Below are 57,671 nucleotides of genomic sequence, written 5' to 3' on the forward strand. Positions count from 1 at the left end.
GCCCACCACCTCGCCGTTTTGCTCGGCAACGATGCTGAACTCCGGGAGGTACTCGTCACAGTCGAAGAGCTGCTTCAGCAAGCCCACTTCCACGGGTTCGCCGTCCACGGGTAACCCGGTTGCCGGCGACACCGCGAAGGCGGCCGCGGTGAGCTCCAGGATCGCCGGCCTGTCCTCCGGCTGTTCGGTCCGCAGGACGAGCCGGGGCGCGGGCTGGTCGGAGCTCGACGCGGCAAGTTCGTGCAGTATTTCCAGGGCTCGGTCCGCGTCGGCCACCGGAACCAGGAGATGGTCGTGATGGAATCCGGCGAGTACGTTGCAGCTGATGTGGGCTTCCGTTAGCGCGGCACTGACTGCGGCCGTTAGCCCCAGCGCTTCGAGCGACGAATGCACCTGCAGCGTGATCCAGGCGGCAACAAAGTCGTAGCGAAGCTCCAGACTGTCCGCCTCAGCCCGCGGCAGCACCACGGTGAGCCCCTCAGCCTCCCGGACAGCGGCTTCAATGCCGGGGGCGAGCGGCCTGCCGTAGGGCCACAGAACATACACATACTCCCCCTCGCGCAGCACGGGGTGGATCGATGCCAGGAGGGTCCGGATGTCCTTTTCAGCAGTCATTGAGCCATTAAACAGCAACGGCGGCCATTCCCGAGGGGAACGGCCGCCGTTGCTGTTTTGGCAGGCTACTTTGTGTCAGCCGATACAGTCTGCTTCACCTGGCTGTTGCTGCCTGACTCGGCAGGCTTGTCAGCCACCGGTGCGGCGGGAGCAGCGGCCGGCTTGGGGGCAGGAGTGGCCGCCTCGACAAACGCGCCGCGCGGATTTTCCAAGTCAACCAGCTGGGTAGTGTCGCGGCCCATGAAGAAGCTCAGGATCCAGTTGAAGATAACGCGGAACTTGCGCTCGAACGTAGGCATCGCCATGCCGTGGTAGCCACGGTGCGCCAGCCAAGCCAGGGGGCCCTTGAGGCCGATGCGGCCCAGGAGGTTGATGTTGGCAACACCCTTCCATTCGCCGAAGCCGGCGACGGCGCCCAGGTTCTTGTGCTTGTAGTCCTTGAGCTCTTTGTCCCAGCGTGAGGCCCACAGGTTCTTCGCGAGGCGCTTGGCCTGGCGAAGGGCGTGCTGCGCGTTCGGAACACAGGTACCGTCCGGCAGGCCGCTGCCCGTGAGGTCCGGCACGGCGGCGATGTCGCCGGCAGCCCAGGCGTTCTCAATGATGCCTTCGTCGCCTGCGACTCGCAGGTCCGGGAGGACGCGGACGCGGCCGCGCGGCTCCAGCGGGAAGTCGGTGGAGCGGACCATCGGGTTGGCTTGCACACCGGCAGTCCAGACAAGGGTGTCCGCTTCGAATTCCTGGGCGGCAGTCTTGTCCGGAAGGTTGATGAGCTTCAGGGAGCCCTCGGCGTTATCCAGCGAGGTGTTGAGGAGTACTTCGATGCCGCGGCTGCGCAGGTGTTCCACAACCCATTCGGCCTGCTTGGCCGTGACCTCGGGCATGATGCGGCCCATGGCTTCAACCAGGACGAAGCGGACTTCCTCCTGCTTGACGCGGGGGTTGTTCTTGACTGCCGCGCGGGCAAGGTCTTCCATCTCGGTGATGCACTCGATGCCGGCGAAGCCGCCGCCAACCACCACGAAGGTGAGGGCACGGGCGCGCTCGGCGGGATCGGTGATGGTGGAGCCGGCTTCAATCCGCTCGAGGACCTTGTTGCGCAGCGCAACGGCTTCCTCGATGGTCTTCAGGCCGATGCCCTTGTCCGCCAGGCCCTTGATGGGGAAGGTGCGGGTAATGGCGCCGGCGGCCATCACGACGTCGAAATAAGGCACCTCGAAGTGCGGCCCGCCGTCGGACGGGGCAACCACGGCGGTCCGGTTCGCGTGGTCGATCGAGGTGACCCGGCCCTGGATGAGTTCCGTCTGCTTCAGGTGCTGGCGGTGGGAGACGACAGCGTGGCGCGCCTCGATGTTTCCGCCGGCAACTTCCGGCAGGAAGGGCTGGTAAGTCATGTAGGGCAGCGGATCAACGACGGTGACGATGCCACCGGCATTCGCGATCTTGTTCTGCAGTTTGAGGGCTACGTACAGGCCGACGTACCCGCCGCCGACGACGAGTACCCTGGGACGGTCCTGGAGCTGTGGGGTTGTTGCCATGGCTCAAGAATACAGTAGTTTGTGAAAATCTTCACTAACTTATCGGTCGGCGTTACGTTCCGGTGGAGTCCACTTTGTCCAGCACGCCGGTCTCCGGCCCCTCACGCAGGTTCCGGGGGTTCCTGGACGCCCTTCGCAGCTGGAAAACGGCGCCGCCGATGATGGCCAGGAAGAGCGTTCCGAAACCGACCACCACCACGGCGGGCACGGCACTGTCCAGCTGGGACGGTGCCTCGGCCACCGGAATCGTGGCGGCGGGCAGGGTGGGCGGCGCACTCGTGGGGCTGTTGCCGGGTTCCGCGGCGGGCGTGGTTGCGGCGGCCTCGCCTCGACGGTGGATCCGGATCCAGTCAGCCACCGTGCCCAGCGGGTTGACCTTCGTTTCGGGAACGTCGTCCTTCAATGCGGCTTCAGCATTGAGGACGCCAAATCCGTAGATAGGGTCCTTGCCCGGCGCCCCTGCGTCCTTGGCCGTGGTGACAATCCTGTTGATGACCTGGCTGGCCGTCATCTCCGGCCATTTGGAACGGATCAGGGCCGCGACCCCTGACACGATCGGGGTGGCCCCGGACGTACCGGCCCATTCCGCATAGCCGTCTCCGGGCATGCCGCCGATCAGGTTTTCGGCCGGCGCGGCCACGCCGATGCTGATGCCCTGGGATGACGAGTCGATGCTGGCGGCGCCTTCGCGGTCCAGGCCCGCCACCGTCAGGACGCCCGGTATGGTTGCGGGAGCTCCCACCTGCACGTTGCCGCCCACCCGGTTGCCGGCCGCGGCAACGATGACCACGTCCTTTTGTTCGGCATAAAGGAACGCAGCGTCCCAGCTCTGCGGCCATTCCGGCGACGTGCTGCCCAGCGAAATATTGATCACGCGTGCACCGTTGTCCACGGCCCAGCGGACGGCCGCGGGAATCTGTTCCTGGTCCGTCTTACCGCCCGGGTTCTGGGACCCCAGCCAGGTGGACACCGACAGGATCTGCGCTTCGGGGGCGACGCCCACGATTCCGTCAGGGCCGGGTGCCGGCGTGGGACTCGCGGTGGATTTCGGTGGCTGGTGGCCGCGGCCGGCCAACATCGTTGCCACCAGGGTGCCGTGTTCAGGCTTCGAGCCGATGCTCTTCTGCCCGTCAGCGCTGCCGGCTCCGGAGGCGTCGCTCCCGCCGACGACCGCGCCTTTCAGATCGGGGTGCTTGGCATCCACGCCGCTGTCGATGACGGCGACTTTCACGTTGGCGCCCTTGGAAACTTCCCACGCCTTGGTGATGCCGGACTCGGCGAGCCAGTACTGCTTGTCCCGCCACGAATCGGCCCGGGCTTCCGGTGCCGCGATCAGCGAGGCTGCCAAGCTGCCTGAGGCCAGGGCCATTGCAGTCACGGCGGAGGCCATGCGGCCCCAGCGGGTTGATGCTCTGGTCATTCGGGTCCAATCGGCTGTACAAGCGAAGTCAGTGGCTGATGCCAAGCCCTCAGCTGATACTCAGGGCAATTCCGTCGAGAATATCGTGTTCACTGGCGACGGCCGAAGTGATCCTGCCGTCCGTTACCTCCGCCAGCCGCTCCAGGACACGGCGCCAGACCAGTCCCCCGGCACCGATGACGTCGACCCGGCCCGGGTGCATGTAGGGCAGTCCGGCCCGCTCGGCCTTGGTCATCCCGAGGAGGTCCGTGCATGCCTCACCGACAGTGCCGAGGGGAAGCTCCGTGCCGTGGATTGCCGCAGGCGAGTACTCCGGTAGCCGGAGCGCATGGGCCGTAATGGTGGTGACGGACCCTGCGACGCCGACGACGGCGGTGGTGCGGTCAAGCGGAACGGTCAGTGCCGCCTCGCTGATGGCGGCGTCGACGTCGGCCTCCGCCGCAGCGATCTGCTCCGCCGACGGCGGGTCGCTGCGCAAGTGGCGTTCCGTCATCCGGACACAGCCGACGTCGACGGACCTGGCCGCGATAACGCCGCTGGCGTCGCCGAGTACGAACTCGGTGCTTCCGCCGCCGAGGTCCACCACCAGCACGGGGTCGGCGCCGCGGGACGGAAGGACGCTGCTCGCACCGGCGAAGGACAGCGCCGCCTCTTCATCGCCGGTGATCACTTCGGGCTCCACTCCGAGGATCTCGCGGATGCCGTCGACAAATACCTTCCGGTTGCCGGCATCCCGGGTGGCCGACGTGGCGACGAAGCGCACCTTCCCGGCCCCGTGGTCGCGGATCAACGCGGCGTAGTCCGACGTGGCGGCGAAGGTGCGGTCAAGGGCTTCCTGCGCCAGTTCCCCGGTTGCGTCCACGCCCTGGCCAAGGCGGACCACACGCATTTCACGCACGACGTCGGTCAGCTTGGCGCTGCTCCCGTTTCCGTCCACGTCGGCGATCAGGAGACGGATGGAATTGGTTCCGCAGTCGATGGCGGCAACTCGGGTCACTGGGCGGCCTCCGTGGAATTTTCGGTGTTCTCTTCAGCGTGCTGGCGGTTCTTGCGTACCGGCGCCGGACGCCCCACGATGTCAGGGAGGCCCTGCGGTCCGTGACGGCTGAGGTCCTTCGAGGGAGCCTCCCCGCCGGCGTCCCAGGCGCCGTCACAGTAGCAGCGGTCCGCCGTCCACCATTCGCTGATGGCGGTGATCGCCTCGTCACCCAGCGGATTGACTCCGGGCCCGGCGGCGAGGGAATGGCCGACCAGGACGTGGAGGCACTTCACCCGGGTGGGCATCCCCCCGGCGGAGATGCCGTCGATCTCGGGCACCGCACCGATGCCGGACCGCTCGCCGATCTGTTCCCGGGACACGAGATAAGCGTCGTGGGCAGCCCGATATTGCGCTGCGAGTTCGGCGTCCTCGACCAGGCGTTCGTTCATCCGGTTCATCAGGCCGGCGGCCTCGAGCCGCGACACTGCGGACGTGATGACAGGGTGGGTGAGGTAAAAAGTGGTGGGGAACGGGGTTCCGTTGCTGAGCCGCGGTGACGTTGCCGCCACGAGAGGGTTGCCGCAGACGCAGCGGGCGGGGATCTCAACGACATCGCGCACGGGGCGCCCCAGCTGACGGCTCAGGACGTCCAGGTCCCGGGCTGACGGATGGCTGGACACGGGCGCTGCCGGGACACTTTCTGTCACGGTTTGCCTGCCCGGGGCGTTATCGCCTGCTGCATTCTGGTCCACTGGCGCGGCCGCCTTCCTGCCCTTGGTGGCTGACCCGTGGGAAAGCCGGCGGAGGGCACCGCCTCTAGTCTGTTGCCGAGCGCCTGATGGACTCCCAAAGCGAGTCCACCCATGGCAGGTTGGCCGGGTCCTCTGCTGATCCTGTACCGGCCTGGCCACTGGCGGTCCCGGCCGGCAGATCGCTGCCAAACACCCAGTAGCCGGTTTCTCCCGGCATAACCATGTTAATGCGGTCGCGGGCCTGCTGTTTCACATAGTTGGGGTCCTGCCAGCGGGACACCTGGAGTTTCAGGCCGTCCTGCTCCGCCTGCCGGGCTGCGATATCCGCCTCCAGCGCGGCGATCTCGGCCCTTTTGTCGATGAAGATCTTTACGGTGGGGGCCAGCATGATGGTGATGGCAATCATGACGACGGCCAGGGCCAGCATCCGGCCGGAAAAGGCCTTGGCGGGCACGGGATCCTGGTTGTCAGCTCCGTCCTTGCCGGCATTGCCAGCGGCGTTGCCGGACGAATGGCCTGATACCTGGCTGCTACCCGGCCGGCGGGCTGCCTCCTTACCGGCAGCAACCCCGGCTTTCACCGATGCCCCGAGACGTCCTGCCGCGGCGGCCTTCCCCTCGGCTGCGGGCCGTTGGGCGGGGGATGCCTTGGCTGCGGGCCGTTGGGCCGGGGACTTGGCAGGGGACGTTGTTGCTTCGTCTGCGGGCAGGTGCCGCGTTGCACCGAAGTCCGCGCGGATGACTTCAGCGCCGTCGTCGGCGTCCTTGTGCTGGCGTACCGCGGGCGTGGCCCGTGGAACCTTGGGACGGCGGGTGGCCATGACACTCCTTCAAAAGCGGACCACAAACAAAAACCGGTGGCCATGGTCTTTCAACCATAGCCACCGGTCAGCTGTTTCTTTGGATGCTAGCCCTTGAAACGCGGGAAAGCGCTGCGTCCGGCGTAGCGTGCGGCGTCGTCGAGTTCCTCTTCGATGCGCAGAAGCTGGTTGTACTTGGCAACGCGCTCGGAGCGGGCCGGGGCACCGGTCTTGATCTGGCCCGCGTTGGTGGCAACCGCGATGTCAGCAATGGTGGTGTCCTCGGTTTCGCCGGAGCGGTGCGAGGTGATGGTGGTGTAACCGGCACGCTGGGCCAGCGAAACGGCGTCCAGGGTTTCGGTCAGCGAACCGATCTGGTTCACCTTGACCAGCAGCGAGTTGGCGGTGGCGGTGTCAATGCCGCGCTGCAGGATGGACGGGTTGGTGACGAAGAGGTCATCGCCCACGAGCTGGACCTTGTCGCCGATGCTGTCCGTAAGGGTCTTCCAGCCCTCCCAGTCGTTTTCGTCCAGCGGATCCTCGATGGAAACCAGCGGGTAATCGGCCACGAGCTCGGCGTAGTAGGCGCTCATCTCGGTGGAGGACAGGGCCTTGCCCTCGAATTGGTAGGCACCGTCCTTGAAGAACTCGGAGGAGGCGACGTCCAGGGCCAGGGCGATGTCCTTGCCCGGGGTGTAGCCGGCGTTCTTGATGGCTTCCTGGATGAGGTCCAGGGCGGCACGGTTGGACGGGAGGTTCGGCGCGAAGCCTCCCTCGTCGCCCAGGCCGGTGGAGAGGCCCTTGGCCTGCAGGACGGACTTGAGGTTGTGGTACACCTCTACACCCCAGCGCAGGCCCTCGGAGAAGGTCTCGGCGCCGATCGGGACGATCATGAATTCCTGGATGTCCACATCGGAGTCGGCGTGCGAGCCGCCGTTGAGGATGTTCATCAGCGGAACGGGCAGGACGTGGGCGTTCGGGCCGCCCAGGTACTTGTACAGCGGCAGGTCAGCCGACGCGGCGGCGGCGTTGGCCACGGCCAGGGAGACGCCCAGGATGGCGTTGGCGCCGAGCTTGCCCTTGTTGGCGGTGCCGTCCAGGTCGATCATGGCCTGGTCGATGCTGCGCTGGTCCGTGGCGTCGAACCCGGTCAGCGCCGGTGCGATCTGGTCGATGACGGCGTCAACGGCTTTCTGGACGCCCTTGCCAAGGTAGCGGCCCTTGTCTCCATCACGGAGCTCAACAGCCTCGTGTTCGCCGGTGGAGGCGCCGGAGGGAACTGCCGCGCGGCCAATCTGGCCATCGGAAAGCAGTACTTCAACTTCTACGGTCGGGTTGCCGCGGGAATCGAGGATCTCGCGGGCGTGAATGGCATCGATAAGCGCCATGAATATGCTCCTTATGGTGAAGCGATTTACTGGGAAACTAGCGGAAAAACTCGACGTCCTCGTCAGGGACTAGCGTAGTCGAGAGTGGTGCACGTTACGGAAACCTATCCAGCACCCGGACGTCATGATCCCGTCCGGGACCCGTCCGGGTGACCAGGGCGGTGGCTGTCCTGATACTGCCTGACTGCCCCGCGGAGGGCGCGTTCGGCGTCGAAGCCCCTGCTTCCGGCAGCGGCGACGACGGCGAGCAGCAGCTCACCGAGCTGCTGCTCGGAGTCAATCGTTTCGACAAGCGCCACCACCGGGCCGGCCGGCTGATCAGGCAGCAGCCCTGCCCGCCCGGCCCGGTCCAGGGACTTCCGGGCGCGGGCAAGGGCCGGAAGGTCCTGCGGAATTCCCTCGAAAGGATCACCGCGTTCGGGCTTCTCGGACCGCTTGATGGAGTCCCACTTCCGGACGATGTCCTCCACACTGGCCGGGAAGGTGTCCTGGAGCGAACCGTCCGGCCGGAACACATGCGGATTCCGGCGGATCATTTTCGCCGTCAGGCCGCGGACCACGTCGTCGAAACCGAAACTTCCGCGTTCCTCCGCGAGGCGGGCGTGCAGCACCACCTGGAGCAGGACGTCGCCCAGCTCTCCGCGGAGCTCTGCCTCGTCGGCGCCGGTTTCGATTGTTTCGGCCACCTCAAACGCTTCCTCAAGGAGGTACTCCACCAGCGACTCGTGGGTCAGCGCCCCCATCCAGGGGCAATGTTCCCGGAGGGCGGCAATGACCCCGACCAGGGAGGCGACCGGTACGGTGCCGTCCTTAGGCGAGGTTGGCGTAGGCGTCGTTGATGTACTCAACGAGGGCTTCCTTCTCCTCCAACGGCAGGAAGGCCGCCTCTGCGGCGTTCAGCGTCAGCTCCAGGATGTCATCGAGGTCGTAGTCGAAGGTCTCCACCAGCAGTTCGAACTCGTCGGTGAGGGTCACGCCGCTCATCAGCCGGTTGTCGGTGTTGATCGTGACATTGAAGCCGAGCTGGTAGAGCATGTCCAGCGGGTGGCTTTCGATGCCCTGGCCGAAGCCGGCAATGGCACCGGTCTGCAGGTTGGAGGACGGGCAGATTTCCAGGGCGATGCCGCGGTCGCGGATCCAGCTGGAGAGCTCGCCGAGGGTGACCATGCCGATGTTTTCATCAGCTTCGCCGGCCTCGTCCGCTTCCGCGGAGTCCTCGTCGTCGAATTCCACCGTGATGTCCTCGGCGATGCGCACGCCGTGGCCCAGGCGCAGGGCACGGCCGTCAACGAGGGCCGACTGGATGCTTTCCAGGCCTGCGGCTTCGCCGGCGTGGACCGTTGCGGGGAAGTTGTGCTGGGCGAGGTAGGTGAAGGCATCACGGAAGCGGGCGGGCAGGAATCCGTCCTCGGCCCCGGCAATGTCGAAGCCTACGGCTCCGTTGTTACGGTGGCGGACTGCCAGTTCGGCGATCTCCTGGCCGCGGTCCGCGTGGCGCATGGCCGTGATGAGCTGTCCCACCTGGATCTCCCGGCCGGTCTCGGCAACGGCGTCGACGCCGGCGTCGAGTCCTTCCTGGATGGCCTCGACCACTTCGTCCAGCGTCAGGCCCTTCTGCAGGTGCTGCTCCGGTGCCCAGCGGACTTCGCCGTACACCACACCGTCGTCGGCAAGGTCCTCAACGAATTCCTTGGCCACCCGGAAGAGGCCCTCTTTGGTCTGCATCACGGCGATGGTGTGGTCGAAGGTTTCGAGGTAGCGGACCAGGGAGCCGGAGTCTGCGGATTCGCGGAACCACTCCCCCAGCGCCACGGGATCGGTGGAAGGCAGGGTATGCCCGGCTGCTTCCGCCAGTTCGATGATGGTGGCCGGGCGCAGGCCGCCGTCCAGGTGGTCGTGCAGGGATACCTTGGGGAGGCTCTTGAGGTCGAAGTCGATGGCAGGGGCAGCGTCAAGAATAGGCTCAGTCACGTTCCAACCTTAGGGTCGGCGGGCGTCCGGCGCCACCCGGATACGGGCGGCCCTGCTTCAGCCCCGCGTTTCGACTTCGGCGACGGCGGGAATAGCCAAGGGTGCGACGTCAACGACGTCGTCCCGCTCGGCCCGCCCGCCGTGTTCCGGCGCGGTTGCCTTGCTGGCTTCGCGGGTGGTTTCCCCATCGGGACGTACATCGTCGTGGCGTCCCAGCCGCTTGTGCCACCAGCGCAGCAGGTGGTCGATGATGATCCCGAGGATGATGGCGAACACCACGGCAATACCGGCGCCGAGCAGCGGATTGTGGTGCAGCAAGGGGAAGGAACTCGCCAGCAGGCCTATCCCGATCGAGTAACCCACCCAGGTGACGCAGGCAAAGGCATCCAGGACGAAGAACCTGCGGTGCGGGAACGCGGTGGTGCCGGCCACGTAGTTGACCGCTACGCGGCCCCAGGGGATGTACCGGGCGGTGAAGATCAGGACGGCGCCGCGCTTCTCCAGCTCGTAGTGGGCCCACGCGAAGACACGCTGCACCTTGGGTTTGCGCATCCATCGCCAACGTTCAAGGCCGATCTTCCGGCCCAGCAGGTACGCCATGTTGTCCCCCGCAATGGCGCCGACAAGCGCCGTGGCGCCAAGGATCCACAGGTTGGGTTCACCGCTTTGGCGTGAGAACGCGGCAAGTGCCACGATGAGGGTTTCGCTTGGCACAACCATCGCAAAGCCGTCAACAAAAAAGAACACCAGCAGGATGGGATAAATCCACCATTGACCTGCGGCATGGAGCACTGCCTCATTGATAAATTCCACGCTAGGCCCTGCTCCTATGAAGTGACGGAAATCGCTATTTAGTGTCCCATGGCAGCGGCATGATCCGCTACGCTACGGCCTGCTGAAAATCGCCTGCTGGTCAGGTGCTCCCGGGTGCCGCGGGTTCCTCCGGTATCCGGCCGCGGAAGCGGCTGATCACAATGTCCACAATGATCCCGAGCAGGATGGCGCAGATAATGGCAATGGTGGCGCCGAGCAGGTGGTTGTCTTCGAACCACTGCCCGAAAAACAGCCCGATGGCTACCGAATATGAGGACCACAGCGCTGCGGACAATACGGTCAGCCCCACGAAACGCAAATGCGGGAAGCGGGTGGCGCCGGCGGTGAGGTTTACGGCCACCCGGCCAATCGGAACAAACCGCGCCACGAGCACCAGCGACGCCGGCCGTTTCCGGAGTTCGTTTCCGGCCCACTGGAAGGCGGTCTGCATTCGCCGCCCCCGCATCCACCGCCACCGCCGGGTGCCCACCCGGCGTCCGATCAGGTAGGCGATGTTGTCGCCCCCGAACGCCCCCAGCGCGGCCATGAGCATCAGCAGCCAGGGATTGGGGACATCCGCGGTCGCTGCCACAGCCGCCAGCCCAACCACCACCGACTCGCTGGGGATCGGCGGGAAGAACCCGTCGATCACGCAGCAGGCGAGCACCAGGAGAAGTACCCAGGGCTGCCCTGCCGCCGCGAGAATGAAGTCGTTGATAGCCTGCACAGTTTCCTAACGGGCGGGGCCGCCCGTTTTCTCCCCGACCGGTGCGCGGGACGCCAGGGGCGCCTGCCGCGGGAACCGGCCGAAGAGGGGCACGGGATCAGGCGATGCGGTCGATGATGAGCTGCTGTGCCGGCCGGGAGCCTTCCGGCGCAACAACAACGGCCCCTTCAAGGGCTTCCTTGGCGCGGCCGAATTTCTCCGGGGTGTCTGTCAACAGCGTCATCAGCGGCTCGCCGGCACGCACCATCGCACCGGGTTTGGCGTGGAGCCTGACGCCGGCTCCGGCTTGGACCTGGTCCTCCTTGCGGGCCCGCCCGGCACCCAGCCGCCACGCCGCCACGCCCACAGCCAGGGCATCCAGTTCCACGAGGACACCGTCGGCCGGGGCGTAAACAACCTCAGATTCCCTGGCAACGGGGAGCTTTGCCCGCGGATCCCCGCCCTGCGCCTCGATCATCCGGTTCCACACGTCCATGGCCCGGCCGTCCTTGAGTGCGGCGCGGGGGTCGGCGTCATGAACTCCGGCGCAGGCGAGCATTTCCTCGGCCAGCCGCACGGTCAGTTCGACGACGTCTTCCGGACCGCCGCCGGCCAGGACCTCCACGGATTCCTCCACTTCGATCGCGTTGCCCGCGGTCAGGCCCAGCGGCGTGTTCATGTTGGTCAGCAGGGCCACCGTGTTGACGCCGGCGTCCTTGCCCAGCGCGACCATGGTCTCTGCCAGTTCCCGGGCCCGGGCCTCGTCCTTCATGAAGGCGCCGCTTCCCACCTTGACGTCCAGGACCAGCGAACCGGTGCCTTCAGCAATTTTCTTGCTCATGATGGAGGACGCAATGAGCGGGATGGCTTCCACCGTTCCGGTGACGTCCCGGAGGGCGTAGAGCTTCTTGTCCGCGGGCGCCAGCCCGGCGCCGGCAGCACAGATCACGGCCCCGACGTCCTGCAGCTGGGCCATCATTTCGTCGTTGCTCAGCGTTGCCCGCCAGCCGGGGATTGATTCCAGTTTGTCCAGGGTGCCGCCGGTGTGCCCGAGTCCGCGGCCGGAGAGCTGCGGGACGGCCACCCCGAAAACGGCCACGAGAGGTGCCAGCGGGAGCGTGATCTTGTCCCCCACTCCCCCGGTGGAGTGCTTGTCCGACGTCGGTTTCACGCTGCCATCGGCACGCCTCAGGCCGGAGAAGTCCATCCGTTCGCCGGAGGCGATCATCGCCGCGGTCCAGCGCGAGATTTCCGCGCGGTCCATCCCGTTGAGCAGGATGGCCATGTTCAAAGCGGCCATCTGCTCATCGGCGATGGCGCCGCGCGTGTAGGCGTCGATGGTCCAGTCGATCTGTTCAGGGCTCAGGACGCCCCTGTCCCGCTTGATCCGGATGATGTCGACGGCGTCGAACGCTTCAGTGTTGCTTGGGGTGTGTGTCACCGGGGTTCCTCCAGGTGTTGGGGACCAAAGGCATCGGGTAGCACCTGGTCCATTGTCTTGATTCCCTGTGTGGTCATGAGTTCCATGTCGGGTGCCCGGAACTCGTACAGCAGCTGGCGGCAGCGCCCGCACGGCATCAGGATGTTGCCGCCAGCGTCCACGCAGTAGAAGGCGCGCAGGAGGCCGCCGCCGGTCATGTGTAGGCTGCCCACCAAGGCGCATTCGGCGCAGAGGGTCAGGCCGTAACTGGCGTTTTCGACGTTGCAGCCGCTGACGATCCGGCCGTCCGCGGTGAGGGCAGCCGCCCCCACCGCGAACTTCGAATACGGCGCATACGCGTTCTTCATGGCTGCGACGGCTGCTGCTTCAAGCGCCGTCCAGTCGATACCGCTGCGTTCCGGGCCGGTGCCTGCACTGACGCGTACGCGTGGCATGTCCTCGTCCACGGCTGTCAACCCTTGACGTACGGTATGCCGCTGGCTGCCGGCGGCCGGGAGCGGCCCACCAGGCCGGCCACGGCAAGCACCGTCACCAGGTAGGGCAGCATTGCCATGAACTGGCTGGGAACCGGCGTGCCGATGATGGTCACGATGCTCTGCAGGTTGTCCGCGAAGCCGAACAGCAGCGCCGCGAAGAAGGCGCCGATCGGGTTCCACCGGCCGAAGATCAGCGCGGCCAGGGCGATGAAGCCTCGTCCGCCCGAGATCTCCTTGGTGAAGCTGTCGATGGCCACCAGCGTGAAGAAGGAACCGCCGATGCCCGCAACGGCACCGCCGAGGGTGACGTTCCAGAAGCGGGTGGCGTTGACCTTGATACCCATGGTGTCCGCGGCCTGCGGGTGTTCCCCGACGGCCCGGACGCGGAGGCCCCATTTGGTCTTGAAGAGGCCGATCCACACCACGATGACCGCAATGTACATGAGGTAACCCACCACGGACTGCTTGAACAGGATCGGGCCGATCACCGGGATGCTGGAAAGAACGGGGATGTCGATGATGGGCAGCCGGCCCGGCGAGTTGAATTGGGCCTTGTTGGCCTGCATCACGGTGCTGAACAGGAAGCCGGTTAGGCCGGAGACCAGGACGTTGAGGACCACGCCCACGATGATCTGGTTGACCAGGTATTTGATGCTGAAGACCGCCAGCACCATAGAGACGACGGCGCCGGCCACTGCCGCTGCCAGCAGCCCGATGAAGGGGCTCTTGGTCAGGGTGGCCACCATCGCGGCGGTGAACGCACCGCCGAGCAGCTGGCCCTCAATGGCGATGTTGACGACGCCGACGCGTTCGCAGAGCACACCGGACAGTGAACCGAACACCAGCGGCACCGCGAGCGTCACGGACCCGGCGATGAGCCCGGCCAGCGAAATGCTGGGCGTGCGGGCGCCGCCTACCACCCAGATCAGGAAGGCCGCTACGAAGAGCACGATGAAAACGATGGGCAGCCAGCCGGGCGAGGCTTCATTCCGTGTCTTGAGGTACACCGCATAGGCGGCGAGGCCCAGCATCAGGACGGACAGGACGATTCCGCCCAGGAAGGCGGGCACCTCGATGGCCGGAAGCTGGAAGAAGTCACCGCTCGAGGAGATGCCGAACTTGGCCGTCTGGTTGGGTCCCATAACCCCGAAGAAAACGAACGCGACGACGCCGAGGACGGCCAGGAGGACCGGTACCTTCCACGTGACGGGCTTTGCTGATACCGCGGGGGCCTTCTCCGCCGACTGCGGCGTTCCCGGCTGCGGTTTTCCCTGCTGCGGCTGTCCCGGAACGGGCGATGTTGCTGTTGTGCTCATGCTGCACCTCCGGTGGTGGCTGCCGTCTTGGACTTACCGGCCGGTGCGGCCTTCTTCTTTCGCGGGTTGAGCCCGAACAGGGCCCGCACCAGCGGCGGTGCCGCGATGAACAGAACGATCAGCGACTGGACCACAAGCACAATGTCGATCGGCGTTCCGGTCTGGATCTGCATCTGCACCGCTCCGGCGCGGAAGGCGCCGAACAGCAGGCCGGCGGCGAAGGTGCCCCACGGCGTCGAACGTCCCAGCAGTGCAACAGTGATGGCGTCGAAACCGTAGGTGGCGGCGACGCCGTCGGTCAGGACTTTTTCGGTTCCCGCCACCTGCGCCACACCGGACATGCCCGCCAGGGCACCGGCGATCGCCATGACCAGGACGGTGGCCCGGGGCACGTTGATGCCGGCGGTCAGTGCCGCCTTGGGGTTGGCCCCGACAGCACGGAATTCAAAGCCCACGGTGGAGCGGTTCAGCAGCCACCAGACAAAAACGGTGGCGGCGATTGCCAGGACAAAGCCCAGGTGGAGCCTGTACTGCGTCCCGAAAATCTGCGGGTACACCGCGGTGGGATCCAGGATCGGCGAGATCGGGTTGGACTCCCCCGGCCGCTGGAACGCCGGGGTATTCAGCAGGTAGCGCAGGAAGTACAGCGCGATGTAGTTGAACATGATGGTCAGGATCACCTCATGGGCCCCGGTGCGGGCCTTCAGCAGACCCACGAGTCCGCCCCAGATGGCGCCGCCCACGATGCCGGCCAGAAGGACCAGCAGCAGGTGCAGGCCCAGCGGCAGGTGCAGCGCGAAGCCGACCCAGGCGGCGAGGATGCCGGCCATGATGATCTGGCCCTGGGCACCGATGTTGAACAGGCCCGCCCGGAATGCCAGCGCAACGCCCAGGCCCGCCGTGATCAGCGGTGTGGCGATGGTGAGGGTTTCCATCAGCGGAGCAAACTGCACCGCGACGCTGGAGCCGCGGGGGTTGAACACCGACCCCTGGAAGAGGGCTACGTAGGAACGGGTCGCCGCGGTCCAGACAGCCGAGAGGAAATCCGAGGGCCGGGCAAAGAGGTAGCTCGCAGTAGCTCCCACCTGCTTGTCCGTGCTGGCGATGAGGAGCCCGCCAAGGATCAGGGCCAGCAGGACAGCCAGCACCGACACCATGCCGCTGCCCGTGAAGATCCGCCGGACAAGGGTGTCCGGTCCGCCCGGAACGGTGCCGCTCTGGGCCGAGACGGGAACGGCCGAAGGCTGCATTGAGCCGCCCGCTGTGTCCAGCGCGGTCGCGGCTGCTGCGTCATCGGCGGGTGCCTGGGGTTCGGGTGCCTGGGGTTCGGGCGCCTGGGGTTCGGGGCTTCTGGCCGCGTGTTCGTCAGCTGGTTCGTTAGCCAAGTGCTTGGGCTTGTCCTGTTCAGTCATGGTCGCCTCCTTCGGCACCGGAGGTGGAAGTCTGTGCGGGCGCATGCCCGCCGGCCGCGCCGGTGTGGGCGGTTCCGGTGTGGGCGTCCGCGTGGGCGCTTTCCGGGGGAAGCCCCGCCATCATCAGGCCCAGGACGTCGCGTCCGGTGCCCGCCGGGACGATGCCCACCAGCTTGCCCTTGTAGAGCACGGCAATCCGGTCCGCGAGCTCGATCACTTCATCGAGTTCGGTGGACACGATCATCACCGGTGTGCCCTGGTCCCGTTCAGCCACGATTCGCTTGTGCAGGAACTCGATGGATCCTACGTCCACGCCGCGGGTGGGCTGGGAGGCGATGAAGAGGCGCAGCGGCCGGGACAGCTCCCTGGCCATGACAACCTTCTGCTGGTTTCCGCCGGAGAGCGTCCCTGCGGCGAGCGACCCGGAGGGCGTGCGGACGTCGAATTCGTCGATCCGGGTCTGGGCGTTCTCCAGGACCTTGGCCGGGCTCATGCTGATTCCCTTGGCGAAGGGAGCCTGGTCGTAGCGGTCCAGGATGAGGTTTTCGGCGATCGAGAACGTGCCGATCAGGCCGTCGACCGAGCGGTCTTCGGGCACGAAGCCGACGCCGGAGTTCAGGACGTCCTTGACGCTGCGGCCGACGAGTTCTTCGCCGTCCAGCAGGATGGATCCGTGGACGCGGTCCTGGAGGCCGAGGATGGCCTCGGTTAATTCCGTCTGGCCGTTGCCCTGGACGCCGGCGACGGCCAGGATCTCGCCACGGGCGATGTCGAAGCTGATGCCGTCCACCACGTGCTGGCCGCTGGGCGCGATCACCGTGAGGTCCTTGACCTGGAAGGTGGTCTCCTGGGGTTTGGCCGGGGCCTTGTCCAGGGTCAGGTTCACGGCCCGGCCCACCATCATGGAGGCAAGTTCAGTGGTTGAAGCACCCGGGTCCGCCGTGCCCACCACCTTGCCGCGCCGGATGACCGTGATCGTGTCGGACACAGCCTTCACTTCGCGGAGTTTGTGGGAGATGAACACGATCGACGTGCCGTTGCTTTTCAGCTGGCGCATAATGTCCAGGAGCTCGTCGGTGTCCTGGGGCGTCAGCACGGCGGTGGGCTCATCGAGGATAAGCACCTTCGCATCGCGGACCAGCGCCTTGATGATTTCCACGCGCTGCTGGACACCCACGGGGAGGTCCTCGATCAGGGCGTCGGGGTCGACGTCGAAACCGTACTTGTCGGAGATCTCTTTGATCTTCCTACGGGTGTCTTCCAGGTTGAGGAAGCCGCCTGCCTTGGTGGACTCGGCGCCAAGCGCCACATTCTCGGCCACAGTAAAAACCGGGACCAGCATGAAGTGCTGGTGCACCATGCCGATCCCTGCAGCCATCGCGTCGCCCGGGCCGCGGAAGGTGACAGCCTTGCCGTCCACCAGGATTTCGCCCTCACTGGGCTCGTAGAGTCCGTACAGGACATTCATCAGCGTGGACTTGCCAGCACCGTTTTCGCCTAGCAGGCAATGAATTTGCCCAGGTTCAACAACCACATCGATGTGATCGTTGGCAATAAGGGAGCCGAAGCGTTTGGTGATCCCTCTGAGTTCAAGTTTCAAAACTCTGACCAATCTCGAAGCGTCCGGAAGATGTGCCCGGACGGGATATGTGGCTGCAGCACCAGCCTAGTGCCTGCAGCCCTTGGCGGAGCGGGCAGCGCAGCCCGGAAAAGCTGACGCCCAACGAAAAGCGCCACCGCCCGGAAGTCAATGACCAACCGGGTGGTGGCGCTTTGCGGAGGGAGTTAGGCCTTCGGGCTCGCTGCCGACTCGACCTTCAGCTTGCCGTCAACGATGTCCTTCTTGATCTGTTCCAGTTCGGTCTTCAGTTCAGCGGGAACCTGGGACTCAAGTTCGTGGAACGGAGCCAGCTGCACGCCGTCGTTCGCGAGGGTGCCGACGTACGGCGAGTTGCTGAACTTGCCGTCCTTGTCTTCCTTCACAACGGTCTCAACTGCTTCGCCCATCTGCTTCATGACGGAGGACAGCATGATGTCCTTGTAGTCGGGAGCGGTGAGGAAGCCGTCGGAGTCAACCCAGATGAGCTTGACGTCCTTGCCAGCAGCCTTGGCTTCCTTGAGCGCTGCGCCTGCACCCTTGCCCACGGGGCCGGCAACGGGCATCACGATGTCGGCGCCCTGGTCCAGGAAGTTCTGGGTCAGCTGCTTGCCCTTGTCCTGCTTTTCGAAGTCGCCGGTGAAGCTGCCGTCCTGCTTGTCCTTGTCCCAGCCAAGGACCTTGACGTCCTTGCCCTTCTGTTCGTTGTAGTACTTCACACCGTCGGCGTAGCCGTCCATGAAGATGGTGACCGTGGGGATCTTGATGCCGCCGAAGGTTGCCACCGTTCCGGTCTTGGTGGAGCCTGCCGCGAGGTAGCCGGCCAGGAAGGCAGCCTGGGCGGTGTCGTAGATGATCGGCTTGACGTTGCTGATCGGGGTTTCGTAGCCGAAGTCGATGATCGCGAAGTGGCTGTCCGGGTTTGCCGTGGCCTGCGCCTTCGTGGCGTCGCCGAGGAGGAAGCCCACCGTGACGGTCAGGTCGCAGCCTGCGGTGACCATGGCGCGGAGGTTCGGCTCGAAGTCGTTGTTGGTCTTGGACTCAACCTGGTTGACCTTGATCCCGAGATCCTTCTCAGCCTTCTTCAGGCCTTCGTAGGAGGACTGGTTGAACGACTGGTCGTCGAATCCACCCGAGTCGGACACGATGCAGCCCGTGTAGTCGCTGGCGGTGGCGCTGGCGGTGCTGCCGGCTTCCGGAGCGGCGCCGCAGCTGGTCAGCAGCAGGGCCGCGGCACCGGCGGTGGCAACCCCGGTCATTGAACCGCGCTTGAGGGTTGCACGCAGTGAGTTCTTCAATTTTCCTCCAGGAACAAAGAGATAGGCGCTACGACGGGAGTTCAATGAGTGTCCGTTTCGAATGCTCCACACTGAAATTCTGTTTTCACTGATGGTTTCGCAGCACTGCGCCGAGGCGCACTGATGACAGCTACTGTAGTGGCCTGGAACACGTCCCGACACCACACCGCCGCCCCGCCACGGAGATTGTTGAGAACTTGTTACCTACCGGTAGCCGCCACCGCAAGTCACGTCCATTTCACTAGATCCGGACCAGCATCTTCCCCGTGTTGGCGCCGTCGAGGAGATCCATGAACGCCTGCGGGGCGTTTTCCAGGCCGTCCACAACTGTTTCGTCGTAACGCACGGTGCCGTCGGCCACCCAGGCGGACACCGTCTCTACGAACTCGGCCATGTGCTGCCAGTAACCGCCGACCAGGAAGCCTTTGAGCGTGAGCTGCTTGCCGATGGCCAGCATGAGGTTCCGGGGAGCCGGTGTGGGCTCGGTCGAGTTGTACTGCGCGATGGCGCCGCACATCGCCACGCGGCCTCCCACCGTGAGGGCTGAGAGCGCTGCTTCAAGGTGTTCACCGCCCACGTTGTCGAAGTACACGTCGATCCCGCGCTCCCCCGCTGCTTCCGCGAGCTGCCCGGCCACCGGGCCGTCGTTGTAGTTGAACGCGGCGTCGAAACCGAGTTCCAGCAGGCGCGCCACCTTCTCCGGGGATCCGGCGCTGCCGATCACCCTGGAAGCACCCATCGCCTTGGCAATCTGCCCCACGAGCGAACCGACGGCACCCGCGGCTCCGGAAACGAAGACCACTTCTCCGGGCTTGAACCCGGCGACCTTCAGGAGTCCCGCATACGCGGTCAGGCCGGTCATCCCCAGGGCACCGAGGAACGCCGACGCGGGCGCCAGGTCGGTGCGTGCCAGGGAAGTCGCGGCGGCGTCAAGAACCGCGTATTCGCGCCAGCCAAGGGAATGCACGACGACGTCCCCCACCTTGCGTTCATCCGAGCGGGACGCGATCACCTCACCGACGGCACCGCCGTCGAGCGCGGCATCCAGCGCAAACGGCGCTGAGTACGACTTGACGTCGTTCATGCGCCCGCGCATGTAGGGGTCAACGGAGATGAACTGGTTGCGGACCAGGACCTGGCCGACCTGCAGTTCTGGAAGTGCAGACTCTGCCAGGCGGAAGTTTTCCGGGACGGGCCGGCCGTGCGGCCGGGAGGCCAACTGGATCTCGCGGGTGGTTCGGGGAAGGGTTGTGGTGTTGGCGCTCACGCGGCCACCTCCAGGATCTTGATGTTTACGTTGATGTTGCCGCGGGTGGCATTGGAATAGGGGCAGATCTGGTGCGCTTTGGCCACGAGGGCCTCCGCCGTAGCCAGGTCCAGGGCGGGCAGGGCGATTTCGAGTTCAGCGGCCAGGCCATAGCCCACGCCGTCTTCCAGCGCCCCGAAGTGGATCTTTGCCGCGACGGCGGAGTCCGTGAGGTCGGCCTTTTCCTTGCGGCCCACTAGGCGCAGGGCGGAGTGGAAGCATGCGGCGTACCCGGCAGCGAACAGTTGTTCCGGGTTGGTGCCCTGGCCGTTGCCGCCCAGTTCCACCGGGCTGGCCAGCGTGACGTCAAGCCGGCCGTCCTTGGTGCGGGCGTTCCCGTCACGTCCTTCGCCCGAGGCGAGTGCTTCAGCTGTGTAGAGAGTCTTCACGTGGTTCCGTTCTGTTGGATGGAAAATCCGGGGAAGGAAAAATCCGGCGTTAGCGGGAGGAATGGAGGGCGGCCGTGAGCCTGCCCAGGGTTTCCCGGAGCTGGTCGAGCTCGGCCGCGGACAGGCCTGCGGCATCGGCGAGTTGCCGGGGAATCGCGCCGGCCCGGGCGCTGAGTGCAGTGCCGGAGTCCGTCAGGAAGACCTCCACCCGGCGCTCATCCTCGGCCGAACGCCTCCGCTCCACGAACCCTAGGGATTCGAGCCGCTTCAGGAGCGGTGACAGGGTGCCGGAGTCCAGGCCAAGCTCCTCGCCCAGCTCGCGGACACTGCGCGGCTGGTCCTCCCACAGCACCAGCATGACGAGGTACTGGGGATAGGTCAGGCCTAGTTCGTCCAGCACGGGACGGTACACGGCAGTGGCTGCCTTCGACGCGGAGTACAGCGCGAAGCACACCTGCCGGTTCAGGCGGGGGGCGTTGAGGCGGGGGGCATCGGTCATAGAAAAACGATATCGCACAATTAAATTGTGCACAACTTATCTACCCCGCAGAAGCGCGAACGGACAGTTGAGGCCCCGGGTCAGGGGCCTCAACTGTCCGTTCGCGCTTAGGGGGTGGGGCTTAAGTGTCCGCTCGCACTCGGAAGGGGGGCTTAGAGGTCGCGGATGGTGCGGAGGGCAGCGGCGGTCAGGACCTGGATGCCGTAGCCCAGCGCACGCTCGTCAAGGATGTAATCGCCCCGGTGGAGGTCATATTCCTCACCACCGGGCGTCTTGGTGCCCAACCGCATCATGGCACCGGGCAGCTCGGCCAGGAACCAGGCGAAGTCCTCGCCGCCCATGGACTGGGGCGTGAGGACCACGGCGCCTTCGGCGATTTCAGCGCGCGCGGCTGCCTCGATCAGGGCCGTCTCGTGTTCGGAGTTGACCACGGGAGGAACCCCGCGGGTGTGCTCCAGCCTGACGTCCACGTTGTAGGGCGCAGCCACCTGGTGGACCACTTCGTCCAGGAGTTCGCCGGCACTGTGCCAGGCGTCGCGGTCCAGGCACCGCATGGTTCCTGCCATGTAGCCGGTGCCCGGGATGGCATTGGGTGCCGAGCCGGCCGAGATGTGCCCCCACACAACGGAGACGCCGCTTCGAACATCCACGCGGCGGGAGAGGACAGCCGGCACGTTGACGGCGATCTGCGCGAGTGCGAAGACGAGGTCCTCGGTGAGGTGGGGCCGGGATGTGTGGCCGCCGCGTCCGGAAAGTTCGATCCGGATGGTGTCCGAGGCCGAGGTGATGGCACCGATCCGGGTGCCGATCTTGCCCACGTCGATCCGGGGGTCGCAGTGCAGGGCAAGGATGCGCGGCACGCCTTCGAGCACGCCCTGCTCGATGCAGGAGTGCGCCCCGCCGGGCATGGTTTCCTCGGCCGGCTGGAAGATGATCCGGACCGTGCCGCCCAGCGGGGATTCCTGGTGCATGCGGTGCAGCACCAGGGCGATGCCCAGCATCGTGGTGGTGTGGACGTCGTGGCCGCAGGCATGGGTAACACCGTGGTTCTTGGACGCGAACGGCAGCCCGGTCTCTTCAATGATGGGGAGGGCGTCGATGTCGCCACGGAGTGCCGTGGCAATGGGACCCTCACCGATGTCGACGGTGAGTCCGGTGCCTTCGAGCCGGCGGGGCTTGAGCCCGGCGGCTTCGAGCCGTTCCGCCAGTTTCTTCGTGGTCCGGAACTCCTTAAAGGACAGTTCAGGGTGCGCATGGAGGTCACGGCGGAATTCGATCAGTTCCGGCAGCAGGGGCTCCAGCCACGGCCCCACGAGGGCGGTGGGCTCGGCTTCAGTAGTGTAGTTGCGCACGACACAACTCTAGCGAGGCTGCCCCAAATACCTGCATCAGCGTCGGAGGGTTACGGATCCGGGAGCGCGCTCCCGGCACCGTAAACGGCCCGGCCCGGGCTTCCCACCAGAGGGAAGCCCGGGCGGGTCCGGATTCGATCAGCGGTTCTAGCGGTCCGGCTTACAGGACGTCGGTGTCGCCGCTGGCCTTGAGCGCATCGACGGCCGCCTTGACGCGCTGGGAATGCGCCATGGTGGTGACCAGAAGGGCATCCGGCGTGTCAACGATGACCACGTCCTTGATGCCGATCAGCGCAATGACTCGTTTGGTGTCGGTGACCACCACGCCGCTGGCGTTTTCGGTGAAGACCCGGGCGCCTTCGCCGAGGACCGTGACATCGTCCACTTCCTTGGCACTGTTGAGCCGGCCAACGGAGGCAAAGTCCCCGACGTCGTCCCAACGGAAAGCGCCCGGCACGACGGCGACGTCCCCGGCAGCGGCGGCAGGCTCTGCCACCGCGTAGTCGATCGCGATCTTGGGCAGCGTGGGCCAGACGCGGGCGGTGACCTCATCGCGTTCAGGGGTGTCCCAGGCCTGGGCGATCTCCGTGAGCCCCTTGAAGAGCTCAGGCTGGTTCGCTTCGAGGTGCTTGAGCATCAGCGACACGGGTGCAACGAACATGCCCGCGTTCCAGACATACTCTCCGCTGTCCACGTACTGCTGGGCCACGTCCTCGCTGGGCTTTTCAACGAACTCCACCACGGCCTGCGCGCTCGGGGCGTTCGTGACGGCGAGGTTCTGGCCGGAGCGGATGTAGCCGAAACCGGTGGACGGGTGCGTCGGCTTGATGCCGATGGTCACGATCTTGCCGGCAGCGGCCGTGTAGATGGCCTCACGTACGGCGTCCTGGAAGAGGTCGTCAGGGCTGATCACCTGGTCCGCGGCGAAGGAACCCATGATGATCTCCGGATCCCGCTGGTACAGGATGGCGGCTGCAAGGCCGATGGCCGCACCGGAGTCCTTGGGCTCGCTCTCGAGCACGAGGTCGGCCTCCTGGATCTCCGGGAGCTGGCTGCACACGGCGTTGCGGTGGGCAACGCCGGTCACAACCAGCACGCCTTTTCCGGCCAGCGGCTCCAGGCGGTCGTAGGTGGCCCGCAGCAGCGTACTGCCGGAACCGGTGAGATCGTGAAGGAATTTCGGGGCTGCTGCACGTGACAGGGGCCAGAGGCGGGTCCCCACTCCGCCTGCAGGAATTACCGCAATAAAACGGTCCAGCGGTGATTTCCGGCTTGTCACTAGGTCTGTAGTCATCACGGCCTACTTTAGCCGACCCCCGCGCTGATACCGGCAGAGGACGCAGCCGGGACGTCGCGGGAGCACCGCCCCCGCAAGCACTATGTGGCGTTCGTCTCAAAAATACGCAAAAACCGCACGGGACGGCGTCACCAAGGAGTTCCTGAATTGAATAAGCTGTGAGCGAAGCCTAGATTTAGGCTTGAGCTTACGAGTGCTCTCGCAGCAGGCGTTCCCCCCGCGTGGATCCCATGCCAGCGCCGCTGTGTTGCAGGGAGGTTTATTCAGTGCCGACAAAACCAGCTGGCACCTTGTACCGCGGCCGTGAAGGCATGTGGTCCTGGGTTGGACACCGCATTACAGGTGTAGTGATTTTCTTCTTCTTGTTGGTCCATGTGCTGGACACCTCATTGGTGCGCGTGTCCCCCGAGGCATACACCGCCGTGATTGGCGCCTACAAGAACCCCCTGATGGCCCTGGGTGAAACGGGCCTTGTCGCAGCGATCGTGTTCCACGCCTTCAACGGCCTGCGGATCATCGCCGTCGACTTCTGGAAGAAGGGCGCTAAGTACCAGCGCCAGATGCTGTGGACGGTCCTGGTTCTCTGGGTCATCGTCATGGTTGGCTTCTCCATCCGCCATCTTTCCCTCGCCTTCGGAGGTCACTAAGCCATGACTGCAACGATTCAGAGCCCCCGCAGTGGAAAAGACGGCGGGAAGCCGGGCGCAGGACTGATTGCCCCCAAGTACCGCCGCAGCGGCGCGTCGAAGGGCAACTTCGAAATGGCTGCGTGGCTGTTCATGCGGCTTTCCGGCGTAGTCCTGGTGGTCCTGATCTTCGGGCACCTCTTCGTTAACCTCCTCGTGGGCGAAGGCATCCATGCCATCGACTTCGGCTTTGTGGCCGGCAAGTGGGCCGATCCGTTCTGGCAGTTCTGGGACCTGGCCATGCTGTGGCTGGCCATGTTGCACGGCACCAACGGCGTCCGCACCATCATCAACGACTACGCCGAGAAGGATTCCACCCGTTTCTGGCTGAAGATCGTCCTCTACGCCGCGACAGCCGTCATCATCATCCTGGGCACCCTGGTGATCTTCACCTTCAACCCGTGCCCGCTTGACGTCAACGGCGTTCCGCTGCCTGGCGGCTTCTGCCCCGCAGCCTAAGCGGCATCCTCTCCTCCCCAGGGGGATCAGCTGTGCCCGCACTGAGCGGGGCAACGGTTTTACGGTGCGGGCTCCGCCCGCCCGTGGTTTTATAGCGAATTTTGAGAGAAAGAGCGTCTGGTATGCAGGTCCATAAGTACGACGTCGTCATCGTCGGTGCCGGTGGCGCTGGCATGCGCGCCGCGATCGAATCCGGTCAGCGCGCGCGCACAGCAGTACTGACCAAGCTCTACCCCACCCGCTCGCACACCGGTGCGGCGCAGGGTGGCATGTGTGCGGCACTGGCCAATGTCGAGGAAGACAACTGGGAGTGGCACACATTCGACACCATTAAGGGCGGCGACTACCTGGTGGACCAGGACGCAGCCGAGGTCATGGCGAAGGAAGCCATCGACGCTGTGCTGGACCTGGAAAAGATGGGTCTGCCGTTCAACCGCACGCCGGAAGGACGGATTGACCAGCGCCGCTTCGGCGGCCACACCCGTGACCATGGCAAGGCTCCCGTTCGCCGGGCCTGCTACGCCGCTGACCGCACGGGCCACATGATCCTGCAGACGCTGTACCAAAACTGCGTCAAGCACAACGTTGAGTTCTACAACGAGTACTACGTCCTGGACCTCCTGACGGTCGAAGAGGACGCAGTCCGCGAAGACGGCACGCCGTACAAGCAGAAGCGTGTTGCCGGCGTCGTGTCCTACGACCTCGCCTCCGGTGAACTGCACGTTTTCCAGGCCAAGTCCGTCGTGTTCGCTTCGGGCGGTGCCGGCAAGGTCTTCAAGACCACCTCCAACGCCCACACCCTCACCGGTGACGGCATGGGCATCGCCTTCCGCCGCGGAATCCCCCTGGAAGACATGGAGTTCTTCCAGTTCCACCCGACCGGCCTTGCCGGCCTGGGCATCCTGCTCTCGGAAGCCGCCCGCGGCGAGGGCGCCATTCTGCGCAACTCCGAAGGTGAGCGCTTCATGGAGCGCTACGCCCCCACCATCAAGGACCTCGCGCCCCGCGACATCGTGGCCCGCTCCATGGCCAACGAAGTCCGCGAAGGCCGCGGCTGTGGCCCGAACAAGGACTACGTGCTCCTTGACCTGACCCACCTCGAGCCCGCGCACATCGATGCGAAGCTTCCGGACATCACCGAGTTCGCCCGCACCTACCTTGGTGTTGAGCCGTACACGGAACCGGTTCCGGTCTTCCCGACGGCGCACTACGCCATGGGCGGCATCCCCACCAACATCACCACCGAGGTCCTGCAGGACAACGACACCGTGGTGCCGGGGCTGTACGCTGCCGGTGAAGTGGCCTGCGTTTCGGTCCACGGCTCCAACCGCCTGGGCACCAACTCGCTGCTGGACATCAACGTGTTCGGCAAGCGCGCCGGCATCGCCGCAGCGGAGTACGCCAAGACGGCTGACTTCGTGGACCTTCCGGCGGACCCGGAGGCCTACACCATCGAACTGCTGGACATCGCCCGCAACGGCACCGGCGACGAGAAGGTGGCCGTGATCCGCAAGGAACTCCAGGACACCATGGACGCCAACATGCAGGTGTTCCGCACGGCTGACACGCTGAACCAGGTCCTCCGGGACATCGAGTCCTTCGAGGCCCGGTACAAGAACATCAGTGTCCAGGACAAGGGCAAGCGCTTCAACCTGGACCTCCTCGAGGCCGTTGAGCTGGGCTTCCTGCTGGAACTGGCCAAGGTCATGACCGTGGCCGCACTGCACCGCGAGGAATCCCGCGGCGGCCACTTCCGCGAGGACTTCCCGGAACGTGACGACGAAAAATTCATGAAGCACTCCATGGCGTACAAGGACGACCACGCCCCGGCTGACGGATCGGTTGCGGCGGACGCTGCAGTTACTGCCGGCATCCGCCTGGCCACCAAACCGGTTGTCTTTACCCGCTACGAGCCGATGGTGAGGAAGTACTAAGATGTCCGCCGAACTTGCTGAGCCAGCCTCAAAGATCGAACTCCCCGCACACATCGGAGGCGGCGGAGAGATCCCGACATTCGACGTCACCCTGAGGGTGCGCCGCTACAACCCCGAGGTGTCCGAGGACGCCACCTGGGATGACTTCAAGGTGACCATGTACGGCACCGACCGAGTGCTGGATGCCCTGCACAAGGTCAAGTGGGAAATCGACGGCAGCGTCTCCTTCCGCCGGTCCTGCGCGCACGGCGTCTGCGGTTCCGATGCCATGCGCATCAACGGCCGCAACCGCCTCGCGTGCAAGACCCTGCTGAAGGACCTGGACACGACCAAGCCCATCACCGTGGAACCCATCAAGGGCCTGCCGGTGGAGAAGGACCTGATCGTGGACATGGAGCCGTTCTTCCAGTCCTTCCGTGAGGTCATGCCGTTCCTTATCAACAAGGGCCACGAGCCGACCAAGGAACGCCTGCAGTCCGCCGAGGACCGTGAGCGCTTCGACGACACCACCAAGTGCATCCTGTGCGCGGCGTGCACGTCCTCCTGCCCGGTCTTCTGGACCGACGGCCAGTACTTCGGCCCGGCGGCGATCGTGAACGCCCACCGCTTCATCTTCGATTCCCGAGATGACGCCGGCGACATGCGCCTGGAGATCCTCAACGACAAGGAAGGCGTGTGGCGCTGCCGCACCACCTTCAACTGCACCGAAGCATGCCCCCGCGGCATCCAGGTCACGCAGGCCATTGCCGAGGTCAAGCAGGCAATCCTCTCCCGCAAGATCTAGCACCGTTTTTTCAAACGGATGTAACGGCCGACGGCGCCTCTCACCTTAAAGGTGGGGGCGCCGTCGTCGTTCTGCGGCACTTAACGAAACCCAACGAAAAGGCACCCCATGTCCCGCTCCGAAAAAGTCAGCTTCGAAGGATCCACCGGCGAACTGCTCTCCGGCATCATCGACGTGCCGGAAGGCCCCGTGAAGGGCTGGGGCGTGTTCTCGCACGGGTTCACCCTGGGCAAGGACAGTCCTTCGGCGTCGCGGATGTGCAAGGCGCTGGCGGACAACGGTGTGGGAATGCTGCGGTTCGACAACCTGGGACTCGGCGAATCAGCCGGTTACTGGTCCGAAGGCTCCTTCAGCCATAAAGTGGCGGACACCGTCAGGGCCGCACAGTTCATGCGGGACGAAGGCAAACCGATCTCCCTGCTGGTGGGACATTCATTCGGCGGCGCAGCCGTCCTGGCGGCAGCAAAAGAGATCCCGGAGCTCGACGCCGTTGCCACCGTGGGAGCGCCGTTCTCGCCCAAGCACGTGGCCCATGTCTTTGACGCGGCCCTGGACCGGATCCTGAGCGAAGGCAGCGCCGAGGTTGACCTTGGCGGAAAGCGCGTGGAGATCCGCCGGCACTTTGTCGAGGACCTGGAGAATGCGGACCTGACCGACTGCATCAGGCAGCTGCACAAACCCCTGATGGTGCTGCACTCCCCCACGGACAACACTGTGGGGATCGAGAACGCCAGCACCATCTTCCAGACCGCACGGCACCCGCGCAGCTTCGTCTCCCTGGAAGGCAGCGACCACCTGCTGACCGGCAAGGGCCAGGCCGCCCGGGCCGCAAAAATTATTTCCGCGTGGGCCGATCAGTACCTCGACGCCGGACGGTAGCAGGCGGCCGTTCCCGCAGTGGCTGCCGTTCCCGCTCCACCGGCGTCTTTCCCGGCTGGACCTGGCGCGAACCCCAGCCGGTCGCTTTGGCGGCCGGGGCATTCTTCAGGTCCTCTTCGCGGACGACGGACCACGCCGCTGAGACCAGGTAGACCTGGCTGACCAGGTTGAACCAGATGAGCAGCCCGATGATGATGGCGAACGGAGCCAGGATGGGGTTGCGGCCGGCGTTGGCCAGCAGCTCCGTGCTGAAGATCTGGAGCACAGTTGTTCCCACCGCTGACAGGATGGTTCCTTCCAGCAGTGCCCGCCGGGTAAGTTTCAGCCCTGCCGCCAGCCGGAACATGATGACCGCCGTCACCCAGCCCAGCGCCAGTGGCACGCCGATCTTGATGGACGTGGTCAGCGGCCAGGCCATCACCGGATCCAGCCGCAGCTGCTCGGTGACCCACCCGGCAGCGGTACCGAAAATCAAAGAGGCACCGGCACTGAGCACCAGGGCGACACCCAGCAGCAGCAAGATGCCGGCGTCCCGCAGTATTTGCAGGACCGGGTTAATCCCACGCGGACCGAGCCGCATCATGCCCCGCACACCGTCGCGGATGCCGCTGATCCAGCCCAGGGCCGTGAAAACCGTCACTGCAGCGGCGATCACGGCGGTCCAGCCGAGACCGGCGGGATTTAGCAGGCCCTGCGGGTCCACCAGACCCTCGCCGCCGTCGACCTTTAAGAGGCCGGGCGCGGTCAGGGCCACGCTCTTGATGATCTGGTCCAGCAGCGCAGGCTGTCCGCTCAGGAAAAGCGCAGCCAGGGAGAACCCGGTAGCCAGCAGACCCGTGATGGAGAAGAACATCCTGAAGCCGATGCCGGCGGCCATCAGCGGCCCGTGCTGCAGGTTGTAGTGCTGGAACGCGCGCATGGGACGGAAGGCGTTCAGCCGCGCCAGCAGCCACTGGAACATGGCCAGCAGTCCTGGCACGGTGCCGCCGCCCGACCTGCGGGCCTTGCTCCACTCAACCTTCTTGCGGCTCACTTCCAGCTTCAGCCGGGCGCGCTCCGTAGGCAGCGGAGTATTTTCCCCGGTCTGCGCCGTTTGCGCCGTCTCAGCCGGACGCGCCCCGGGGGTGGTCAGTTTCGATGCCAAAGTCGAGCTCTTCCCGTAGCTGCCAAATGCCATTGATGTCGTGCTCGTACAGCCCCATGCTAACCACAGGGAACGTGGCCCGGTAATCCTTCAGCACCGTTTCGGCCTCATCCAGGCTCTCCGGTGCCACATCGTGGGCAATCGTCACATGCGGGTGGTAGGCAAACGGCAGTTCCCGTTCCAACGGCCCGGTCTGCAGCTGTTCGTGCAGGTTTACGCAGTGGCGGAAACCGTCTTCGACGTTCAGGAAGACCACCGGGGAAACGGGCCGGAACGAGCCCGTCCCTGCGATGGTCACCGTAAAGGGCTCCTGCCGGCGTGCTATTTCGCGGACGTGGTTTCGGGTGGCTTCCCAGTCCTTGGTGGGAGTGGTGGTCACCAGCGTGATGTGTGCGGGAATGACGCCGGCCATGGGGTCGCCGAAGGACGCCCGCCAGCGCTGAAGTTCTTCGGCAATGTCCGGGGGGAAACCCAGGATGACGCCAACGCTCATCTCGTCGGTCCGCGCCCGGCGCTTGCGCGGGACAGTGCCCCGGCCCATGGCAGCCTCATCATCGGCGTCTACGAATTTTCCCTCTCCGCGGTACGCAGGGGACTTTTCGTTGGCAGTGACTTTGCTGGCGGATGACATGGGGCTAGCGGACTCCTGCGAGGCTGAGGGACGGCAGGAAGCCCATGCGCTCATAGACCTGGCCGAGCGTCACGGAGGCGATTTCCCGGGCCCGTTCCGCGCCCTGGGCCAGCAGCCGGTCCAGCTCCGCCGGATCCGCCATCAGTTCGTTGGTCCGGTCCCGGAGGGGCGTGATGAAGTCCACCATGACGTCCGCGAGATCCTTTTTGAGGTGGCCGTACATCTTGCCCTGGTATTCCGTCTCAAGCTCGGACACTGATTTCCCGGTGAGCGTTGAATAAATGGTGAGCAGGTTGGAAACCCCCGGCTTGGCTTCGGCGTCGAAACGGATCTCCGTGCCGGTGTCAGTCACTGCGGACTTGATCCGCTTCGCTGCGAGCTTGGGGTCTTCCAGGAGCTGGATGGAACCGTGCGGCGATCCGCCTGTCTTCGACATCTTGGCCGTCGGGCTCTGGAGGTCGTAGATCTTGGCCGTTGCCTTGAGGATCGTGGCCTCAGGCACTGTGAACGTGTGGCCAAAGCGGGTGTTGAAACGCTGGGCCAGGTTCCGGGTCAGTTCCAGGTGCTGCCGCTGGTCCTCGCCCACCGGGACGAGGTCCGTCTGGTACAGCAAAATGTCCGCGGCCATCAGGGTGGGGTAGGCGAACAGGCCGAGCGTTGCGGCGTCTGTCCCCGACTTCTGCGTCTTGTCCTTGAACTGGGTCATGCGGGAGGCCTCGCCGAACCCGGTGATGCAGTTCAGCGCCCAGGCGAGCTGGGCATGTTCGGGGACATGGGACTGGACGAAGAAGATGCTCTTGTCCGGGTCGATGCCTGCCGCGATGTACTGGGCGGCAACCACGCGGGTGCGCTTGGCCAGCTCGGCGGGTTCGAAATCCACGGTGATGGCATGGAGGTCCGGGATAAAGAACACGGCATCGTATTCCGCCTGCATGTCAACCCAGTTGCGGACGGCGCCAATGTAGTTGCCCAGGTGCAGCGAGTCCGCTGTGGGCTTGGCACCCGAGAGGATGCGTTTCTTGGTCACCGGAGAAGTCGAGCTAGTCATTGTGAGAAAAACCTTCGGGCTTAGAGCTGGTAATCCACTACCAGCGGTGCGTGGTCGGAGAAGCGGGTGTCCCATGACTGTGCCCGGTCCACCACTGCCGAAAAAGCCGCGGCAGCGAGGGCGGGGGTGGCCATGTGGTAGTCGATGCGCCAGCCTGTGTCGGTGTCAAAGGCCTTGCCGCGCTGGGACCACCAGGTGTAGGGGCCGTTGACGTTTCCCGCCAGGCCCCTGTGGACATCCCTCCATCCGATCTCTTCGCCAAAGAAGCGGTCAAAGTACGCGCGTTCCTCAGGAAGGAATCCGGCGCGCTTCACGTTTCCCTTCCAGTTCTTGATGTCCAGCTCCGTGTGGCCGACGTTGAGGTCACCCACCACCAGGGCATGGTCGCTGTGCTTGGCCAGCTCAGGAAGGCGGCGCGTCATGACATCCAGGAAGCGGAACTTGTCGTCCTGCTTGGGGGTCCCGGCCTCCCCGGAGTGAACGTAGGCACTCACCACGGTCAGCTGGGTGGCTGCACCGGCGGCATCCCGGACGCGGAAGTCCGCTTCGACCCAGCGCCCGGCCGTGGCAAAGTAGTCATCACCGATGTGGGACCGTGTTGCCAGCGGCTCCTCGCGGGAGGCAATGGCAACGCCGGCGCGGCCCTTGGCCTCGGCTTCCTCGTGCAGGATGAACCAGCCCTCGCCCAGGAGTTCACGGACGATCTTGTCCGGCGCCCTGACCTCCTGCAGGCACAGAATGTCCACCTCGCGGGGCTCCAGCCACTCTGCCATGCCGTTCCGGTAGGCAGCGCGGAGGCCGTTGACGTTGACTGATGCGATGCGAAGGTGGTCCTTCTCCAATGCCGAGCTCACCCGCTCCACTCTAGTCGATGATGGTTCCGCTGACAGGTTCGTCAGCACCGCCGGAGGACTTGATCATGTCCCGGGCGTTGGTGGCCGTGATCTCGATGGTTTCCAGTGCGCGGCGGATGGTGTCCTGGTCCGAGGCAGCGCCCTTGGCCCGTTCCTGCTCGACGACGCGAACCTGCACCTGCACGATCTTGAAGGAGTGGTCCAGCTTCATGTCCCGGACTTCCTCGGCTTCGTTGCGCGACCGGACCAGGCGGGTACCGCCGTGGTCGGCACTGCCCGGCGACGGCGCGCGGCCGGTCGCGGCGTTGAAGGCGTTTTGTGCCTCGTTCAGCTTCGCGGTCGCCTTCTTGGCCGCCTTCTGGATACTGAAGACGACGAACGCTGCCAGCGCGAGCCAGAAGCCGGCGATGACCGCCACAACCCAGCCGACGACGTCGTTCTGGTTGGCGGCGAAGATGACGGCCACCACGAAGGCGATGACAAACAGCATCATTCCCGGGCCGCTGATTCGCAGCATGGAGAACCCGCCCTTGGCCGGGTTGGACGCAGAGTGAGGGTTACCCAAAGTTCGCATGGCTCCATTGTCTCAAACGCCGGAGCAGGAAAATGGACGCTTCCACCCCGGGCGAACGCTACTTCAGGAACAGCTTGCGCAGGCGCCCGGCCGTGAGCATGACGCCCAGGACGATCATGACGAGGTAATACGCGATGTGGACGGCGGTGGCAGGGCTGAAGATACCCACGCTGATCTGCCGGAGCAGCTCCACGCCGTGCCAAAGCGGCATGGCCTGGATGAGCCACTGGATGTACTGCGGGTACACGCTCAGCGGGTAGAACGTGGCGCTGAAGAGGAACATCGGCAACATCACGAAGTTGATCCAGTCCATCTGCTGGAACGTCTTCATGAAACTGGTGATCCCCATGCCGAAGCTCGCAAAACCGAAGGCGATCAGCACCGAGGCGGGAATCATGAGAATGGCCCAGGGTGTGGTGATCAGCCCCATGACGCCCATCACGGCGGTAAATCCTGTGGCGTACATCAGGCCCCGCAGCAGGGCCAGGAAGATCTCCCCCATGGCCACGTCCAGCGGGCCCAGGGAGGTGTACAGCATGCCCTGGTACAGCTTGGCGAAGTTCATCTTGAAGAAGACGTTCCACGTGGAGTCGTACACGGCGCCGTTCATCGCAGACACGGCCAGGAGCGCCGGCGCGATGTAGGCGGCATAGCTGATTTCCTGGCCGCCCGGACCCTGCACCGCCCCCACGATGGCACCCAGGCCCACGCCCATGGAGATCAGGTACAGCACGGGCTCGAAGAAGCCGGAGAGCATCACCATCCAGTTGCTGCTCTTGGTGGCCATGAGCCCGCGGGCAATGACTGCTTTGACGTTTCGTGAGTACATCGGGCCGAAGTGGCGGTTCCGTGCCGCCTCGGTGACGCTGTGGCCTTCGGTGAGTGTGCTCATTGGCCCAGCCTCCTGACGAACTGGCGCTTGGTGAGTAACCAGCCCGCCACGGCGAGGCCCACCAGGAAGACGAGATGCAGGATGGTCAGCAGCGGCGGCTCCTCATAGCCGTAGCTGAAAACACGGCCCAGTTCGGTGCCGTGCCAGATCGGCGATATCCAGCCGATCCACCGCACTACCAGCGGCAGCGTATCGAGCGGGAAGAACGTTCCGGAGAACAGGAACAAGGGAGTCACAATGAACCTCATCACCATGGCGAACTGGCCCTTGTCATCCTTGATGGAGGCGGCATAGGCCATCAGCGGCAGGCCGAAGGAGAGCCCGGCGAGCGTAGCGACCAGGACGGATACCCAGCCCCAGCCGCTGGGTGACGCACCAAAGAGCGCCACCACCGCGAAGTAGATGGCGGACTGCAGCAGGAACCGCAGGGTCACGGCCATGATGTGGCCTGCGGCGATCTGTTCAGGCGTGAGCGGGGACGCATGCGGCCCGTAGTACACCCGCCGCCACTTGAAACCGTCCATGACCGGGAACGTGAATTCGTTGGCCGCGGTCATAACGGCCGCAGAGATCAGCAGGGCCGGGGCGATGAAGGCGAGGTAGCTAACGCCGCCAAACACTCCCCCGCCGCTCGTGTCCACGAGCGTGGCCAGGCCCACCCCCATGGCGAACAGGTACGCCACCGGCTGGCCCACGCCGTACATCACGATGGTCCAGCCGTAGCTCTTCATCACGCGGAGGACCTGTTCTGCGTAATAGAAGGATCCCCAGCGGCGGGCGCGGGCCGCTGACACGGCAGGTGAGTGGGCGCGCAGCACAGCCGGCACTGCAGGTCCGCGGCCGTCCGCCACGGAAGGCGCGGGTTGCTCAGTCAACGAGGCTCCTGCCCGTGAGGCGGAGGAAGACGTCCTCCAGGGATGACCGGCGGACCAGTGACGTGAGCGGACGCAGTCCGCGGGCGGACACCTGCTCAAGTGCCGCCTCGCCGTCGTGCGCGTAAATCAGCACGCGGTCCGGGAGCGTCTCCAGCCGCTCGCCGATCCCCTCGAGCTCAGCACCGATGGTGGCGTTGCGTTCCGAACCGAAGCGCAGTTCCAGGACTTCCCGCGTGGAGTATTCGCGGATGAGGCTGGAAGGTGAGCCTTCGGCCATGATCCGGCCCTTGTCCACCACAATGAGGCGGTCGCACAGCTGCTCCGCCTCATCCATGTAGTGCGTGGTCAGGATAAGCGTCACGCCCTGCTCCTTGAGCCGGAAAAGCCTGTCCCAGAGGATGTGCCGCGCCTGCGGGTCCAGGCCGGTGGTGGGCTCGTCCAGCAGCAGGATCCGGGGTTCGTTGATCAGCGAGCGCGCAATGGTCAGCCGCCGCTTCATGCCGCCGGAGAGTGCATCCACCTTGGATTTCGCCTTGTCCGTCAGCTGGGCGAACTCCAGCAGCTCATCAGCCTTGGGCCGCAGGTAGCTCATGGGCAGTCCGAAGTAGCGGCCGTAGACCAGCAGGTTGTCGCGGACCCTGAGTTCCTCGTCGAGGTTGTCCTGCTGCGGCACGACGCCGAGGTGCGCGCGGACTTCGGGGCCGTGGCTTTCGGGATCCAGCCCCATGATGGACAGGCTTCCGGAAGTGCGCTGGGAGACGCCGCCGATCATCTTCATCGTGGTGGACTTGCCCGCCCCGTTGGGGCCAAGCAGGCCGAAGGCTTCACCTGCCGGAACGCTGAAGGAAATGCCGTCGACGGCGGTGACGTCGCCGTACGTCTTGGTGAGGTTCTCGGCGGTGATGACGTATTGCATCTGGTCGCCCTGGGTTGGGGTGCGGGATGGGTTGCTTGACAGTTCGTCGTTGGACACAAGTTCAGGCACCCACACCACGTTAGTACTCACGTTCGAACAAAGAAAGAGTTGGAAATCAAAAAATCCATTCGATGTGTTTGGCCCGGCGCGGGGCCCCGTGCTGCCGGCAGGGATCCGGGTTAAAAGCCGCAGGGCGCCCCCTCCCATCGGGAGCAGGCGCCCTGCGGCGTGTTCAGTCAGCAGGCACTCAGCCTGCGTGGCCTTTCGCTGCCAACTGGCGTTCAGCGGCTTCAACCACGTTGGTCATGAGCAGCGCCACGGTCATGGGACCGACGCCCCCGGGGTTCGGCGAAATCCAGCCGGCTACCTCGGCAGCGGCGGGGTCGATGTCGCCATAGACCTTGCTCTTGCCCGTCTCGGGGTCGGTTTCGCGGGTGACACCGACGTCAAGCAGGGCCGCACCCGGCTTCACGTCCGCGGCCTTAACGATGTGCTTCACGCCCGCGGCGCCCACAATCACGTCAGCCTGCCGGAGCAGTTCCGAAAGGTTCCTGGTGCCGGTGTGGGTCAGGGTCACGGTGGCATTCACAGCCCGCCGCGTGAGCAGCAGTCCGATCGAGCGGCCGATCGTGACGCCGCGGCCCACCACCACCACATGCTTGCCGTCGAGGCTGAAGCCGTTGCGCTCCAGGAGCTCGATGACACCGCGGGGCGTGCACGGCAGCGGCGAGGTGATCTCCCCGTTGACGTTCAGCACCAGCCGGCCAAGGTTGGTGGGGTGCAGGCCGTCCGCGTCCTTGGCGGGGTCGATGCGCTCCAGGATGGCGTCCGTGTCCAGGTGCTTCGGCAGCGGCAGCTGCACGATGTACCCGTGGCAGGCGGGGTCCGCATTGAGCTCGTCAATAAGGGCCTCAACCTGTGCCTGCGTGGCGTCCGCCGGCAGCTCCCGCTGGATCGAATTCATCCCGATCTGCTCGGACTGCTTGTGCTTCATGGACACGTACAGCTGCGAAGCGGGGTCTGCACCCACCAGCACAGTTGCAATGCCGGGAGTGACACCCTTGTCCTTAAGCGCGGCCACGCGTTCGGTCAGTTCGGACTTGATGGCTGCAGCTGCTGCCTTGCCGTCAAGGATCCGCGCGGTCTTGGTCATCTCAGTCATGGATCACCACTGCTCGTGCTGCGGGTACAGCGGGAAGTCTGCGGCGAGCTTGTCCACGCGGGCCTGCAGGGACTCCACGTCCGCGCTGTTGCCGGCCTTCAGCGCGGTGGCGATGATCTCCGCTACCTCAGTGAATTCCTCGGCGCCGAAGCCGCGGGTGGCAAGGGCCGGGGTACCGATCCGGAGGCCGGAGGTGACCATCGGCGGGCGGGGGTCGAACGGAACGGCGTTGCGGTTCACGGTGATGCCCACGGAGTGCAGGAGGTCCTCGGCCTGCTGGCCGTCCAGCTGCGAGTTGCGCAGGTCGACCAGGACCAGGTGCACGTCGGTGCCGCCGGTGAGTACCGAGACGCCGGCTTCTGCGACGTCGGCCTGGTTCAGGCGGTCGGCGATGATCTTGGCGCCTTCGAGGACGCGCTCCTGGCGCTCCTTGAATTCAGCGGTGCCGGCGATCTTGAAGGCAACGGCCTTGGCGGCGATGACGTGCATGAGCGGTCCGCCCTGCTGGCCCGGGAAGACGTTGGAGTTGAGCTTCTTGGCCCACTCCTGCTTGGCCAGGATCACACCGGAGCGGGGACCGGCGAGGGTCTTGTGCACGGTGGAGGTGACGACGTCGGAGTGCGGCACCGGGCTCGGGTGCAGGCCCGCGGCCACGAGGCCGGCGAAGTGCGCCATGTCCGTCCAGAGGAGGGCACCCACTTCATCGGCGATGGAGCGGAAGGCTGCGAAGTCCAGGTGGCGAGGGTAGGCGGACCAGCCGGCGATGATCACCTGGGGCTTTTCGGCGATGGCCTGCTCGCGGAGCTTGTCCATGTCGACGCGGAAGTTGTCCTGCTCCACCTGGTAGGCGGCAACCTGGTAGAGCTTGCCGGAGAAGTTCAGCTTCATGCCGTGCGTCAGATGGCCGCCATGGGCCAGGGAGAGACCCAGGATCTTGTCGCCGGGGGTGATCATGGCGGAGAGCGCTGCGGCGTTGGCCTGGGCACCGGAGTGCGGCTGGACGTTGGCGTACTCGGCGCCGAACAGGTCCTTGACGCGGTCGATCGCCAGCTGCTCGGCGATGTCCACGTATTCGCAGCCGCCGTAGTAGCGGCGGCCCGGGTAGCCCTCGGCGTACTTGTTTGTCAGGACGGAGCCCTGGGCTTCCATGACGGCGCGCGGGGCGAAGTTTTCGGAGGCGATCATTTCCAGGGTGCCGCGCTGGCGGCCAAGCTCCTGGTCCAGTACGGCGGCGATCTCAGGGTCGAGCTCAGCCAGCGGCAGGTTACTGACGGTGGAGGAAGTGCTGACGGAAGTCGGTGAAGTGGTCACGAAGAACTCCTGGCTAGGGATGGGCGCTGCTAAAGGTCAGGCTACCGGCTGTGACGTTGCCCTGCCCCTTGATTACGGGAAAGCCCTTGGTTCCGGGCAAGCCCTGAGTCAGGGGCACAACAGTAGGAATCGGCAGCGGTTAAACTGCCGGCCGGCAAAACATGACCCTCGGCCCAGGCGTACGATCCGTGGTCTTCGTAAGTGCCGCTCCCTGATGGTTAGCCATCCAACGCCAGTTGCGACCGGTTAAGACTACCAAAACCTTTCCGGATCCCGCTGAAAGCACAGCCTCCCGCGCAGGTAGGCTGTTCTTCGTGACTGAAGACCAGCTGACCTCCGCCTATGTACTGACCCTCTCCTGCCCGGACCGGCCCGGCATCGTGCACGCCGTAGCAGGAGCGCTGCTCGTGGCCGGCTGCAATATTACGGACTCGCAGCAGTACGGAAGCCAGGACACCGGCACGTTCTTCATGCGGGTTGAGGCCACCACAGCGGCTTCGCAGGCAGACGTCGTCGCTGCGCTGGAGCCGGTGGCGGAGGCCTTCGGCATGCAGTGGAGCCTGGACTCCGCGGGCCGGAAAGTCCGCACCCTGCTGATGGCAAGCAGGTCCGCCCACTGCCTCAACGATCTCCTGTTCCTGCAGCGCTCCGGAACGCTGCCCATCGAGGTCCCCGCCATCGTGTCCAACCACCAGGAACTGGCCGGTCTGGCGGAGTTCTACGGCATTCCGTTCCACTACATCCCGGTCACCGCGGACACCAAAGTCCAGGCCGAGGACGAACTGCGGAAGATCATTGCGGAGGAAGACATTGAGCTGACCGTCCTGGCCCGCTACATGCAGATCCTGTCCAACGAGCTGTGCACCGAACTCACCGGCAAGGCCATCAACATCCACCATTCGTTCCTGCCGTCCTTCAAGGGTGCGAAGCCGTACCACCAGGCCCATGCGCGTGGCGTGAAGCTGATCGGCGCCACGGCGCACTACGTCACTGCTGCCCTGGATGAGGGGCCCATCATCGAGCAGGAAGTCATCCGGGTGGACCACCGCCGCACGGCCGAGCAGTTCGTGCAGATGGGCCGCGACGTGGAAGGCCGCACCCTGGCCCAGGCCGTCCAGTGGCACGCCGAGCACCGCGTGCTGCTGGACGGCAACCGCACCGTCGTCTTCAACTAGGGTTCGGGCACGGGCGGGCAGGACGTGGGGCCGGCCGGGGAGGACCCTGCTCTGCAGAGGCACAGCGGCGAGGACAGGGTGGCCGCTTTCTACAACCAGCGCGCCGTCCTCCATCCGGCGCATCCGCTCACCCCGCAGCGTGTGCACATGCGGGAGCGGTTCATTGCCCGGCTAAAGGCCGAGGGAAGGCACGCCGTGCTGGAGATCGGCTCCGGCCCGGGGCTCGACGCGCTGAAGTTCGTCCAGGCCGGCATCCATTACACCGGAGTGGACCTCTCCGAAGAGCACGTGCGGCTGGCCACGGCCAGGGGGCTCAATGTCTCGGTTGCCAGCGCGAGGAACCTGCCGTTCGCCGACGGCGCCTTCCCGGCGCTGTGGACCATGAGCACCCTGCTGCACATCCCCAACAGCGACATCGACGACGTCGTCCGTGAACTCGTGCGAGTGACGGCGCCGGGTGCGCCGATCGCCGTCGGGCTCTGGTCCGGGGACGATGTAGAGGTAATCAACCCCGAAGACAAGATCCAGCCGCCGCGCTTTTTCAGCCGGCGCAGCGATGCGGCGCTCCGGCGGATCTTCGGCCGGCACGGCGAGATCGAGGAGTTCGTCACGTGGCCGGAAGGCACGGGGGCGGAATCCGGACCCGGCGCGGGCCACTGGACGCAGCACTACCAGTTCTTGGTCCTCCGCACTCCCCCGCCCGAACCCAACTGACTGGCACTTAACGTCGCGAAATCGGCGAATGACGACGTTAAGTGCGAGTCAGCTGGGGAAGCGGGGAGGGTCTAGATACCCCGGCGGGCACTCCCCATATATCCGCCAAGGAAAGCGCTCGCAATCAAGACGAGACCCCCGGCCCGTGCCAGCCCGACGCCGAGGCTGTGCCGGCCCCGTTGCCGCGCAGCCCAGGATCCGGCAAAGATCAACACGGCCGCGCCATTCAGCCCCGCATGGACGATGCCGACCCGCTTCGTTCCCCGGCCGGCCAAAGCCCACTCGGCCCAGCCCGATAACGCGGTGGGCACGGCGGTGATGACGCCAAGGCCTATCAGGCGCGTGGCCGCCCGCTGCGTCCCGGGGTCGGAATACAGGTCCAGGTACATGGCCATGAACCACGCTCCGAAGGGTGCATCAGTCAGGACGCCATGCAGAGGTATTCCGGTTGCATCGCCGTGCAGGAAGCTGCGAAGACGCCTGTTGTGGACCAGGCGGCCAGCCGGCGGCTCGGCCGCACGGACGGCCGGGTCAAGGGCCTCGAGCTCCTCAATCCGCCGCATCAGCCGGCGGAACCGGCCGGGGCCGCCCCCTCCATCCTTCCGCAGGTGAAGTCCTTGCAGCTGAAGCCCTTGAGGGCCAAAACCCCGAAGTTCCATGGGCCCCATGTTAGTGGGGCACGTCGGCGGCGTCACTAGGCACAAAGTCCGCCTGCCTGACCGGCGTCCGATGGCCCGCTGAAGCCGACCGCGGAGTTTTTGTCCAGATAACCGCCCCTGACGACGGTTTTGGGCACGTTATCTGGACAAAAACTCCTAGGCTGGGCTCATGGCTCCTCTTTATCCTTTTGCCGGCACCAGCCCGGATGTCCATCCTTCAGTCTTCGTGGCCCCCAGCGCGTCCGTGATCGGCAACGCCACCCTCGCCGCGGACGCCAGCGCGTTCTACGGCGTCTCAGTGCGTGCCGACACCGCCGCCATCACCGTGGGCGAGGGCAGCAACCTGCAGGACAACGTGGTGCTGCACGCGGACCCGGGCTTCCCCTGCAGCGTCGGGGCCCGCGTCAGCGTGGGGCACAGCGCCGTCGTGCACGGCTGCACTGTTGAGGACGACTGCCTCATCGGCATGAGCGCCACCATCCTGAACGGTGCGGTGATCGGCGCCGGCTCGCTGGTAGCGGCCGGCGCCGTCGTCCTTGAAGGCACGGTGATTCCGCCGCGCTCCCTGGTGGCCGGCGTTCCGGCCAAGGTCCGGCGCGAACTCACCGACGAGGAGTTCGACGGCGTCAAGCGCAACGCTGCCCACTACCGCGAGCTCGCGCAGGCGCACCGGGAGATGCACGCCGGGTAAGCCGACCGTCAGTCCAGGCTGATCGGCCCCAGCGCGTCCAGCAGCTCGCCCGGGCCCGGGTTCCCCGCAGCAGAGTGCCCGCCGAGGTGGTTCACCACACCCCACACCGCGTTGAGGCCGGTGGTGACCGCACCCTCGGCCCAGCCGGCAGTGAAGGACACGTCGTCGCCCGCCAGGAAGATTCCGCGCTGGGCCTCCGGCAGTTTGTCCTGCTTGAAGTGCGTGAACAGCCGCTGCTGGTACCGGTAGTGCCCGGGCAGGTTCGCCTTGAAGGCGCCCATGAAGTTGGGGTCAGCCTCCCAGGACACCGTGATGGGCTGGCCGATGATGTGGCTGGCGATGTCCACTCCCGGGTAGATCTGCTCCAGGGAGTGGAGCATGAGCTCCACCCGCTGGTCGGCGTCGAGCGCCAGCCACTTCAGGGCGTCGTCGTTCCAGGTGTAGGAGAGCAGGATCACCGCGGGCTTGTCCGGCCCGTCGTCCAGCAGGTAGGTGGCACGGTTCAGCCGGTCCGTCAGCGTCATGGACAGGACGTCACGGCCGGTGGCCGGGTCGGTGTCCTTCCAGAACGGGCGGTCCACCATGACGAAGGTCTTGGACGACTGCATGTAGTGCGAGCGCTCGATGGCCGTCCACAGCTCCGCCGGGAACAGCGCTTCCTCGGTGTGGATCCGGGTGGACAGCAGCCAGGACTGGCAAGTGGTGACGACGGCGGGATAGCTCGCCTCCCGCCCCCAGCGTTCGCGGAGGCGGAGGTCGCCGTTGGCGTCCCGGCTGATGCGGTCCACCGCGCCGCGCGGGGAACCTGAATGCAGCGACGCCAGGGACGTCCCTTCCGGCCAGTGGGCCATGCCCGACGGCGCGTGCTGCCACAGTGCCTCGGGGAGCCGTTGCGCTCCCCCGGCAATGAGTCGGTGCTGGTCATCGGCGTCGGTATATACGACGCGCAGGATTTCAAGGATGGAGTTGGGGAAGTCGGTATCCCAGCCGCCGGTGCCGAAACCCACCTGCCCGAACGCCTCACGGTGCGCGAAGCCCGCTTCCTTGAACGACTCGCTGGCTGCGATGAAGCCGTAGAACGTCTGTTCGTCCATCAGCGGCAGGAGTTCGTTCCAGATCTCCTTGATCCTGGCCGTGTCCCGCTCCCTGATGGCGTCCTGCATCTCGCTGAACATGGCGCCATCGTTCACTGCGGCCTTCCAGGCGTCCGCCACTTCGCGGAAGAACGGCGGCAGATCCGCCGGCGTGCTGGCATAGTGCTTCTGGCCGGCGAGCTCAATTACGGTGCTGGAAGTGGCGGGAGCCAGCGGGTTCGGGAACTCCTGGGTCTGCAGGCCCAGCAGGTCCACGTAGTGGTAGAACGCCTTGCCGGACACCGGGAACCGCATGCCGCCGAGGTCGGCCACCACGCCGGGAGCTGAGGGGAAGCTGGCGGTCCGCAGCCGGCCGCCGATCTGGTCCGCTTCGTACATGACCGGACGGAGGCCCAGCTTCATCAGTTCGTAGGCCGTGACCAGCCCGGACAGGCCTGCGCCAACCACTGCCACTTCGGTCCCGTACAGCTCGGGCGGGACGGAGCCGAGGCCGTCCGGGTGGGCAAGGTAGTGGTCATAGCTGAAGGGGAAGTCCGGGTTCAGCATGGTGATGGGGGCATCGGCTGCCGCGCCCGGAGTTGCGGCAGGCTGGCGGCCGGGCGCCGCAGCGGGGTCGTTGGCCGGCAGTTCGGTGGCGATGGTCATGAAAGGTCTGCCTTCGTCGGTTCGGGGGTGGACAGTGTTGAAGTTTCGCGCCCGGTCAGTTCACGGTATTCCTCGTGGCCCAGTGCCGCCACCCTGGAGTGCTTGCGGCCGTAGCCGAAGTAGGCGGCGAGTCCCACAAGCATCCAGATGCCGAACACCGCCCAGGTGTCGGCGCCGAGGTTGGCCATGAGGTAGGCGCACATGAGGGCACCGAGGATGGGGGTCAGCGGGAACAGCGGCACGCGGAAGGTGCGCTTGAGTTCGGGGCGGTTGCGGCGCAGGTAGATGACGGCCACGTTGACCAGGGCAAAGGCGAACAGCGTTCCGATGCTGGTGGCGTCCGCCAGGTCGCCCAGCGGGACCAGCCCGGCAGTGAGGGCCACGAGGACGCCCACGATCACGGTCCCGGCCACCGGGGTGCCGGTGCGGGAAGAAACGCGGCCGAAGATCCTGGGGATGAGTCCGTCGCGGGACATGGAGAGCAGGATGCGGGTCTGGCCGTAGAGGACGGTCAGGACGATGCTGGCAATGGCCAGGACGGCGCCGACGGCGAACACCAGCGCGATCCAGGGCTGACCGGTGGTTTCTTCGAGGATTTTCACCAGGGCGGCCTCGGTGCCGTCGAACCAGCCCCAGGGGCGGGCGCCGATGGCGGCGACCGCCACGAGGACGTAGATGGTGGTGACGATCACCATGGAGAGCATGATGGCGCGCGGCAGGTCGCGCTTGGGGTTGCGCGCTTCCTCACCGGCGGTGGAGGCGGCGTCGAAGCCGATGTAGGAAAAGAACACCGTGGACGCGGCGGCCGAGACACCGGCGGCGCCCATCGGCAGGAGCGGCTCGAAGTTGCCGGCGTTGAAGGCCGTGAAGGCCACTGCGCAGAAGAAGAGGAGGATGCCTACCTTGATAACCACGATCGCGGTGTTGATCCAGGCGCTCTCCCTCGCTCCGCGGACCAGCAGGATGGTGGCGAGGACCACGATGACCATGGCAGGGATGTTCATGATGCCGCCGTCACCGGGCGGCTGCGAAACGGAGTCCGGCAGGACCTGCCCGAAGACCGCCAGGGTCTCGTTGACGTACTGGCCCGCACCGACGGCCACAGCGGCCACTGACACCGCGTATTCCAGCACCAGGCACCAGCCGCAGATCCACGCCATGCCCTCGCCCATGGTGGCGTACGTGTAGGAGTAGCTGGAACCTGCCACCGGGACCAGGCCGGCCATTTCGGCGTAGGAGACGGCGGAGAGCAGGGCTGCCAGGCCGGCGATGGCGAACGAAATCCAGATGGCGGGACCGGCCAGGGGCACCGATTCGCCGAGGATGACCAGGATGCCGGTTCCCAGCGTGGCGCCCACGCTGATCATGGTCAGCTGCAGGACGCCGAAGCTCCGGACCAGCTTGGTCCCGCCGTGGCCGTTATCGGCCTCGCTGACCATCTGGCCAATCGGCTTGCGGCGGAGCAGTTGCGCGGCCAGGCCCGGACGGCGGGCAGCTGCCGGCGGCCGGCCGGTGAGTGTAGGCACAGTCATCATTGACGTCCGTTCGTGAGTAGTTATCGGCTTTCCCCTGGTCCAGCTTAGGTTTGTGAGCCACCTCTCACCGTTGTGCAAAATGCCCTATAGTGTTCTGGCATGAGACTTAATGCACACAATGAAACGTCACGGAATGCGGCGCTTTCCGGGCAGGTCAGCGTTGACTTGTCCGCAATTTCGGACAACATCCGGACGCTCCGGGAGCGTTCAGCGGCACCCCACTTCATGGCTGTGGTGAAGGGCAATGCATACGGCCACGGGCTCGTGGACGTCGCCCGGACGGCACTGTCCGCGGGCGCGGACTGGCTGGGGACGGCGCAGCTCCACGAGGCGATCGCACTGCGCCGGGCAGGCATCACGGCTCCGGTTTTGTCGTGGCTTTACCTCGCTGCCGCCTCCAGCGGGACCATCCGGGAGGCGTTGGAGTACGACGTCGATGTCTCGCTGGGCAGCGTCGCCCAGCTGGACGTCGTGGCCGGCATCGCCCGCCCGCTGGGCCGCCCCGCCGTCGTCCATCTTGAACTGGACACCGGACTGAGCCGCGGCGGAGCGCGGGCAGAGGACTGGGCGGAACTGGTGGCCGCGGCACGGGCATCAGAGCGCGACGGCACGCTCTCAGTACGGGGCGTCTGGACGCATCTGGCCTGGGCCGACGTTCCCGCGCACCCCGCCAACCTGGCGGCAGTGGACGCTTTCGAAGAGGCCGTGCGCGTGGCCCGGGCAGCTGGCCTTGACCCGGCACTCCGGCACGTCTCGAGTTCCGCCAACATCCTGGACCGGCCCGAGTTCGCCTTCGACATGGTGCGGGCCGGCCTGGCCTTCTACGGGCTGGCCCCGGCGGACCATCTGGCCCCGGCTGACTTCGGCCTGCGTCCAGCACTGACCGTTACCGCGCCCGTGGTGCTTGTCAAGAAGGTCCCCGCGGGAACCGGAGTGAGCTACGAGCACCAGGCCATCACGCACGAGCCGCGGTACCTGGGGCTGATCCCGCTGGGCTATGCGGACGGGATCCCCAAAGGCATCTCCGGCCGCAGCCTGATCCTTTTGGGGGGCCGCCGGGTCCCGGTGATCGGCAAGGTCTGCATGGACCAGTTCATGGTGGACCTGGGCCCGGATGCCAGTGGCGTCGCCGTTGGTGACACAGCCGTGCTATTTGGCGATCCGCGCACGGGGGCGGCGAGCGCCGATGAGTGGGGCGCGGCGATCGGCAGCCACGGCGACGAGATCATCAACCGGATCGCCCCGCGCCTGCCCCGGGCCTACGAGTGCCCGGACTACCAGGAGGCCGGTGGTCCCGTTGGCGCCTGAAGCCGCCGCCGAGCGGCTCGGCTTTGTCACGCTGGAACAGTTCCTGCAGAAGCTGCCGCCGGAACTGAAAATACTCCACGACGGCGGCAACGGCGCCGGCACGCTCCGCTGGGTGGAGCCGAGCGAGCTGGAGGATCCGACGCCCTACCTGCTGGACGGCGAGTTCATCCTCACTGCGGGGCTGCCGTTCCTCGGCGACGGCGGTAGCCCGGGAAAGGTGGAGGCCTACGTAAAGCGGCTGGTCGGCGCCGGCGTGGGGGCCCTGGGGTTCGGGCTGGAACCGTACTTCGAATCTGTTCCCGAGGCCCTGATCGCAGCCTGCCGGCGCCAGAACCTGACCCTGGTGGAGTTTCCCAAGACTGTTCCGTTTGCGGCGATCGGGCTGGCCTTTTCGCAGCTTCTGGAATCGGACAACGCCAGGGTGTTCCGGCAGCTGGCCGACACCAACCGGCAGCTGATGCGGGCGGTCCTTTCAGCCAGGCCGGAACACGAGCTCCTCGCGGCGCTGGTGCAGCGGGTTCCGGTCTGGGCACTGCTCGTCGGAGCCGACGGCCGGGTCCGCGCCCGGTCGTCGGCCGCTGGAAGCGCCAGCCCGCCCGGCGCCGTCGAACTTTCCGTCCTGCAGCCGCTGCTGAAAAGGCTGCTGGCCGGCAGCGGCCCCCGGGTGGAAATGGAGTCGCTCGAGGAACCGGGTCCGTCGATGGTGTTCGGCCATCCCCTCCGCAGCACCCGGGATGCCAACCTCGGCGCCCTGATCCTGGGATCCGGCGGTCCCCTCACCCCGGCGCAGAACAGCGTGGTGTCTTCCGTGGTGGGACTCTTGGAACTGCTGGTGCGGCAGCGGACCAGCGGCTCGCTGGCACCGAGCCAGCTGGCGACGGCGCTGCTGCTGCACCCGGACAGCGCCACCTCGGGTGGCACGAAGCACGTCAACGGGCTCAAGGACCTCCTGGCACAGAGCATTTCCTCTACGCGCTCGGCCCCGCTGCGGGTTGTCCAGGGCGTGAAGACGGAACCCGGCGGGGCCGCCGACAGTCCTGTGCGGGAACTGCTGCAGTGGCGCCGGATGTTCGACACCAAGCTGGTGGAGATCACCGACTACGGCTTTGCCGCCATTACCCGCCTGAAGGTTGACGACGCCCTGCTTGCCGAGACGGAGGCACTTGGCTGGCGGCTGGTGATCGGGGATGCCGCGGAGTTCCAAGAGCTGGCGTCCGCGTACCGGCGGGTGACGTCGCTGCGTGCGCGGGTACAGGCAACCGGCCGTAGCGCCCGGGTGGATGAGGTGACCTGGTCCGTGGCCGGGCTTCTCGGTCGCGAAGCCGGGACCATGCTGGCGGCCCGGCTGCTGGAACCGGTGCTCAGCCAGGAGGATCCCGAGCGGCGGGACGCCCAGCTGGCCGTGCTGCGGACCTGGCTGGGTGAGAACGGGAGCTGGGATGCCACGGCCAAGGCCCTGGGCCTGCACCGCAACAGTGTCCGCCGTCAGGTCAACGCTCTGGCCGAGCTGCTGGACACTGACCTCAACCAGGCCCAGGTGCGCGCCGAGCTCTGGTTTGCCCTTCAGTACGTGGACGGCTCCCCGCCTGCGGCAGGCTCCCCCGGCTCCCAGTCGCGGTAGAGGTCAGGCCGGCGCTCCCGGACGTACGGCACTTCCGCCCGCGCCTCGCGGGCACTTGCCGCGGACACTTCGGCGTACAGCAGTTCCGGCGCCCCTCCGGCCGTGGCCAGCAGGGATCCGTCGGGACCGGCAATGACGCTTCCGCCCAGGAACTCACAGCCGTCCTCCTTCCCTGCGTGGTTGGCGTAGGCCACGGTCAGCTGGCTTTCCAGCGCCCTGGCGCGCAACAGGACCTGGGGCACGGATTCGAACCCCTGGGACAGTGCCGTGGGAACCAGCAGGAGCTCGGCGCCGCGGACCGCGGCGGCACGCACCGCCTCGGGAAATTCGACGTCGTAACAGATCACCATGGACGTTTTGATCCCGAGGAAGTCCACGACGGCGGGAGGTTCCGCTGCCGGGCTGAACGCCTGGCGCTCCTCCGCGCCAAACAGGTGCACCTTGGCGTAGTTCAGCAGCTCGGCGCCCTCATGGTCCACCAGGGTGGAGGTGATCTGCCAGCGCCCGTCTGGAGCAACGGCGGGCAGGCTGTACACGAGAGCTATGCTGTTCCGCCGGGCAATGTCACCCAGGGCCTGCCGGATGGACGGGAGCGTACCGGGATCCAGTTCTGCCCGGACCCGCAGCGGCGCGTACCCCACCGGGAACAGTTCCGGGGTAAGCAGCACCCGGGCTCCGGCCGCCGCGGCGGTCCGCGCGGCGTCGTCGACTGCCCTGCAATTTGCTTCCACATCAAGTACCGCGGCGTTCGCCTGCAGGAGTGCCAGCAGCACCATTACCACCTCTATAGTCTCCGGGACGCCCGCGGGAAGCGCGGACCGCCTCTTGTTGCAGCCTCTTCCTCCCAGCGTAGCCAAGGTGCAGACTGGGCCGTAGGTGCATTTCCACCCGGAAAACGGCCCCTGCAGTGCGGAACGTCCGCGCGTGCGGCGCGGGGCCCGAAATCATGCCTTGCGTTAACTTCTTGACTACAACGGTGCAGATGGTGCACGCTTCATTGCATGCCCTCATCACCGCGCTCAACGAGGAGCCGAACCAAAAATCCTGGTTCACAGTCCGCCTTGAGGCACCTGAACCAGCAACGGATCATCGAGTGCCTCCTGAACGGCCCGTCAACCCAGGCTGAACTCGCCCGGCAAACCGGCCTTTCCACAGCCACGGTCTCCAACATCGTCAAAATCATGCAGGACGCCGGGCTGGCCTCCACGGAACCGATTACCAGTTCCGGCCGGCGGGCACTTAACGTCCGGCTCAACAGCAACGGGGCCGTAGCCGTGGGGATCGACTTCGGCCGCCGCCACCTCCGTGTGGTCCTCGCGACGCTGAGCTACCACATCATCGCCGAGGAATCAGTGCTGCTGCCGCTGGGCCACCACGCGGACGAGGGCATTCGCGCCGCCGTCGAACTTCTTGCCAAACTGCTGGAGGAAAGCGGCGTGGAGCGCAGCGCCATCGTCGGCGCCGGCGTCGGAATCCCCGGTCCCATCGACCGCCGGACGGGCACCGTGGCGCAGGGGGCGATCCTCCCCGAGTGGGTGGGTATCAACATCCTGCAGTACCTTGAAGACACCCTTAATTTTCCCGTCTTCATTGACAACGACGCCAATCTAGGCGCCCTCGCCGAGGTCACCTGGGGACCCCACAGCGGCATCAGCAACCTGATGTTCATGAAGATCGGCTCGGGCATCGGCGCCGGGCTGATCCTCAACGGGGGCCCGTACTACGGCAACGTGGGCATCACCGGCGAAATCGGCCACGCCACAATCCACGAACACGGCCTCATTTGCCGCTGCGGCAACAGGGGGTGCCTGGAAACCATCGCTTCCACCACCACCATGATTGAGCTCCTCGGCCGCGGCGAGGAGAAGCCGCTCAGCGCCGAGGACATCGTCCGCAAAGCGCTGGAGCGGGACTCCGCCACGCTGCGTGTGATCGACGACGCCGGCCTGGCCGTGGGCAGGGCGCTGGGCAATGTGGCCAACCTCATCAACCCCGAAGTCATTGTGGTGGGCGGTCCGCTGGCAGGGCTCGGCGACCTGCTCCTGGACCCCATCCGGCGGGGCCTGGTGCGCCACGCCGTGCCGGTCATCGGCGAAACCACAACCCTGACAATGTCCTCGCTCGGGGACCGGGCAGAAGCGCTTGGGGCGGCTGCGCTGGTGTTCCAGCATGCGGGAATCCGCCGCTCCTGAATCTTTTCGTTATCTGGCTGTTGCGTTAAAGACTTGACGACAAGGGCTGTGATCCAGTTTACTTTTTCATCAGACGGCCCTGCGGTTTGCGGGGCGGACAACGAAGTCATGCATTGGAGGCGTAAGGGCAAATGACGTCCCAGACCACGCAAAGTGATCCGATCCTTCTCGAGATGCGGTCCATCACCAAGGAATTTCCCGGCGTTAAAGCTCTGTCCGAGGTGAGCCTGCGGGTGAAGGCCGGCGAGATCCACGCCATCTGCGGTGAGAACGGCGCCGGCAAGTCCACCCTCATGAAGGTCCTGTCCGGTGTGTACCCGTACGGAACCTACGACGGCGACATTGTGTACCAGAACGAGGTCCAGCAGTTCCGGGACATCCGGGCCAGCGAGCAGGCCGGCATCGTGATCATCCACCAGGAACTCGCACTCATCCCGGAGCTCTCCATCATGGAGAACATCTTCCTGGGCAACGAGCCAACCAAGCGCGGCATCATCGACTGGGCCGAGGCCCGGACGCGTTCCACGGAGCTGCTGGCCCGCGTGGGTCTGCGCGAGGATCCCGACACCGCCATCAAGGAAATCGGCGTCGGCAAGCAGCAGCTCGTGGAAATCGCGAAGGCGCTGAGCAAGTCGGTGAAGCTCCTGATCCTGGACGAGCCCACGGCTGCGCTGAACGAGTCCGACTCCCAGCACCTGCTGGACCTCATGCTGGGGCTCAAGGGCCGCGGCATCACGTCCATCATCATTTCCCACAAGCTCAACGAGATCGAACAGATCGCGGACTCCATCACCATCATCCGCGACGGCAAGTCCATCGAGACCCTCGATGTGAAGGCCGACGGCGTGGACGAGGACCGCATCATCAAGGGCATGGTGGGCCGCACGCTCGAATCGCGCTTCCCGGACCACGAACCGAAGATCGGCGAGGTGTTCTTCGAGGTCAAGGACTGGAACGTGGGCCACCCGCAGATCCAGGACCGCCTGGTCTGCAAGAGTTCCAACTTCTTCGTCCGCCGCGGGGAGATTGTCGGCTTCGCCGGACTCATGGGCGCCGGCCGCACCGAGCTGGCCCGTTCCGTGTTCGGGCGCTCTTACGGCCGGTTCATTTCCGGGCACATCTACAAGGACGGCAAAGAGATCACCCTCCGCACCGTCCGCCACGCGATCGATGCCGGGCTTGGCTACGTCACCGAGGACCGCAAGTCGCTGGGACTGAACCTCCTGGATGACATCAAGACCACTACCGTTGCGGCGAACCTGAAGAAGATCAGCAAGCACAACGTCGTGGATCCCAACAAGGAATTCACAGTCGCGGAACAGTACCGCAAGTCGCTGCGCACCAAGACCCCTTCAGTGGAAGAAGGCGTCGCCAAGCTCTCGGGCGGGAACCAGCAGAAGGTGGTGCTCGCAAAATGGATGTTCACCGATCCGGACCTGCTGATCCTCGACGAGCCCACCCGCGGCATTGACGTGGGTGCCAAGTACGAGATCTACGGCATCATCCAGCAGCTTGCCAACCAGGGCAAGGGAGTGATTGTGATCTCCTCCGAATTGCCGGAGCTGCTGGGACTCTCCGACCGTATCTACACCATCTTCGAAGGCGCCATCACCGGCGTCCTGAACAAGGATGAAGCCAGCCAGGAAAGCCTGATGAAGCTCATGACATCCGCCCGTAAGACCGCCGCCTGACCTTCTGGATAACTCCAGAACCTTCCAGACACAAGGACCGAAACAATGAACGCGCTCAAGAAGCTATTTGGCGGCAACACCCGCCAATTCGGCATGATCTTCGCCCTGGTTGCACTGATCGTCTTTTTCCAGATTTTCACCGAGGGCCGCACGCTCACCCCGGGCAACGTCATCAACCTCTTCAACGGCAACTCCTACATCCTGATCCTGGCCATCGGCATGGTGCTGGTCATCATCGCCGGCCACATCGACCTCTCCGTGGGGTCCGTGGCAGCATTCGTCGGCGTCACCGTGGCCCTTGCGATCCGTGACTGGGGAATCCCCTGGTACGCCGGCGTCCTCCTCGGCCTGGCCCTCGGAGCGCTGATCGGGGCCTGGCAAGGGTTCTGGACGGCCTATGTGGGCATCCCGGCCTTCATCGTGACCCTCGCCGGCATGCTGCTCTTCCGCGGCTTCAACCAGTACGTCGGCAAGTCCAACACCATCCCCGTACCTGCGGACTTCCAGACGATCGGCTCCGGCTACCTTCCGGAATTCGGGCCGAACACGGGGTACAACAACTGGACCCTGATCCTCGGCATCCTGGCTGTCGCCTTCGTGATCTTCAGCGAGGTACGTTCACGCCGCCGGGCCATTGCCCTCGGCGCCGAAGTCCCGGAAGCCTGGGTGATGATCCTGAAGCTGGTCCTGATCTGCGGCGCCATCCTCTACGCCACGTACCTGTTCGCCACCGGCCGCCCGGGCACGTCCTTCCCGATTCCCGGCTTGATCCTGGCCGCCCTCGTGATCATCTACGGCTTCATCTCCTCCAAGACCATCGTGGGCCGCCACATCTACGCCGTCGGCGGCAACCGCCACGCCGCGGAACTCTCCGGTGTGCAGTCCAAGAAGGTCAACTTCCTGGTCATGATGAACATGTCCATCCTCGCCGGCCTGGCAGGCATGATCTTCGTGGGCCGCTCCACCGCGTCCGGCCCGTTCGACGGCGTCGGCTGGGAACTGGACGCCATCGCAGCCGTGTTCATCGGCGGCGCTGCCGTGACCGGCGGCGTGGGCACCGTGATCGGCTCCATCGTCGGCGGCCTGGTCATGGCCGTGCTGAACAACGGCCTGCAGCTCCTGGGCGTCGGCGCGGACCTTACCCAGATCATCAAGGGCCTCGTCCTCCTCATCGCCGTCGCCTTCGACGTCTACAACAAGACCCAGGGAAAGAAATCCATCATCGGCATGATGATGAAAAACTTCGGCGGCAAGAGCACCGAACTCCAGCCGGACGAGACGACAGCCACCAAGGACGTCATCCGAAAGGAAGCCTGAGCGCTTCCCCACGATTCTCCGCACACCATCTATAGAAAGTGAACCAAGCAATGCAAATGATTGGTAAAGCAGGAAAGGCAGCAGCAATCGCTGCTATTGCGGCACTGGCGCTGACAGCCTGCGGCCGCTCCGAAACCGGCACCACAGGCGGTGGCACGGGCGGCGGCGAGGCATTCCCCAAGAACTCCTCGATCGGCGTCGCGCTCCCCCAGAAAACCAGTGAAAACTGGGTGCTGGCCGAGAAGCTGTTCAACGACGGCCTGAACGGGTCCGGCTTCAAGGCCGACGTGCAGTTCGCCAACGGCGGCGTCTCCGAGCAGCAGAACCAGATCAGTGCCATGGTCACCAAGGGTGCAAAGGTCATCATCGTAGGCGCCATCGACGGCGCCCAGCTGGGTACCCAGCTCAAGCAGGCCAAGGACTCCGGCGCCACCATCATCGCCTACGACCGCCTGCTCCTGAACACCGAGAACGTGGACTACTACGTGGCCTACGACAACTTCAAGGTGGGCGAACTCCAGGGCCAGGCGCTGCTGGACGGCATGAAGGCCAAGAAGCCTTCGGGCCCGTACAACATCGAGCTCTTCGCCGGTTCCCCGGATGACGCCAACGCGAAGGTCTTCTTCGACGGCGCCATGAGCGTCCTCAAGCCGAAGATCGACGACGGCACCCTCAAGGTTGTCTCGGGCCAGACCTCGTTCGAGCAGGCTGTCACCCAGGGCTGGAAGGCTGAGAACGCCCAGCGCCGGGCAGACACCCTGCTGACCGGCAGCTACAACACCGCTTCCCTGGACGGCGTCCTGTCCCCGAACGACACCCTGGCGCGTGCAGTCCTGACGTCCGTCAAGGCTGCCGGCAAGCCGCTTCCGGTCATCACCGGCCAGGACTCCGAGGTTGAGTCCGTCAAGTCCATCATGGCGGGCGAGCAGTACTCCACCATCAACAAGGACACCCGCAAGCTCGTTGAGCACGCGATCACCATGGTCAAGGACATCCAGGCCGGCAAGACGCCTGAGATCAACGATGACAAGTCCTACAACAACACGGTCAAGACTGTTCCGGCCTACCTGCTGGATCCGGTCATCGTGACCAAGGAGAACGTCAAGACGGCCTACGTGGACGATCCGGTACTCGGCCCGATCACGAAGTAACCTTCGGCGCTTCCAACTGCAGTGCGGAGCCCCGGCCCACCCGAGAGGGTGGGCCGGGGCTCCTGCGTTTCCCGCAGGAAAACGGGCGGCGCCTTCACAGCGCAAACATAGCTTTGGCCCGTCCTCCGCACAGCCACGCGCCCCAGTGTTGGATCAGCAGCCGGTCAGTCCGTCCGGCCAGAGATCCTAGGAGTACCGTGAGCGTCCTCGCCCGAAGTGTAGGCAATGCCTTCAGAAACAAGGTCCGAACAGGGGCCGTGGTGGCGGTGTTGGCCGTGGCGATCGGCCTGGCCCTGTCCATGCTGGTGGCCAACCAGGCGGTCGCCGCCAAAGTCACGGAACTGAACGCATCCGTGGGCACCGTCCTGACCGTCAATCCGGCCGGCGGCCAGGGTTTCGAAGGCGGCGGCGAGCCGCTCACAGCCGAGCAGGCCGCAACCGCGGCCGCGGTACCCAACGTGACCGGCGTCGTCGGCACCAAAGCGCTCCGGCTGCGGAACGCGACTGAAGCTGCGGCACAAACCGCCGCCGGCACCCAGGCCGCCGGCACCCAGGCGGCAGGACCCGGCGGGGGCCAGGGCGGCCCCAGCGGGCAGTCCACCACCACGCTGACCACCAGCCTCACCGCCGCCGTCGACGCCGGAACGCTCGGCAACCGCAACCAGGCCGCCGAGGGAACCACCGGATCAACCGGAACCACGCCGCCGGTGCGCAGCCTCCCGATCACGGCCACCGGAATCGGCGCCGAGGTGGACAGCACGGGCAAGGCCCTGGAAATCACCGAAGGCACCGGCCTTGGCGACTACACCGCAGAATCCATCAACGCACTTCTGGGCACCACGCTCGCCGAAAAGAACGGACTCAGCGTCGGCTCAACGTTCACCATCAATGACCAGACGTATACGGTTGGCGGCTTGTTCGACGCAGGCACCACGTTCGGCAACAACGCCCTCTACGTGACGCTTCCCTCCGCCCAGACGCTGGCAGAACTGCCCGGCGAACTGTCCACGATGATCGTCACGGTCGACACCCTGGAAAACGTGGATTCCACCAAGGCCGCCCTCCAGGATGCGCTCGGCACCGACAAGGCTGACGTCACCCAGGGCCAGAACCTCGAGACCGCTGTCGGCTCCCTGGACAGCGTCAAGAACATCTCGTTCATCGCGTTTGTCGCGGCGCTGGGAACGGCAGGCCTGATCATTCTCCTGATCATGGTGATGCTGGTCCGCGAGCGCCGTCGTGAAATCGGAGTGCTCAAGGCGATCGGCGCCCCCAACCGCACCATCGGACTCCAGTTCGTCCTGGAGGCGCTGGTCCTGGTGGCGCTCGGCAGCGTGGTGGGCGCCGCCGTCGCCTCCTTCGCCAGCGGCGGCATCGCCTCCGCACTGATCAGCTCCAACACCAGTACGACGACGGCGGCAACCACCGGGCGCGGCATGCCCGGCGGGGCGGCCGGCTTGCCGGGCGGAGGCGCCGGCTTCCCGGGCGGCGGGCCGTTCGGCGGTGCTTCCCAGCTCCTGACCAGCGTCACCGCGAGCGCCTCCCCCGGCGTGATCGCCGCCGGCATCGCCGCAGTGTTCGGCGTGGCCATCATCGGCGCGCTGGTCCCGGCACTCCTGACCGCCCGCATCCGTCCCATCGAAGTCCTCCGAGGAGAGTAGCCATGATCGAAGTCAAGAACCTCGTCCGCACCTTCAAGTCCGGCGACCGCACCATCAAGCCCGTCAACGACGTCAGCTTTGAACTCGAGCAGGGCACGCTCGCGTCCATCGTGGGCAAGAGCGGCAGCGGCAAGAGCACCCTGTTGTCCCTGCTCGGTGCGCTGGACAAGCCCACCAGTGGAGACGTCGTCGTCAACGGCGTCAGCCTGGCCAGCATGCCGGACGGCAAGCTGACCGAATACCGGCGCCGCGACATCGGCTTCGTGTTCCAGCAGTTCAACCTGATCCCCAACCTGTCGGCCGTGGACAACGTGATGCTGCCGATGGAGTTCGCCGGGGTCCGCAAGGCAGTGCGGCTTGCCCGCGCCAAGGAACTGCTCGAGCAGGTGCAGCTGGATCCGGAGAAGCACGTGCGCCGGATCAACCGGCTGTCCGGCGGCGAGCAGCAGCGCGTGGCCATTGCCCGGGCCCTGGCCAATGAGCCCAAGCTGATCCTGGCCGACGAGCCCACGGGCAACCTGGACGAGCAGACAGGAGAGCACATCATCGAGCTCCTGAGCTCGCTGAGCCGCGACCACAACACCACCATCCTGGTGGTCACGCACGACCGCCAGCTCGCCAACAAGACGGACCGCCGCTTCCGGCTCCAGCAGGGGCGCCTCACCGAGGAGCCCGCCCGGACGCGCGCGGCAGCGGCAGCGACGGCGTAGTTGATCGGCCGACCCGGCGCAGGCGGGAGCTGAGGGGCTGGTTCCGAACCCTCTCTCAGCTCCTGCCGCCTTTAAGGCGACGCTCTCTCACTTCCTGCGGCCTTTACTGCAAGGCTCTTTCACTTCCTGCGGGTATTTCCGCAACGCTCTCTCAGCAGGATGAGAGGATGGCACAATGACTGCCCCTATCGCGAAGCCGTGGCTGTTCAGCCAGTCCGACCAGGATCCCCGTTCCGCCACAGGACGCACGCTGCGGTGGGGAGTCGTGGCTACAGGCTCGATCGCCCAGTCGGTGGTGCAGGACCTGGCGCATCTCGCCGATGCGGAACTCTACGCAGTCAGCTCGCGAAGCCAGGGAACGGCTGACGCATTCGCGGCCAAATTCGGTTTTGCCAAGGCGTACGGTGACGACGCCGGCGGGCCGGGCTACCACCGTCTCTTCGCCGACGACGCCGTCGATGTCGTCTATGTGGCCACGCCGCACGCCCAGCACTACGAAGTTGCTTTGGCAGCCCTCAACGCGGGAAAGCACGTGCTGTGCGAAAAAGCCTTGACCATCAATGCGCGGGAGGCTTCGGAGCTTGTGACGCTCGCGCGTTCCAAACAGCTCTTCATGATGGAAGCGATGTGGAGCCGGTTCCTGCCCAGCATGCAGCGCGCTTTCGAAATCGCTGCATCCGGCGAACTCGGCCCGATCCAGTGGGTTACCGCGGACCTCGGCTTCCCGGCGGTCTACTCCCCCAGCGCCCGTCTGTGGGCCCTCAAGGACGGCGGCGGCGCCCTCCTGGACCTGACTGTTTATCCCCTGCTCTGGGCACTGGGCACCTTGGGTTTCCCGCAAACCGTAAGTGCCACGGGGTCAGTGAACGACGACGGCGTGGACGCCCAGAATGCGCTGACGCTGGGATACCACCACGGTGCGCAAGCCCAACTGACGTCGTCGCTGACGGCGTATGGTCCGCGGGCAGCCACCGTGGCCGGGAGCTTGGGGTACTTGCAGACCATCGGGTCCGTGAACAATCCGAAGGAAATCCGGGTCAGGATCGGCATGGCCGAACCACGCACCGAGCACTTCGACGTTGTGGGCCGCGGCTATTCGTACGAACTCCGCGAGGTCACCAGGTGCATCCAGCAGGGAATCACGGAAAGCCCGGTCATGCCGCTTGAGGACTCGCTGAATGTCATGAGGCTCTTCGACGGAGTTCGTGCGCAGCTCGGCGTGAGCTACCCCAATGACACCCACCCCGCGCAGTCGAAGCGCCCGGAAAAATAGTCAATTCGCCGGACTATTTACCGGAGAATGCTGGACTCCCGCCTTTGACCGTGTCTAGGCTGTAGGCAATCGTCGATTTTTCGAGGAGCCGGGGGGTGTTGCGCATGGAACGCTTGTCATGGCGCGCGCTCCGGCCGTTGCTCCTTGCGGGCGCGGCGGCCACGGCCTGGCTGACCCTGTCGGCCCCCGCAGCTAGCGCCGATGCAGCATCGGACTCTGACTCGCTGCTTGGCGGCGTTAGTTCGTCGGTTTCTTCGGTCACCGAAGCTGCAACCAGCACTGTTGAGGATGTCTTGGCCGCCGCTCCATCCCTGGTTCCGGACACTTCACCGGCGGATGCCATGGTACTGACCGCCCAGCCAAGCTCCGCCGAACCTGCCGGATTTGTCCAGCCCCTCATCGGCGCCGTGGACAATTCGATTGCAGCTGTTCCGGTGGCGAACCAGGTGGTCCCGTCCGGCACTGCGGATGCCGTCACGGCACCGGTGATGGAGGCAGCGGACGGAATCGTGGACGAAATCGCCCAGGACCTCCTGCCGGCGATGAAAGATACCCTGCCCGTTCTTGACCCCGTCGTGGAGCCGGTCAGCGACCTGCTGGCCGGCGTTGATTCGCTTCCAGGCAACATCGCAGCGCCGGTCCTCACTATTCCGGACGCCTCCGGGCCGGCGGGTGGAACCACGAGCAGTGTCCCACCGGACCTATTTCTGTCTGTCCGTGCGGA

At 65.6% G+C, this 57,671-nt stretch carries 54 protein-coding genes (1 of these 54 running past the window's edge); 18 read left to right on the forward strand and 36 right to left on the reverse strand.

The window, feature by feature from the left end:
- The 22 genes from WMN78_RS10445 to WMN78_RS10550 form a co-directional block, all read right to left on the reverse strand.
- A partial coding sequence (locus WMN78_RS10445) for an ACT domain-containing protein (protein WP_340533684.1) occupies nt 1-615 on the reverse strand: 615 nt, incomplete at its 3' end.
- 65 nt (nt 616-680) lie between these two features.
- Nucleotides 681-2,150, reverse strand: a complete 1,470-nt coding sequence (locus WMN78_RS10450) for an NAD(P)/FAD-dependent oxidoreductase (protein WP_340533685.1) — start codon at nt 2,148-2,150, stop codon at nt 681-683.
- A 52-nt stretch (nt 2,151-2,202) separates the two neighbouring features.
- Nucleotides 2,203-3,570 carry a S8 family serine peptidase gene (locus WMN78_RS10455; protein ID WP_340533686.1) on the reverse strand — a complete coding sequence of 456 codons (1,368 nt, stop codon included), beginning with the start codon at nt 3,568-3,570 and terminating at the stop codon, nt 2,203-2,205.
- 49 nt (nt 3,571-3,619) lie between these two features.
- Nucleotides 3,620-4,567, reverse strand: coding sequence for a Ppx/GppA phosphatase family protein (locus WMN78_RS10460; RefSeq protein ID WP_340533687.1), 948 nt, complete (start codon nt 4,565-4,567; stop codon nt 3,620-3,622).
- Nucleotides 4,564-5,256 (reverse strand): DUF501 domain-containing protein, encoded by a 693-nt coding sequence (locus WMN78_RS10465; RefSeq protein WP_340533755.1) that lies wholly within the window; start codon nt 5,254-5,256, stop codon nt 4,564-4,566. Before WMN78_RS10465 ends, WMN78_RS10460 begins: the two co-directional genes overlap by 4 nt.
- Before the next feature lie 109 nt (nt 5,257-5,365).
- A complete protein-coding gene (locus WMN78_RS10470; protein ID WP_340533688.1) occupies nt 5,366-6,121 on the reverse strand; it encodes a septum formation initiator family protein in 756 nt (251 codons plus the stop codon).
- A gap of 86 nt (nt 6,122-6,207) precedes the next feature.
- Nucleotides 6,208-7,488, reverse strand: coding sequence for a phosphopyruvate hydratase (gene eno, locus WMN78_RS10475; RefSeq protein WP_340533689.1), 1,281 nt, complete (start codon nt 7,486-7,488; stop codon nt 6,208-6,210).
- A 122-nt stretch (nt 7,489-7,610) separates the two neighbouring features.
- Entirely contained in the window at nt 7,611-8,231 is a 621-nt protein-coding gene (locus WMN78_RS10480) for a MazG nucleotide pyrophosphohydrolase domain-containing protein (protein WP_340533756.1), read from the reverse strand.
- Nucleotides 8,232-8,298: 67 nt separating this feature from the next.
- A complete protein-coding gene (locus WMN78_RS10485; RefSeq protein WP_340533690.1) occupies nt 8,299-9,459 on the reverse strand; it encodes an adenosine deaminase in 1,161 nt (386 codons plus the stop codon).
- A gap of 57 nt (nt 9,460-9,516) precedes the next feature.
- Complete coding sequence (locus WMN78_RS10490; RefSeq protein ID WP_340533691.1) at nt 9,517-10,272, reverse strand: DedA family protein; 756 nt, start codon at nt 10,270-10,272, stop codon at nt 9,517-9,519.
- 100 nt (nt 10,273-10,372) lie between these two features.
- Nucleotides 10,373-10,999 (reverse strand): DedA family protein, encoded by a 627-nt coding sequence (locus WMN78_RS10495; RefSeq protein ID WP_340533692.1) that lies wholly within the window; start codon nt 10,997-10,999, stop codon nt 10,373-10,375.
- Between the two features lie 97 nt (nt 11,000-11,096).
- The gene (locus WMN78_RS10500; protein ID WP_340533693.1) at nt 11,097-12,419 is read right to left on the reverse strand and encodes a thymidine phosphorylase; all 1,323 of its coding nucleotides are present in this window, start codon (nt 12,417-12,419) and stop codon (nt 11,097-11,099) included.
- Nucleotides 12,416-12,853 (reverse strand): cytidine deaminase, encoded by a 438-nt coding sequence (locus WMN78_RS10505; RefSeq protein WP_340533694.1) that lies wholly within the window; start codon nt 12,851-12,853, stop codon nt 12,416-12,418. Before WMN78_RS10505 ends, WMN78_RS10500 begins: the two co-directional genes overlap by 4 nt.
- Nucleotides 12,854-12,870: 17 nt before the next feature.
- Nucleotides 12,871-14,211, reverse strand: a complete 1,341-nt coding sequence (locus WMN78_RS10510; protein WP_340533695.1) for an ABC transporter permease — start codon at nt 14,209-14,211, stop codon at nt 12,871-12,873.
- Nucleotides 14,208-15,623: an ABC transporter permease gene (locus WMN78_RS10515; protein ID WP_340533696.1), complete on the reverse strand. Its 1,416-nt coding sequence runs from the start codon at nt 15,621-15,623 to the stop codon at nt 14,208-14,210. Before WMN78_RS10515 ends, WMN78_RS10510 begins: the two co-directional genes overlap by 4 nt.
- A complete protein-coding gene (locus tag WMN78_RS10520) occupies nt 15,616-17,223 on the reverse strand; it encodes an ABC transporter ATP-binding protein (RefSeq protein WP_340533697.1) in 1,608 nt (535 codons plus the stop codon). The genes WMN78_RS10515 and WMN78_RS10520 overlap by 8 nt, the downstream gene beginning before the upstream one ends.
- A 185-nt stretch (nt 17,224-17,408) precedes the next feature.
- Complete coding sequence (locus WMN78_RS10525; protein ID WP_425341144.1) at nt 17,409-18,518, reverse strand: BMP family lipoprotein; 1,110 nt, start codon at nt 18,516-18,518, stop codon at nt 17,409-17,411.
- Nucleotides 18,519-18,759: 241 nt separating this feature from the next.
- Nucleotides 18,760-19,785: an NADP-dependent oxidoreductase gene (locus tag WMN78_RS10530; RefSeq protein WP_340533698.1), complete on the reverse strand. Its 1,026-nt coding sequence runs from the start codon at nt 19,783-19,785 to the stop codon at nt 18,760-18,762.
- The gene (locus WMN78_RS10535) at nt 19,782-20,213 is read right to left on the reverse strand and encodes an organic hydroperoxide resistance protein (RefSeq protein WP_340533699.1); all 432 of its coding nucleotides are present in this window, start codon (nt 20,211-20,213) and stop codon (nt 19,782-19,784) included. Before WMN78_RS10535 ends, WMN78_RS10530 begins: the two co-directional genes overlap by 4 nt.
- Nucleotides 20,214-20,262: 49 nt before the next feature.
- Entirely contained in the window at nt 20,263-20,712 is a 450-nt protein-coding gene (locus WMN78_RS10540; protein ID WP_340533700.1) for a MarR family transcriptional regulator, read from the reverse strand.
- A gap of 152 nt (nt 20,713-20,864) precedes the next feature.
- The gene (locus WMN78_RS10545; RefSeq protein ID WP_340533701.1) at nt 20,865-22,064 is read right to left on the reverse strand and encodes an amidohydrolase; all 1,200 of its coding nucleotides are present in this window, start codon (nt 22,062-22,064) and stop codon (nt 20,865-20,867) included.
- 160 nt (nt 22,065-22,224) lie between these two features.
- Complete coding sequence (locus WMN78_RS10550) at nt 22,225-23,358, reverse strand: mannose-1-phosphate guanylyltransferase (RefSeq protein WP_340533702.1); 1,134 nt, start codon at nt 23,356-23,358, stop codon at nt 22,225-22,227.
- A 269-nt stretch (nt 23,359-23,627) separates the two neighbouring features.
- Between WMN78_RS10550 and sdhC the strand changes: the two genes are divergently transcribed.
- The 5 genes from sdhC (at nt 23,628) to WMN78_RS10575 (ending at nt 28,103) form a co-directional block, all read left to right on the forward strand.
- Nucleotides 23,628-24,008: a succinate dehydrogenase, cytochrome b556 subunit gene (gene sdhC, locus WMN78_RS10555; protein ID WP_011690992.1), complete on the forward strand. Its 381-nt coding sequence runs from the start codon at nt 23,628-23,630 to the stop codon at nt 24,006-24,008.
- Nucleotides 24,009-24,011: 3 nt separating this feature from the next.
- Nucleotides 24,012-24,506: a succinate dehydrogenase hydrophobic membrane anchor subunit gene (locus tag WMN78_RS10560; protein ID WP_209746651.1), complete on the forward strand. Its 495-nt coding sequence runs from the start codon at nt 24,012-24,014 to the stop codon at nt 24,504-24,506.
- A 122-nt stretch (nt 24,507-24,628) separates the two neighbouring features.
- The gene (sdhA, locus tag WMN78_RS10565; protein ID WP_340533703.1) at nt 24,629-26,440 is read left to right on the forward strand and encodes a succinate dehydrogenase flavoprotein subunit; all 1,812 of its coding nucleotides are present in this window, start codon (nt 24,629-24,631) and stop codon (nt 26,438-26,440) included.
- A 1-nt stretch (nt 26,441) separates the two neighbouring features.
- Nucleotides 26,442-27,224 (forward strand): succinate dehydrogenase iron-sulfur subunit, encoded by a 783-nt coding sequence (locus WMN78_RS10570; protein WP_028270493.1) that lies wholly within the window; start codon nt 26,442-26,444, stop codon nt 27,222-27,224.
- 108 nt (nt 27,225-27,332) lie between these two features.
- The gene (locus tag WMN78_RS10575; RefSeq protein ID WP_340533704.1) at nt 27,333-28,103 is read left to right on the forward strand and encodes an alpha/beta hydrolase; all 771 of its coding nucleotides are present in this window, start codon (nt 27,333-27,335) and stop codon (nt 28,101-28,103) included.
- Here WMN78_RS10575 and WMN78_RS10580 read toward each other — a convergent pair.
- The 10 genes from WMN78_RS10580 to glyA all read right to left on the reverse strand — a co-directional run bounded on the left by WMN78_RS10580 (nt 28,060) and on the right by glyA (nt 37,510).
- Nucleotides 28,060-29,247, reverse strand: coding sequence for a YihY/virulence factor BrkB family protein (locus WMN78_RS10580; RefSeq protein WP_340533705.1), 1,188 nt, complete (start codon nt 29,245-29,247; stop codon nt 28,060-28,062). The genes WMN78_RS10575 and WMN78_RS10580 overlap by 44 nt on opposite strands.
- Complete coding sequence (locus WMN78_RS10585) at nt 29,207-29,788, reverse strand: 2'-5' RNA ligase family protein (RefSeq protein ID WP_340533758.1); 582 nt, start codon at nt 29,786-29,788, stop codon at nt 29,207-29,209. Before WMN78_RS10585 ends, WMN78_RS10580 begins: the two co-directional genes overlap by 41 nt.
- Nucleotides 29,789-29,882: 94 nt before the next feature.
- Nucleotides 29,883-30,926 carry a tryptophan--tRNA ligase gene (gene trpS / locus WMN78_RS10590; protein ID WP_340533706.1) on the reverse strand — a complete coding sequence of 348 codons (1,044 nt, stop codon included), beginning with the start codon at nt 30,924-30,926 and terminating at the stop codon, nt 29,883-29,885.
- 20 nt (nt 30,927-30,946) lie between these two features.
- On the reverse strand, nt 30,947-31,780 hold the full coding sequence (locus WMN78_RS10595; RefSeq protein ID WP_340533707.1) for an exodeoxyribonuclease III: 834 nt from the start codon (nt 31,778-31,780) through the stop codon (nt 30,947-30,949).
- Nucleotides 31,781-31,790: 10 nt separating this feature from the next.
- Complete coding sequence (locus WMN78_RS10600; protein ID WP_340533708.1) at nt 31,791-32,354, reverse strand: hypothetical protein; 564 nt, start codon at nt 32,352-32,354, stop codon at nt 31,791-31,793.
- A 58-nt stretch (nt 32,355-32,412) separates the two neighbouring features.
- Complete coding sequence (locus WMN78_RS10605; protein WP_340533709.1) at nt 32,413-33,246, reverse strand: ABC transporter permease; 834 nt, start codon at nt 33,244-33,246, stop codon at nt 32,413-32,415.
- On the reverse strand, nt 33,243-34,121 hold the full coding sequence (locus tag WMN78_RS10610) for an ABC transporter permease (RefSeq protein ID WP_340533710.1): 879 nt from the start codon (nt 34,119-34,121) through the stop codon (nt 33,243-33,245). Before WMN78_RS10610 ends, WMN78_RS10605 begins: the two co-directional genes overlap by 4 nt.
- On the reverse strand, nt 34,114-35,037 hold the full coding sequence (locus WMN78_RS10615; protein WP_340533759.1) for an ABC transporter ATP-binding protein: 924 nt from the start codon (nt 35,035-35,037) through the stop codon (nt 34,114-34,116). Before WMN78_RS10615 ends, WMN78_RS10610 begins: the two co-directional genes overlap by 8 nt.
- A 247-nt stretch (nt 35,038-35,284) precedes the next feature.
- The gene (locus tag WMN78_RS10620; RefSeq protein WP_340533711.1) at nt 35,285-36,199 is read right to left on the reverse strand and encodes a bifunctional methylenetetrahydrofolate dehydrogenase/methenyltetrahydrofolate cyclohydrolase; all 915 of its coding nucleotides are present in this window, start codon (nt 36,197-36,199) and stop codon (nt 35,285-35,287) included.
- Between the two features lie 3 nt (nt 36,200-36,202).
- A complete protein-coding gene (glyA, locus tag WMN78_RS10625; RefSeq protein WP_340533712.1) occupies nt 36,203-37,510 on the reverse strand; it encodes a serine hydroxymethyltransferase in 1,308 nt (435 codons plus the stop codon).
- A gap of 314 nt (nt 37,511-37,824) precedes the next feature.
- Here glyA and purU point away from each other — a divergent pair, with 314 nt between their 5' ends.
- Together purU and WMN78_RS10635 are read left to right on the forward strand one after the other, a co-directional pair.
- Nucleotides 37,825-38,685: a formyltetrahydrofolate deformylase gene (gene purU, locus WMN78_RS10630; protein WP_340533713.1), complete on the forward strand. Its 861-nt coding sequence runs from the start codon at nt 37,825-37,827 to the stop codon at nt 38,683-38,685.
- A gap of 78 nt (nt 38,686-38,763) precedes the next feature.
- On the forward strand, nt 38,764-39,399 hold the full coding sequence (locus WMN78_RS10635; RefSeq protein WP_340533714.1) for a class I SAM-dependent methyltransferase: 636 nt from the start codon (nt 38,764-38,766) through the stop codon (nt 39,397-39,399).
- A 71-nt stretch (nt 39,400-39,470) separates the two neighbouring features.
- Here the strand turns inward: WMN78_RS10635 and WMN78_RS10640 are convergent, their stop codons facing one another.
- Complete coding sequence (locus WMN78_RS10640; protein ID WP_340533715.1) at nt 39,471-40,058, reverse strand: DUF2231 domain-containing protein; 588 nt, start codon at nt 40,056-40,058, stop codon at nt 39,471-39,473.
- Between the two features lie 169 nt (nt 40,059-40,227).
- Between WMN78_RS10640 and WMN78_RS10645 the strand changes: the two genes are divergently transcribed.
- Nucleotides 40,228-40,749, forward strand: coding sequence for a gamma carbonic anhydrase family protein (locus tag WMN78_RS10645; RefSeq protein ID WP_340533716.1), 522 nt, complete (start codon nt 40,228-40,230; stop codon nt 40,747-40,749).
- 8 nt (nt 40,750-40,757) lie between these two features.
- On the opposite strand, the gene WMN78_RS10650 is transcribed toward WMN78_RS10645, so the two are convergent.
- Both WMN78_RS10650 and WMN78_RS10655 read right to left on the reverse strand, forming a co-directional pair.
- Nucleotides 40,758-42,488 carry a flavin monoamine oxidase family protein gene (locus WMN78_RS10650; protein ID WP_340533717.1) on the reverse strand — a complete coding sequence of 577 codons (1,731 nt, stop codon included), beginning with the start codon at nt 42,486-42,488 and terminating at the stop codon, nt 40,758-40,760.
- A complete protein-coding gene (locus WMN78_RS10655) occupies nt 42,485-44,020 on the reverse strand; it encodes an amino acid permease (RefSeq protein ID WP_340533718.1) in 1,536 nt (511 codons plus the stop codon). Before WMN78_RS10655 ends, WMN78_RS10650 begins: the two co-directional genes overlap by 4 nt.
- Before the next feature lie 102 nt (nt 44,021-44,122).
- Here WMN78_RS10655 and alr point away from each other — a divergent pair, with 102 nt between their 5' ends.
- Together alr and WMN78_RS10665 are read left to right on the forward strand one after the other, a co-directional pair.
- The gene (gene alr, locus WMN78_RS10660; RefSeq protein WP_340533719.1) at nt 44,123-45,331 is read left to right on the forward strand and encodes an alanine racemase; all 1,209 of its coding nucleotides are present in this window, start codon (nt 44,123-44,125) and stop codon (nt 45,329-45,331) included.
- Nucleotides 45,321-46,952, forward strand: coding sequence for a PucR family transcriptional regulator (locus WMN78_RS10665; RefSeq protein WP_340533760.1), 1,632 nt, complete (start codon nt 45,321-45,323; stop codon nt 46,950-46,952). Before alr ends, WMN78_RS10665 begins: the two co-directional genes overlap by 11 nt.
- On the opposite strand, the gene WMN78_RS10670 is transcribed toward WMN78_RS10665, so the two are convergent.
- Nucleotides 46,895-47,728 carry a nitrilase-related carbon-nitrogen hydrolase gene (locus WMN78_RS10670; protein WP_340533720.1) on the reverse strand — a complete coding sequence of 278 codons (834 nt, stop codon included), beginning with the start codon at nt 47,726-47,728 and terminating at the stop codon, nt 46,895-46,897. The genes WMN78_RS10665 and WMN78_RS10670 overlap by 58 nt on opposite strands.
- Nucleotides 47,729-47,953: 225 nt before the next feature.
- On the opposite strand from WMN78_RS10670, the gene WMN78_RS10675 reads away from it, so the two are divergent.
- The 8 genes from WMN78_RS10675 to WMN78_RS10710 all read left to right on the forward strand — a co-directional run.
- On the forward strand, nt 47,954-49,144 hold the full coding sequence (locus tag WMN78_RS10675) for an ROK family transcriptional regulator (protein WP_340533721.1): 1,191 nt from the start codon (nt 47,954-47,956) through the stop codon (nt 49,142-49,144).
- A gap of 131 nt (nt 49,145-49,275) precedes the next feature.
- On the forward strand, nt 49,276-50,835 hold the full coding sequence (gene mmsA / locus WMN78_RS10680) for a multiple monosaccharide ABC transporter ATP-binding protein (RefSeq protein WP_340533722.1): 1,560 nt from the start codon (nt 49,276-49,278) through the stop codon (nt 50,833-50,835).
- Between the two features lie 45 nt (nt 50,836-50,880).
- Nucleotides 50,881-52,152 (forward strand): multiple monosaccharide ABC transporter permease, encoded by a 1,272-nt coding sequence (gene mmsB, locus WMN78_RS10685; RefSeq protein WP_317782698.1) that lies wholly within the window; start codon nt 50,881-50,883, stop codon nt 52,150-52,152.
- Nucleotides 52,153-52,202: 50 nt separating this feature from the next.
- Complete coding sequence (locus WMN78_RS10690; RefSeq protein ID WP_340533723.1) at nt 52,203-53,303, forward strand: sugar-binding protein; 1,101 nt, start codon at nt 52,203-52,205, stop codon at nt 53,301-53,303.
- Nucleotides 53,304-53,500: 197 nt separating this feature from the next.
- The gene (locus WMN78_RS10695; protein WP_340533724.1) at nt 53,501-54,964 is read left to right on the forward strand and encodes an ABC transporter permease; all 1,464 of its coding nucleotides are present in this window, start codon (nt 53,501-53,503) and stop codon (nt 54,962-54,964) included.
- 2 nt (nt 54,965-54,966) lie between these two features.
- Complete coding sequence (locus WMN78_RS10700) at nt 54,967-55,674, forward strand: ABC transporter ATP-binding protein (protein WP_340533725.1); 708 nt, start codon at nt 54,967-54,969, stop codon at nt 55,672-55,674.
- 175 nt (nt 55,675-55,849) lie between these two features.
- Nucleotides 55,850-56,947 (forward strand): Gfo/Idh/MocA family oxidoreductase, encoded by a 1,098-nt coding sequence (locus WMN78_RS10705; RefSeq protein ID WP_340533726.1) that lies wholly within the window; start codon nt 55,850-55,852, stop codon nt 56,945-56,947.
- Between the two features lie 104 nt (nt 56,948-57,051).
- Nucleotides 57,052-57,671, forward strand: the 5' portion of a protein-coding gene (locus WMN78_RS10710) for a hypothetical protein (protein WP_340533727.1). It continues 340 nt past the right edge of the window; the window shows 620 of its 960 coding nt (coding positions 1-620); its start codon is at nt 57,052-57,054; its stop codon lies off the right edge, out of view.

It is taken from the genome of Arthrobacter oryzae (assembly GCF_037911235.1).
Classification (GTDB): domain Bacteria; phylum Actinomycetota; class Actinomycetes; order Actinomycetales; family Micrococcaceae; genus Arthrobacter; species Arthrobacter oryzae_E.

Bases quoted from the DNA above. Each gene is read 5' to 3' on its own strand.
- sdhA (WP_340533703.1), top strand. From the start codon at position 24,629: ATGCAGGTCCATAAGTACGACGTCGTCATCGTCGGTGCCGGTGGCGCT.
- WMN78_RS10640 (WP_340533715.1), bottom strand. From the start codon at position 40,058: ATGGAACTTCGGGGTTTTGGCCCTCAAGGGCTTCAGCTGCAAGGACTT.
- WMN78_RS10570 (WP_028270493.1), top strand. From the start codon at position 26,442: ATGTCCGCCGAACTTGCTGAGCCAGCCTCAAAGATCGAACTCCCCGCA.
- WMN78_RS10575 (WP_340533704.1), top strand. From the start codon at position 27,333: ATGTCCCGCTCCGAAAAAGTCAGCTTCGAAGGATCCACCGGCGAACTG.
- WMN78_RS10675 (WP_340533721.1), top strand. From the start codon at position 47,954: ATGCCCTCATCACCGCGCTCAACGAGGAGCCGAACCAAAAATCCTGGT.
- WMN78_RS10505 (WP_340533694.1), bottom strand. From the start codon at position 12,853: ATGCCACGCGTACGCGTCAGTGCAGGCACCGGCCCGGAACGCAGCGGT.
- WMN78_RS10515 (WP_340533696.1), bottom strand. From the start codon at position 15,623: ATGACTGAACAGGACAAGCCCAAGCACTTGGCTAACGAACCAGCTGAC.
- WMN78_RS10655 (WP_340533718.1), bottom strand. From the start codon at position 44,020: ATGACTGTGCCTACACTCACCGGCCGGCCGCCGGCAGCTGCCCGCCGT.
- WMN78_RS10550 (WP_340533702.1), bottom strand. From the start codon at position 23,358: ATGACTACAGACCTAGTGACAAGCCGGAAATCACCGCTGGACCGTTTT.
- WMN78_RS10620 (WP_340533711.1), bottom strand. From the start codon at position 36,199: ATGACTGAGATGACCAAGACCGCGCGGATCCTTGACGGCAAGGCAGCA.
- WMN78_RS10480 (WP_340533756.1), bottom strand. From the start codon at position 8,231: ATGGGGGCGCTGACCCACGAGTCGCTGGTGGAGTACCTCCTTGAGGAA.
- WMN78_RS10615 (WP_340533759.1), bottom strand. From the start codon at position 35,037: ATGCAATACGTCATCACCGCCGAGAACCTCACCAAGACGTACGGCGAC.
- WMN78_RS10700 (WP_340533725.1), top strand. From the start codon at position 54,967: ATGATCGAAGTCAAGAACCTCGTCCGCACCTTCAAGTCCGGCGACCGC.
- mmsB (WP_317782698.1), top strand. From the start codon at position 50,881: ATGAACGCGCTCAAGAAGCTATTTGGCGGCAACACCCGCCAATTCGGC.
- WMN78_RS10650 (WP_340533717.1), bottom strand. From the start codon at position 42,488: ATGACCATCGCCACCGAACTGCCGGCCAACGACCCCGCTGCGGCGCCC.
- WMN78_RS10470 (WP_340533688.1), bottom strand. From the start codon at position 6,121: ATGGCCACCCGCCGTCCCAAGGTTCCACGGGCCACGCCCGCGGTACGC.
- WMN78_RS10585 (WP_340533758.1), bottom strand. From the start codon at position 29,788: ATGGGCCGGGGCACTGTCCCGCGCAAGCGCCGGGCGCGGACCGACGAG.
- mmsA (WP_340533722.1), top strand. From the start codon at position 49,276: ATGACGTCCCAGACCACGCAAAGTGATCCGATCCTTCTCGAGATGCGG.
- WMN78_RS10540 (WP_340533700.1), bottom strand. From the start codon at position 20,712: ATGACCGATGCCCCCCGCCTCAACGCCCCCCGCCTGAACCGGCAGGTG.
- trpS (WP_340533706.1), bottom strand. From the start codon at position 30,926: ATGACTAGCTCGACTTCTCCGGTGACCAAGAAACGCATCCTCTCGGGT.
- WMN78_RS10605 (WP_340533709.1), bottom strand. From the start codon at position 33,246: ATGAGCACACTCACCGAAGGCCACAGCGTCACCGAGGCGGCACGGAAC.
- WMN78_RS10600 (WP_340533708.1), bottom strand. From the start codon at position 32,354: ATGCGAACTTTGGGTAACCCTCACTCTGCGTCCAACCCGGCCAAGGGC.
- eno (WP_340533689.1), bottom strand. From the start codon at position 7,488: ATGGCGCTTATCGATGCCATTCACGCCCGCGAGATCCTCGATTCCCGC.
- WMN78_RS10690 (WP_340533723.1), top strand. From the start codon at position 52,203: ATGCAAATGATTGGTAAAGCAGGAAAGGCAGCAGCAATCGCTGCTATT.
- WMN78_RS10670 (WP_340533720.1), bottom strand. From the start codon at position 47,728: ATGGTGCTGCTGGCACTCCTGCAGGCGAACGCCGCGGTACTTGATGTG.
- WMN78_RS10455 (WP_340533686.1), bottom strand. From the start codon at position 3,570: ATGACCAGAGCATCAACCCGCTGGGGCCGCATGGCCTCCGCCGTGACT.
- WMN78_RS10450 (WP_340533685.1), bottom strand. From the start codon at position 2,150: ATGGCAACAACCCCACAGCTCCAGGACCGTCCCAGGGTACTCGTCGTC.
- WMN78_RS10705 (WP_340533726.1), top strand. From the start codon at position 55,850: ATGACTGCCCCTATCGCGAAGCCGTGGCTGTTCAGCCAGTCCGACCAG.
- WMN78_RS10510 (WP_340533695.1), bottom strand. From the start codon at position 14,211: ATGAGCACAACAGCAACATCGCCCGTTCCGGGACAGCCGCAGCAGGGA.
- WMN78_RS10645 (WP_340533716.1), top strand. From the start codon at position 40,228: ATGGCTCCTCTTTATCCTTTTGCCGGCACCAGCCCGGATGTCCATCCT.
- WMN78_RS10560 (WP_209746651.1), top strand. From the start codon at position 24,012: ATGACTGCAACGATTCAGAGCCCCCGCAGTGGAAAAGACGGCGGGAAG.
- alr (WP_340533719.1), top strand. From the start codon at position 44,123: ATGAGACTTAATGCACACAATGAAACGTCACGGAATGCGGCGCTTTCC.